Origin of the sequence: Micromonospora sp. DT44 (genome assembly GCF_049841635.1) — a bacterium.
Lineage (GTDB): Bacteria > Actinomycetota > Actinomycetes > Mycobacteriales > Micromonosporaceae > Micromonospora.
This window is the reverse complement of sequence record NZ_JBNCKS010000001.1, coordinates 188,356-246,026: the sequence shown is the minus strand read 5'-3', so window position 1 is coordinate 246,026 and position 57,671 is coordinate 188,356. Positions and strand designations below refer to the sequence as shown.

Genomic DNA, 57,671 nt, shown 5'->3' with positions numbered 1-57,671 from the left:
TCTGCGCCCATGGCATGTTCGCGCGGATCTGGTCCTCCTCCAGCCGACTGCAGGCCTGCCACCGCACGTCGAGCCGGCGCAGCAGCGGGGCCCAGACCGCGAGGAAGAGCCGCTTCTTGCGGGCCTTGATGGCGAGCGCGCCGGGCGAGAGTTCGCCGCGCGGGGCCAGCATGATCGAGCGGACCCGCACCAGCCGCAGCGCCACCGCCAGGATCGGCAGCACCGAGAAGAGCGACCAGAGGCTGTTGACGTAGATCAGGTCGAGTGGGCGGGACCGGACGTGCCGCGCCAGCCGCACCCAGTGCCGCAGCGCGAACGCGCCGAGATAGAAGATGGCGCAGCGGTCGTCGCGGCGCACCAACCGCCCGGACAGGCCCGGGTACGGTGTGGACGAGCGGAGGTCCCGGTCCCCGGTGACCAGGGTGACGTCGAGGTCGTCCGGCAGGGTGTCGAGGATGAACCGCAGCGAGCGGATCGGCCCGCCGCCACGAAAGCCCGGCTCGAACACGCGGGCCGTGGCGAGCACCCGGTACCCCGTCGTGGTCGTGGATCGCGCCGCACCCCTCGGCGTTCCGGTGCTGTCGGGCGGACGCGTCATTGCCAGCTCGTTCACCTTGGGCTCACCTTCCGAAATCCTGTTCCGGCGTCGGTGCGGGCATGTCTGCGCACCTGGAACGCGCGAGGATCGGCCAGGGCGACGCCGCTCACCCGTCACCATCGGCACCGGTAACCGGTTCAGATGACGGAGAGCGGCCAGCGTTCTCCGTAGCCGAGGGAGAGCCGCGGTTGACGACCGACGTAGTGATCGTAGGCACCGGCGGGATGGGCCGAGAGGTATATGGCGTAATTTGGCTTTTGAATACCTTTGCGGGAGCTACCGCATCCTGGCGGGTGCTCGGCTTCGTCGACGACTACCCCACCGAGAGAAACGTCGAGTCGGTACACCGCCTCGGCGTCGCCTTCCTCGGTCCGAGCCGTTGGCTGGCCGCCCAACCGGCCAGCACCCACGTGGTGCTCGGCGTCGGGCATCCCCGGCTGCGCCGCGAGACCGACCAGACCATTTCCCGGTACGGCCTGCCGGCGGCCACGGTGGTGCATCCGGCCGCGGAGATCGGCCCCGACTGCGTCCACCAGCACGGGTTGTTCGCCGCCGGTGGCGCCCGGGTCACCACGAACGTGCTGCTGGGGCGGCACGTGCACCTCAACCAGAACTGCACTGTCGGGCACGACAGCGTGCTCGGTGACTACGTCTCGGTCAATCCGCTCGCCGCGGTTTCCGGGTACTGCCGGTTGGAGGACGGCGTACTGGTGGGCACCACGGCCGCGATCCTGCCGAAGCTGACCGTCGGTCGCGACGCCACCGTGGGCGCCGGCGCCTGCGTGACCCGCGACGTACCGCCGGGTGTCGTCGTGACGGGTGTGCCGGCCCGACCGGTGGAGCGGTCAGCGGCGGATGCCCGCCCAGTCGTGATGGCGGCGCACGGTCGACAGGATGAAGTCGACGACCCGGCGTGACGTATCGGGGACCTGGTAGTCGAGCGGGCAGGCGACTGAGCCCTCGGCCACCTGTGCCACCACCACCCGGATGGCCTCGACGACCCCGTCCGGATCGAGGCCGGTCATCACGATCGCCCCGCTGTCCAGCGCCTCCGGTCGTTCGATGGACTCGCGCAGGGTCACCGCTGGGAATCCGAGAATCGCGGCCTCCTCGCTGACGGTGCCACTGTCCGAGAGGGCGCATCGGGCGTTGCGTTGCAGGGTCACGTAGTCGAAGAAGCCGAACGGCTCGTGGAACGCCACACCGTCGAGGTGCAGGCCGTCGCCGGCGAGCGCCTCCAACCGTTTGCGGGTACGCGGATGCGTGGAGACCAGCAGCGGCAGCCGCCACTCGTCGCGGACCGCCCGCAGGCATTCCAGCAGCCGACGGAGCCGGTCCGGGTGGTCGACGTTCTCCTGCCGGTGCGCGCTGACGACGAAGTAGCCGCCCGGTTCGAGTTCGAGTTGGGTCAGCACTGTGGACCCCTCGATCTGCCGCCGGTAGTGGTCGAGCACCTCACGCATGGGTGAGCCGGTGTGCAGGATGCGACGCGGATGCAGCCCTTCGGCGAGCAGGTTGCGCCGGGCGTGCTCCGAGTAGACCAGGTTGAAATCGGCGATGTGGTCGACCATGCACCGGTTGGTCTCCTCCGGCACGTTCAGGTCGAAGCAGCGGTTGCCAGCCTCCATGTGGTACACGGGCACGTTCATCCGCCGGGCCATCAACGCTGAGATCGCGCTGTTGGTGTCGCCGAGCACCAGCAGGGCGTCCGGTCGCAGCTCGGCGATCGCTCTCTCCGTACCGACCAGGACGGCGCCCAGGAGGCTGCCGAGAGACTGGGTGTCGGCCCGCAGGAAGAGATCCGGCGCGCGGACCCCCAACTCGCTGAAGAAGACGTCGGAGAGCGAAGGATCCCAGTTCTGCCCGGTGTGCACCAAGGTGTGGTCCACGGTCCGGTCGAGCGCGTCGATCACCCGGGCCAGCCGGATGATCTCCGGCCTGGTCCCGACGACGGTCATCACGCGGGTCACTTGACGCCTCCTGGTGGCAGTTGGACGGATTCCGCCCGCTGGGCGGGCAGTGGACAGGGCTCCCGATGCGCCGGGTCGTGGATCACCCGCCGGGCCTGGTCGAGAACGCTTATCGGCGCCCTGCCCGCCCGCCACCGGCGATAGGCGGCGCCCGCCTCGATCCGGGCCGTGTGCCGCTGCTCCGGGGTGGCGGTCGCCACCTGCGTGACGAGGGCCCCCAGCGCGGCCGCGGTCAGCTCGGTCAGGACCAGACCGCCGCCGTCGCGCAGCACGCCCGTCCAGGGTGTCCGGTCGGAGCAGACCACCGGGCAGCATGCGGAGAGGCTCTCGGCGATGGCGTTGCCGTAGTTCTCCCCGCGGGTCGGCATGACGAAGGCGTCGTAGCGGGAGAAGGTCGGCCGGACCTGCTCGGGCGGCAGCTCGCCCCGGTAGCTGACGGCGACCGAGTCGGGCAGCTCGGCCAGGCGCTCCCTGCACCGTCGCCAGTACGCCGGGTCCTCCACCGGGCCGTAGATGTCCAGCCGCACCGGCACCGGCACGAAGGCGAGCGCGGCAAGCACCAGGTCGAGGTTCTTCATGGGCGAGATCCGCCCGATGAAGACCAGCCGCGCCTGGTGGGTCGAGAGCATCTCGACCGGCTCCGTCTGCGGCTCGGGGCCGCGACTGACCGCGACGACACCGATCCGCGCCCGGGGCAGCACCCGCTGGATGTCGTTGGCCTCGACCGGCGTGGTGGCGTGCCACAGCACCCGACGGTCGAGCAGCACCCACCGCCAGGCGGCCAGGAAGATCCGCTTACGGAATCGGTGCACCCGAAGCGCGGCCGCGCCGAACTCACCCCGGGGGGCGACCAGGATGCGGCCCACCCGCAGCAGCCCGAGCCGGGCCGCGGCCATGGGCAGGATGGAGAAGACCGACCAGACGCTGTTGACGTACAGCAGGTCGAAGCGGTCGGCGCGCAGCGAGCGCCAGAGCGACCGCCAGTGCTCCGGCCGACGCACGCCGAGATAGAAGACGTTGGTCCGGCCGACCCGGGCCCATCGCCCGGAAAGCCCCGGATAGGGGTCGCGGCATCCGAGGTCGCGGTCACGGGTCAACATCGACGTCTCGATGTCGTCGCTGGCCAGAGCGAGCACTTCGCCAATGGACCGGACCGGCCCTCCAGCCCGCCAACCGGGAGCAAAATAGCCGGCGGTGACAAGGACGTGGAATTTGTTTGCGTTGGCCGATGCCAAGCGTTCCCGGGCGTCCGCCGCGGGGGTGGGGTCGCCGGCCATCCGCACTCCTCGCTCGTGCCACAGGATCGATTCAACCAACGATCGAACGCTCGATACGTGACTGATCCTTCTCTCCACTGAGCTGCGAGTTCGGGGCGGGAAGAATAAATTCCGCCAGTTACATGAAACCCGAGTGACGCCGACGTCGAGAGCGATATAAGGAAGCGCGGGGGAAATTGGCCCAGCAGGAGAGGGACTTCATGTCACGAACGGCGCTCATATCCGGCATCACCGGGCAGGACGGCAGTTACCTGTCGGAGTTCCTGCTCGACAAGGGATACACGGTGCACGGCCTCAAACGGCGATCGTCCTCTTTCAACACCGAACGCATCGACCACGTGGACGTTCATCCGCGCAGCGGCGACGCCCGCCTCTTCCTCCACTACAGCGACCTCTCCGACCCGGCCTCGCTGACGGCGCTGATCCGGGACATCCGCCCGCACGAGATCTACAACCTGGGCGCCCAGAGCCACGTCCGGGTGTCCTTCGACATCCCCACGTACACGGCGGACGTCACCGGCCTCGGGGCGCTGCGCATGATGGAGGCTGCACGTTCCGCCGACGTCGGCTGCCGGTTCTACCAGGCGTCCTCGTCCGAGATGTTCGGCTCGACCCCACCCCCGCAACGCGAGGAGACCCCGTTCCACCCGCGCAGCCCGTACGCCTGCGCCAAGGTGTACGCCTACTGGTCGGCGGTGAACTACCGCGAGTCCTGGAACATGTTCTGCGCCAACGGCATCCTGTTCAACCACGAGAGCCCGCGCCGGGGTGAGAACTTCGTGACCCGCAAGATCACCCGTGCGGTGGCCAGGATCGAGGCCGGTATTCAGGACAAGCTCTACCTGGGCAACCTGGACGCCGTTCGGGACTGGGGGTACGCACCGGAGTACGTCGAGGCGATGTGGCTCGCCCTCCAGCGCGACACCCCGGACGACTACGTGGTCGCCACCGGTGAGGGCCACACGGTGCGCGAATTCGTGGAGGCCGCGTTCGACCGGGTCGGGTTGGACTGGCAGCGGTACGTGGAGTTGGACCCCGCCTACTTCCGCCCAGCGGAGGTCGATGCCCTCGTCGGCGACTACTCGAAGGCCCGACGCGCCCTGGGGTGGGCCCCGAAGACGCTTTTCAGCGACCTGGTCCGGATCATGGTCGACGCCGACCGACAGCTGCTCGAGGACGAGCGGATGGGGCGACTGATCCGGGTGGACCGGTGAGGGTCGCGGTCGACGCAGCACCCATCCGTCCCGGTCACGCCGCAGGGCTGGAAGCCTTCACCTACGGCCTGTTGACCGGCATGGCCGCCGACGACTCCTGCGAGCTGCGGGTGAACGTCCTGCGGGGCACGCTGGACCAGTGGCGGGAGCAGGTGCCCGTCGCGCGCATCGGCTGGACCGAGGTGACCCAGCCGCTGCGCTCCGACAACCCCACCGGCCAACTGCTGCGCAGGTGGACACCGACGGTCGTACGCAACTCCCGCACGGTCCGCACGGCGGTCAACGCGGTCCGGCAACGGTCCGTCGTACGGCACGCCGACACCGACGTCACCCTGTTCCCGTTCCACTCCGCCCCGATCGGGCCGGGCCCCTCGGTCGTCGTCCTGCACGACACACGCCACCTGCGGACCGAGTTCCACGCCCCCGGCTTCGCGGCGGTCGTCCGGGAGAACGTGGCCCGCGCGGCGGCGATCGTGGTCACCTGGCCCCATCCGTACCGGGAGACCCTGCGTCTCTTCCCGGAGGCCGCGGAGCGGACCGTGCTCATCCCGACCCCGGCGTTCCAGCCGGCGCCGGAACGCGCACACGCGCGGCCCGAACCGGGGCTGCTGGTCTATCCGTCGTCCACCGCAGAGCACAAGAACCACGCCACGCTGCTGGAGGCGATGGCGCTGCTTCCCGACTGCCGCCTGATCTGCCCGGGGCCGCTGGTCGAGCCCGAGGCGAGCCGGCTGCTCGCCCGCGCCGCCCGAGCCGACCTGCGCGGCCGGGTGTCCTTTCCCGGCTTCGTCAGCCTCGACGAGCTGAACGCCATCTACGCCAGGGCGGACGCGGTGGTCGTACCCTCGCTCTGGGAGGCGGCCAGCGGCGCGATGCTGGAGGCGTTCACCTGGGGTCTCCCGGTCGCCTGCGCCGACGTCGAGCCGCTGCGCGACCAGTTGGAGTTCAACCGCGCCGAGGCGGCGGTCTTCCGGGCGCGGGATCCGCGGTCCCTGGCCGACGCGGTCCGGCACCTCCTCGACGACCGGGAGCGCTATGCCGCGGCCTCCCGGCGGGCGAACGACCGACTGGCCGCTCGCACGTGGGCGGCCACCGGCCGCGACTACCTGGACGTCCTCGGCTGGGCGGCGCGGGGTGGATCGGGCCCGGTGCCACGCTCCCCCTTCGTCACGGCGGCGAGCGACACCGTGCCCGGCGGAGGTGATGGGCCATGAGCATCGGGGACGACACCTATCCGGTGGCCCGACCGAGCCTCTCCACGTTGGAGGAGCGGTACGTCGTCGACGCGCTGCGGAGCGGGTGGATCTCCTCGCAGGGTCCGTACCTGCGTGACTTCGAGGAACGGTTCGCCAGTCGCTGCGCCGCCGGCACCGCGCTGACGACGAGCAACGGCACGGTCGCGCTGCACCTGGTCCTGGCGGCGGCGGGCATCGGGCGGGGGGACGAGGTGGTCGTCCCCGCGCTGACGTACGTGGCGACGGCCAACGCCGTCGCGTACTGCGGTGCGCGTGCCGTCTGTGTGGACGTCCTGCCGGGGAGCTGGTGCGTCGACCCGGCGGCGGTACGCGCCGCGATCGGCCCGCGTACCCGGGCGGTCATCGCCGTCGACCTGTATGGACATCCGGCCGACTATCCCGCCCTGCGGCAACTCTGTGACCAGCACAATCTGCTCCTGGTCGCCGACGCGGCAGAGTCGTTCGGCGCCACCCTGGACGGGCGGCCCACCGGCTCACTCGCCGACGTCACGACCTTCTCGTTCTTCGGCAACAAGGTGCTGACGTCCGGCGAGGGCGGCTGCGTGACCACCTCCGACGCGGCCCTCGCCGAGCGGATGCGTCTCCTCCGCAACCAGGGCATGGATCCGCACCGTCGATACTACTTCCCGGTGCTCGGCTACAACTATCGGATGACGAACCTGTGCGCCGCGGTGCTCTGCGCCCAACTGGAGCGCGCGGACGAGATCATCGCTCGTCGGGACCGGGTCATCGCCGGTTACGAGGAGCAGTTGGCCGACGAGCCGACGCTGTCGGCGCAGCCGGTGGCCGCCGGAGTCCGCCGCGCGCCCTGGATGGCGGCCTTCCTCGTCGGGGCCGAGGGGGACGCCACGTCCCGGGATGCGCTGGCCCGTGCGCTCACCAGGCTCGGCGTGGAGACCCGCCCGTTCTTCGTGCCGATCCCCGACCTGCCGGCGCATCACGAGCCGGGGGCGGACTGTCCGGTGACCGCGGACCTGAGTCGGCGCGGCATCAATCTGCCCACGTACGCCGATCTGAGCGAGCCCGCGGTCAAGGCCGTGGTGGAGCGCGTCCGCGCCGCCCTGGCGACCATCGCCTGACCCGCCGCCGGACCGGCGCCCGACCGGGTCGGCGCCGGTCCGGCGGTCAGACCGGTTGGACCGCCGGTGGACGGTCGGCCGTGCGGTCGGCCAGCAGCAGGAGATAGCTGCCGCCCCAGGCGACCGCGCTGGCCAGGGCCAACAAGACCAGCGCGCCGGCCGCGCCGGGCGCGCCGAACAAAACCGCCCCGGCGACGACCGCCGGCACGCGCAGCCCGCCGAGCAGGATGCCGAGTACGATCGCCCGCCGGCTCGCCCGTTCGATCCGCAGCCCGGCGAAGCCGATGGTGGCCGGCACGGCGAGCAGGCTCTCCAGCGCGAGCAACACCAGCAGGCTCCGGGCGACGCTCCAGTTGGCGCCGAGCAGCTCCCTGCCGACCGCGTCCGGCAGCAGGGCGACCGCGACTGTCAACGGCCCGATGGCGGCGGCCACCAGCAGTGCCAGCCGGACAGCCGCCCGGGTCCGTACCGTGCGGGACTCGGCCCGGGTGCGGGCCAACTGCGGCAGGACCAACGTGGCCGCCGTCGACAGCACCAGGTTGACCGGCCCCAGCAGCGTGCGCCCGGCGCTCAACGCACCGACCACCGCCGTGCCGGCGACAAGCGCCACCGCGGTCAGCGCCAGTTGCGCGGACCCGTTGGTCAGCAGGAACTGCGTACCGAATCCCACCGCGACGCGGGTCTCCGCTCGGCCGACGCGCCAGCCGGGCACCAGCGCGTACCGGCGCCGGGCCGCGACGACCAGGCCGATCAACGCGCCGCCGCCGCCCCACAGGGCGAAGACGGATGGCGGGTCGATCACCCGGAACAGGCCGGCCAGTACGGCACACCCGGTGAGCGCGGCCCACGTGATCTCCTGGGCCATCGCCGCCGAGGGAGCGCCGATGCCGACGGCGACCGCCTTGGTGTAGTCGTAGAGGGCCAGACCGGGCAGGGCTAGGCCCGCGAACAGCAGGTAGGGCGAGCCGTACGCCACGCCGGCCGCGCAGACGAGGGTGCCACCGACGAGGCCGAGCAGGATCGCCCGCCGGGAGGCCGACGCGACCCCGACACCGGCGGCCAGGACGGTGTCGGTCACGGTGCTCCGCACCAGCCCGGAGCCGACGATGTAGAACGAGAACGCCAGGGCGAACTGACCCAGCCCACCGACCGACTCCAGTCGGGTCACGGTGATGGCCAGCAGCAGGTTGCCGCCGCTGGAGAGCCCGCCGACGACGAGCGCGAGCAGCGCCCGACGTCCGGTCCGTGGGCCCTCTCGGGCGTCGGCGCGGCCGACCGCGTGCCGGCCCACCCGTGTGGTCACCGGCGCGCGCGCGGGATCGCGGGTGTTCGACCGGGCTCCGGGCGCATGCGGGCCCCGTGCAGGGAGCGGCGGCTGAGCGCCAGGAGGACGAAGACCGGGATCGCCGCCACCACGTGTTGCAGGAAGCTGATCGTGGAGTCCGGGTAGGTGTTGGACCAGAGCAGCGGGTCGTAGAGCACCAGGCAGAAGAGGCTCAGCCGGATCGGGCCGGGTGCGCCCCGCCAGCGCAGCAGCACCGCCGCCACCGCGGCCCAGAAGGCGTGCACGGCGACCACGCCGGCCGGACCGTCAAAGAACCAGATGTTGCCCAGCAGCAGGAACGTGTAGGCCGACGTCGGGCCACCGCCGATGTACTGGTTGATCCGCTGCCCGGTGGAGATCGCCGGACGCTCCGGATCGAGCACCCGGGGCACCAGCCCGTACCGCAGGTAGTCGGTGGCTCCGGGCTGGCCGAGGTCGACCGGGACGTCGAAGCCCGCCACCACACTGAGCTGACTGTCCAGCCGCAACCGGTCCGCGGCGGTGACCTTGGTGTCCACCGCGACGCCGCGATCCTCCCGGATGCTGTTGCGCTGCTCGAACACCGCCGGCCACGCGAGGAAGAGCACTACCGCGCAGAGCACCAGGTAACGCAGCCGGAAGATGCCGCAGAGCGCCCCGGTGGCCGCCATGAAGAACACCAGCGCGACAAGCGGAGCAGTGACAGCCGTCAGTACTGCGACGTAGATTTCCGCGCCGACGAGGACGGCCAGCCAGCCGTACAGCTTCGCCCGCGACAGCCGACCGCTCAGGTGGCTGGCCACCAGCAACGCGAAGCCCAGAGCCGTCCAGCCGGAGAAGAGCGTGCTCACCATGGCGAGCGGTCCGTCGGACAGATCGCCGGAGATCTGGTTGACGATGGTGCCCCGACCGAGGTGCGCCGCGAGCATGTTCGCGGCGACGCTGGTGAGCGTGACCACGATGGCGATCGGGTACAGCCACGGATAGCGGGCGTGGGCGCGCCGGAAGCCGTCGCGCCAGCGCGGGTCGGGACGGCCGAACAGGCGGGCCATCGTCTCCACGGCGACACTGCCCAGCAACGCGAGCCCGACCAGATAGACGATGAAACCGATCTCCGGATTTTGGTAGAAGACCGCCATCGGCAGGATCAGCAGCGCGTACGGGGCGAGCACGACGACGGTCACCGGATAGCAGCGGAGCAACCGCCCAACGAGGTCCCGGTGGGCGCCCGAAGCCCTGTCCCCGGGTGGGTGGTCCGTCCGCGCGTCGGTCGCACCGGTCGCCCCGCCGGGGGAGAGGGCAGCCCCGGGCCAGGTCATTGCGCGCGGGCCCCCTTCGGGATACGGATGGTCGCTCCTGACCCAACGAGCCAACCGACCGGGCGAAACGCCCTTGCGGACGCGGGCCTTGGGTGTAGGCCCGTCGGACTTCCCGGCCATAAATCAGACAACCGGTCATAGAAATGTGAAAACAGGATTCTGCGCCGCATATTCCGCTAAGCAGGTAGCGGATGTCCGTAGCCCCCTGACCTGCCCTGGGTCAGGCCACGGACAGGACAGGGAGTCGTAGATGCCCCCGGAGATACAACGGGTCGAGCCAACGGCGTCAACAGCCACCGGCCGGGCCAGGGTGAGCCGCCGTCGGACCGCCATCTTCCTCGCCGCCGACGCCCTCGGCTGGGTCGGCGGGTTCACGGTCGCGGGCTGGGCGAGGTACGAGATGGCCCTCACCGTCGACCAAGCGGTCAACGCGGTACTGCTCGGTGGCGGTGCCGCCGTGCTGTACGTCGGGGTCAGCGCACTGCGTCGTATTCGTTCCGGTCGTCAGCCTCTCGGCACCGTCGAGGAAGTCCGTGGACTCGCCGGCACCACCGCCACCACGGCCGCGATCGTCCTCGTCGCCCTCCTCGCGATGGGCGAACGCCCAGTGCCGGCCAGCACCCCCGTGATCGGTGCCGCACTGGCGCTGCTGCTGATGCTCAGCTGCCGTCTCCTGCACCGCCACCGGCGCGACCGCGCGATGCGACCCGACGCCCGCTCGGCCACCCCGGTGCTCCTCTTCGGTTTCGGCGAGGCCGGGCAGGGGCTGGTACGCGCGATGCTCAGCGACCCGAAGGGCCGCTACCTTCCCGTCGGCGCGCTCGACGACGATCCGGGCAAACACGACCTGCGCATCGCAGGTGTCCCGGTGCTGGGTGGCCGGCAGCACCTCGTCGAGGTGATCGAGCGCACCGGCGCCACCACGGTCATCTTCGCCGTGGCCAACGCCGACGCGATGCTGATCCGGGAGGTGCGGGAGGCAACCCTGGGCACGAGAGCGGCGTTCAAGGTGCTGCCGCCGGTCCGGGAGTTGGTGGATCATCGGATCACGGTCAGCGACGTACGGGACGTCCAGATCAGCGACCTGCTCGGCCGACGCCAGGTGGTCGGCGACCTGACCCTGGACGACAACGGGCTCACCGGTCGACGTGTTCTGGTCACCGGCGCCGGGGGTTCGATCGGATCGGAACTGTGCCGGCAGATCATGCGCGCCAACCCCGGTGAGCTGATGATGCTGGACCGGGACGAGTCGGCCCTGCACAGCCTCCAGATGTCGCTCACCGGGCGCGCGCTGTTGGACGGCCCCGAACTCATTCTCGCCGACCTACGGGACGACGAAGGTGTACGCCGCATCATGCGCGAGCGCCGCCCCGAGATCGTCTTCCACGCGGCCGCGCTGAAGCATCTGACCCTGCTGGAACGCCACCCGGGTGAGGCGGTCAAGACCAACGTCTGGGGGACGCTCACCGTCCTGGACGCCTGCCGGGACGTCGCCCGCTTCGTCAACATCTCCACCGACAAGGCCGCCAACCCGATAAGCGTGCTCGGCTACTCGAAGCGCATCACCGAGATGCTGACCGCGCACGCCGCAGCCACGTACCCGGGCACCTTCCTGAGCGTCCGGTTCGGCAACGTCCTGAGCAGCCGGGGATCCGTGGTGACCGCCTTCCAGCGGCAGATCGAGGCGAGACAGCCCCTGACCGTCACCGACCCGCACGTGACCCGGTACCTGATGACGGTGCAGGAGGCGGTACACCTGGTCCTCCAAGCGGCGGCCATCGGGCGCGACGGGGAGGCCCTGGTCCTCGACATGGGCGAACCGGTACGGATCGACGATCTCGCCCGGCGCATGGTGGAGCAGGCGGCCAGCCCGGTCCCGATCGTCTACACCGGGCTACGACCCGGCGAGAAGCTGCACGAGGACCTGTTCGGCAAGGGGGAGGCGGACCGCCGGCCGCTGCACCCGCTGATCTCGCACGTGACGGTACCGGTCCTGGACCCCTTCGAGGTGAGTGGACTGGATCCGTTCGACGAACCCGACAAGGTCACCGACCAGCTAGCCCGGCTCTGCGGCATCCTGCCCGGTCCGTTCTCCAAACGCCGCACCGGGATTCCGCTGGCACGCTGACGCCGTCGCAACCGGGGCCGGCGCACTCCCCGCGTCGGCCCCGGCACGAGCGGACGGAGCCTTCCCACCCGACCCGCCACCTGTCACAGCTAGCTCCGGCAACGACGCGGACAGCAACAACCCGCCCATCGACCGATTGACATCAATCACGCCACACCGAAAGCTCGCGCCTACAGGTCCTTCACCCAAGGAGGCGCGATGAGACCGAGACGACTGGCGATCGCCAGCGTGGTCACCCTGCTCGGCGCACTCGCATTAACCCCGCCGGCAAGCGCGAAGCCACCATCCGAACCGGGTGCCCGCGAAGGCCTGGAGGTCTACGTCGGCACGGTCGACGCGAAACAGCGGGACCAGCTACGCGCGGCGGGGGTCGACCTCGGCCACGACGCGAAGACCGACTCGACCGGCAGGACGACCGTCGAGACGGTGCTCAGTCGCCGGCAGGCGAAGCGGCTGACCGACCAGGGCGTTCCGTTGTCGGTGAAGAAGGTGCGCGGCAAGGACGCGTCACAGGCGCTGCGGGAGCAGGCGGCGGCGGGCTGGACGGCGTTCCGGCCCTATGGGGAGCCGGGCGGTCTGCGCGACGAGTTGAACGCGACAGCGGCCCGCTATCCCAAGCTGACCAAGGTGGAGACGATCGGCCGCACCCAGCAGGGCCAGCCGATCGTCGCCGTGAAGGTCACCAGGAACGCGCGGACCGTCGCGGACGGGAAACGGCCCGCCGTCCTCTACGCCGGCGCGCAGCACGCCCGTGAGTGGATCACGCCGGAGATGACCCGCCGGTTGATGCACCACGTGCTGGACAGCTACGGCACCGACCGGGAGATCACGAAACTTCTGGACACGACCGAGCTGTGGTTCCTGCCGGTGGCCAACCCGGACGGCTACGACTTCACCTTCACCACCGGCAACCGGCTGTGGCGCAAGAACCTGCGGGACAACAACGGCGACGGACAGATCACCCCCGGCGACGGCGTGGACCTCAACCGCAACTTCGCCTACAAGTGGGGGTACGACAACGAGGGCTCGTCACCGGAGCCGAACAGCGAGACCTACCGGGGTCCGGGCCCCAACTCGGAGCCGGAGACCAGGGCCCTGGATCAGCTCTTCAAGCGGGTCGGGTTCGAGTTCTTCGTCAACTACCACTCGGCGGCCGAGCTGCTGCTCTACGGCATCGGCTGGCAGGTGAGCACCCCCAGCCCGGACGACGAGATCTACAAGGCGATGGCCGGGGACGACGCGCACCCGGCGGTGCCCGGTTACGACCCCGACATCTCCGCCGAGCTGTACACGACCAACGGTGACACCGACAGCCACGCCACCGTCCGGTACGGCGCGCTGGGCTTCACCCCCGAGATGTCCACGTGTGAGGCCGCCTCGGCGGTCGACCCGGACGACGAGTGGCGCCCGGAGGACTGCGTCAGCGGCTTCATCTTCCCCGACGACGAGACGTTGATCGCTGGTGAGGTGAGCAAGAACCTGCCGTTCGCGCTGGCCGTGGCCAAGTCGGCGGCCGACCCGGACGAGCCGGTGTCGGTGGTCGGCCGGAGCACCCCGGACTTCGTGGTGGACGCCTTCGACACCTCGTACGGGCGCACCCAGCAGGTCGCCGCCATCACCCGGCGGGCGCTGAAGAACGTGAAGATGCACTACACGGTCAACGGCGGGCGACCGAAGACCGTCGCGGTCCGCGAGTGGCGCGGCGGCGAACGGTACGGCGACACTCACGACGACTACTACGCGGAGCTTCGCGGCACGGTCGGCGGCACGAAACCGGGTGACCGGGTGGAGGTCTGGTTCACCGGCAACAGACCCCGGTCCGGGGTGGTCGCAAGCGTTCACTTCACCTATCGGGTGCACACCGACATCGGCGGCGACGTGCTGGTCCTCGCAATGGAGGACGTCACCGGCCTCAGCCCGGCACAGAACGGCACCACCGCCAAGTACGCCGACGAGGTCGCGGCATCGTTGAGCGCCGCCGGCCGCAGCAGCGACGTGTACGACTTCGACGCGATGGGCCGCAAGGCGCCCCACCCGCTGGGCGTGCTGTCGCACTATAAGGCGGTGGTGTGGGAGACCGGCGACGACGTGATCATGCGCTCCCCCGGCCAGGTTGCCGGCACCGCGGCCAAGGCGGCGCTGGACACCGAACTGGCCGTGCGGGACTACCTCAACGAAGGTGGCAAGCTCCTGGTCAGCGGCCAGTACGCGCTGTTCGCCCAGGGCGCCAACGGTTCGTACGTGTACCACCCGGACGCGCCGCCGGAGTGCACCAACGCCGACGATCCCGCCTGCCTGCCGCTGCTGAACGACTTCCAGCAGTACTGGTTGGGAGCGCACACCTACGTCAGCGACGGCGGTACCGCGCCGGAGGGAGAGCCGTTCCCGGTCGCCGGCCGCGACAGCCCGTTCACCGGCTTCAACGGGCAGCTCAACGCGGCCGGTTCGGCGGAGAACCAGGGGCACACCGCGTCGTTCCTGACCACGTCGAGTTTCCTGCCGCCGGACGAGTTCCCGCAGTTCGCCAGCTCCGCGCCGGTGGGCTGGACTCGACCGGGCGGCGCGCCGTTCGACCCGCGTACGGGTGAGTGGTACCTGTACAGCGGGCAGGCCAACGAGTCGTACAAGCGGCTCACTCGCACGGTGGACCTCAGCGGGGCGACCAGCGGAGAGCTGCGCTTCTTCACCTCGTACGAGATCGAGCAGAACTGGGACTTCCTCTTCGTCGAGGCCCACGAGGTGGGCAGCGACAACTGGACGACACTGCCGGACGTCAACGGCAAGACCAGCACGGTCACCGGGGAGAGCTGCGCCTCGGGTTGGGGCCAGCTGCACCCGTTCCTCGCCCACTACCAGGGCGCGGGCTGCTCCCCCTCCGGGAGCACCGGAAGCTGGAACGCGGCCACCGGGACGTCGAGTGGGTGGAAGGAGTTCGTGGTCGACCTGACCGCGTACGCCGGCAAGCAGGTCGAGGTGTCAATCACGTACGCCTCGGACTGGGGGGCTCAAGGGCTCGGGGTCTTCCTGGACGACGCCCGGGTGGTGGTCGACTCCGCGACGGTGGCGGAGACCTCGTTCGAGTCCGCCGACCTGGGCGGCTGGACGGTGGCCGGGCCGCCGGCCGGCTCCGGCGGCAACGCCAACGACTGGTCGCGCAGCCAGCAGGCGTTCGAGGAGGGCTCCGTGGTGGTCACCCGGGACACGGTGTACCTGGGCTTCGGGTTGGAGGGCCTCTCCCCAGCGGCCCGCGATGACCTGGTCGCCCGCTCGTTGACCCACCTCACCGGTCAACCCCGCCCCTGACGGCGGCGAGGTGCGCCGGCGGTCCACGGGCCGCCGGCGCACCTTCGGCGTACGCCGGGTGCGCCCCGCACCGATGTGATGAGCTGGACGGGTGTCGGGGCTGGGACTTGTGCTGCACCCCACCCGGGATGTCACCGAGGTGGTCGAAATCATCGAACGGTGGGCCATCCGCCACCACAAGACGCTGTTCGTGCGCCGGGAGGACCAGCACCGCGTCCCTTCCAGCATCGAACCGGTGCCGGAGGGCGAGGTCGCCGTCCGCGCCGACGCGTTGATCAGCATCGGCGGTGACGGCACGATGCTGGGTGCGCTGCGCTCCGCCGTCCGCGACCCGAAGCCGGTGCTCGGCGTACACCTGGGTCGTCTGGGGTTTCTGGTCGAGATCGAACCGCCGGGATTGCCCGACGCGCTGAGCCGGCTGCTGTCGAAGGACTTCACCGTCGAGTCGCACGCGTGTCTCGCCTGCGACGTGTGCGGTGACGACGTCGTGGCATTCAACGACATCGCATTGGTCCGCCAGCCGGGCGCCGGTTTCGTCAGCGTCACACTCGCCATCGACGGCCAGCAGTACGGCTACTACCGCAGCGACGCCGTGGTGGTCAGCACCCCGATCGGCTCGACGGCGTACAGCTACGCGGCCGGCGGTCCACTGATCTCCCCGGCGGCGGACTCGGTGGTGATCACGCCGGCCGCGCCGATGGCCGGTATCTCCCGTGCCGTGGTGCTCTCCCCGGACGAGAAGATCCGGTTGGAGCTACAGCCCAACTCGTCGCCGGTCGTCGTGGAGATGGACGGTCTGGTGTTCCGCGACGCGGCGACGGAGGGGACGGTGGACATCTCGTACCGCCGCGACGCCGGCCTGGTGGTCCGCTTCGACCCGCTGCGCTACCAGGAGCGCAACCAGTTGAAGATGACCCTGCTCGACCTGCCGTTCCTCCCCGAGCAACTCCGCGAACTACTCCCCGAAGAACTCCGCCGCCGCAGCCAGGAACTCCCCCCACCCGCCGACCCACCACCCTGCTGAAACCCCTGTCCCGCTCCCCCTCCCCCCGACACGGCTGATCATGAAGTTATTGCCGTCCCGCGCGGCGTGTCGTGGCAACAACTTCATGATCAACGCAGGCGGTGGGGTGGGGTGGGGGGTGGGTTAGGCCTGGGTCAGGGCCTGGTCTACCAGGGTTTTGGCTTCTTCCTGGATCTTCTTCAGGTGGTCGGGGCCCTGGAAGGACTCGGCGTAGATCTTGTAGACGTCTTCCGTTCCCGAGGGCCTTGCCGCGAACCAGCCGGATTCCGTGCTGACCTTCAGGCCACCGATCGGGGCGCCGTTGCCGGGCGCGGTGGTCAGGGTCGCGGTGATGGGCTCGCCGGCCAACTCCGTGGCGGTGACCTGGTCCGGGTTGAGCTTCGCGAGCACGGCCTTCTGCTCGCGGGTCGCCGGGGCGTCGATCCGGGCGTACGCGGGGGCGCCGAAGCGCTCGGCCAGCTCCGCCCAGTGCTCGCTCGGGCTGCGCCCGGTGGTCGCCAGGATCTCGGAGGCCAGCAGGCAGAGCAGGATGCCATCCTTGTCGGTGGTCCAGGTGGAGCCGTCGCGCCGCAGGAACGACGCCCCGGCGCTCTCCTCACCGCCGAAGCCGACCGCCCCGTCGAGCAGGCCGGGCACGAACCACTTGAACCCGACCGGCACCTCCAGCAGCGGCCGACCCAGGTCGGCGGCCACCCGGTCGATCATCGAGGACGAGACCAGGGTCTTGCCGACGGCGGCGGCCGGGCCCCAGTCGGCGCGGGTGCGGAACAGGTGCCCGATCGCGACCGCGAGGAAGTGGTTGGGGTTCATGAGGCCGCCGTCGGGGGTGACGATGCCGTGCCGGTCGGCGTCCGCGTCGTTGCCGGTGGAGATCTGGTAGTCGGCCCGCGCGGCGATCAGCGACGCCATCGCGTTCGGCGAGGAGCAGTCCATCCGGATCTTGCCGTCGCCGTCGAGGGTCATGAACCGCCAGGTCGGGTCGACAGTCGGGTTGACCACCGTCAGGTCCAGGCGGTGCCGCTCGGCGATCTCACCCCAGTACGCCACGCTGGCCCCGCCCAGCGGGTCGGCGCCGATGCGGATGCCGGCGTCGCGGATGGCGTCGATGTCGATCGCCGCCGGCAGGTCGTCGACGTAGTGCGCGAGGAAGTCGTACTCCCCGGTGGTGTCGGCGGCCCGGGCCCGCGCGTAGGTGATCCGGCGGACCTCCTTGAGCCCGGCGGCGAGGATGCTGTTGGCCCGGTCCTGGATCCACCGGGTGACGTCGGTGTCGGCGGGCCCGCCGTTGGTCGGGTTGTACTTGAAGCCGCCGTCGTCCGGCGGGTTGTGCGACGGAGTGATGACGATGCCGTCGGCGAGCCCGCTGGTGCGCCCCCGGTTGTGGGTGAGGATCGCGTGCGACAGCGCCGGCGTGGGGGCGTAGCCGTCGCGGCTGTCCAGCAGCACGGTGACGCCGTTGGCCGCGAGGACCTCCAGCGCGTCCACCGCAGCCGGAGCGGAGAGCGCGTGGGTGTCCCGGGCGAGGAACAGCGGGCCGTCCAGGCCCTGCTCCCGCCGGTAGTCGCAGAGCGCCTGGGTGACCGCGAGGATGTGGTCGGAGTTGAACGCGTTGCGCAGGCTGGAGCCCCGGTGACCGGAGGTGCCGAAGGAGACCTGCTGCGCCGGGTCCGCGGGGTCCGGATGCTCGGCGTAGTAGGCGGTCACCAGGCGCGGCACGTCGACCAGGTCGGCGGGCTCGGCGGGCTGGCCGGCACGGGGGTGGGTCACTGCGGGATCCTCCTCGGTGTGTGCGGGTCGGTCACGGCTCGACCTTCTGGCCCTTGCCGATGACCACGATGCCGTTGTCGGAGACGGTGTAGCGCTGGCGGTCCTTCTCCAGGTCGACACCGATCTCGACGCCCTCGGGGACGAACACGTTCTTGTCCAGGATCGCCCGTCGGACCACCGCGTGTCGGCCGATCTCGACGCCCTCCATCAGCACCGAGCCCTCCACGTGCGCCCACGAGTGCACCCGTACCTTCGGCGACACGATCGAGTTCTCCACCAGCGAGCCGGAGATCACCACACCGGGCGAGACCATCGAGCCGACCGCCCGGCCGACCCGCTCACCCCACTGGTGGACGAACTTCGCCGGCGGCCACGGCGGCTGCTCCGTGTAGATCGGCCAGTCGAAGTTGTAGAGGTTGAAGACGGGGTGCACGTTGATCAGATCCATGTGCGCGTCGTAGAACGAGTCGAGCGTCCCCACGTCCCGCCAGTAGCCTCGGTCCCGGTCGGTGCTGCCCGGCACCTCGTTGTCACGGAAGTCGTAGACGTTGGCCTCGCCCCGCTCGACGAGCATCGGGATGATGCTGCCGCCCATGTCGTGCTTGCTGCTCTTGTCGGCGGCGTCGCGCTCCACGGCCTCGCACAGGGCCCGGGTGGTGAAGACGTAGTTGCCCATCGAGGCGTAGATCTCGTCCGGTGCGTCCGGCAGGCCGACCGCGTCGGTGGGCTTCTCCCGGAACGCCCGGATGCGCTTGCCGTCCTCGCCGACCTCGATGACACCGAACTGGTCGGCCATCGACAGCGGCTGGCGGATGCCGGCGACGGTCACCGCGGCGCCGGAGGCGATGTGGTCCTCCACCATCTGCCGGGGGTCCATCCGGTAGATGTGGTCGGCGCCGAAGACGATCACGTAGTCGGGCTGCTCGTCGTTGATGAGGTTGAAGCTCTGGTAGATGGCGTCGGCCGAGCCGGCGAACCACCACGGCCCGCGACGCTGCTGCGCCGGCACCGGGGTGACGTAGTTGCCGAGCAGCGTGGACATCCGCCAGGTCTTGGTGATGTGTCGGTCGAGGGAGTGGGACTTGTACTGGGTCAACACGACGATCTTGAGATAGCCGGCGTTGGCCAGGTTGGAGAGGACGAAGTCGACCATGCGGTACATCCCGCCGAACGGGACGGCCGGCTTGGCCCGGTCCGTGGTGAGTGGCATCAGGCGCTTGCCCTCCCCACCCGCCAGGACGATCGCGAGCACCTTGGCAGCCATGCCCCGACGCTATCCACCCGCGTCGGACTTCACCACTCGTACGGGGAGTCTTCTGCACTAGGGTGCGGGGTCATGACGGAACCCACCCCGCTGCGCGTCGACCTGCTCACCCGTGAGTACCCGCCGGAGGTCTACGGCGGCGCGGGCGTGCACGTCGAGTACCTGGCCCGGGAACTGCGTGGCCTCGCCGACGTCCGCGTGCACTGCTTCGGCCTGCCGCGCGCCGAGCCGGGCGTCACGGCGTACGCCGAACCGCCGGGTCTGACCGGCGCGAACGCCGCGTTGCGGACCATGGGCGTGGACCTGGAGATGGCCGCCGGCGCCGCCGGCACCGACGTGGTGCACAGCCACACGTGGTACGCGAACCTGGCCGGGCACACCGCGAAGCTGCTGCACGGGGTGCCGCACGTGGTGACCGCGCACAGCCTGGAGCCGCTGCGGCCGTGGAAGGCCGAGCAGCTCGGTGGCGGCTACGCGCTCTCCTCGTGGATCGAGCGCACCGCGATGGAGTCCGCCGACGCGGTGATCGCGGTCAGTGGTGGCATGCGCAGCGACGTGCTGACCGCGTACCCGCAGATCGACCCGTCGAAGGTCCGGGTGGTCTACAACGGCATCGACACCGTGCAGTACGCCCCGGACCACGGCACCGACGTGCTCGACCGGCTCGGCATCGACCCGGCGCTACCCAGCGTGGTCTACGTGGGCAGGATCACCCGGCAGAAGGGCCTGCCGTACCTGCTGCGGGCCGCCCGGGAGCTGCCGGCGGACACCCAGCTCGTGCTGCTGGCCGGCGCGCCGGACACGGCGGAGATCGCCGCCGAGGTCGAGGAGCTGGTGGCCGAGCTGCGGGCCAACCGCTCCGGTGTGGTCTGGGTGGCCGAGATGCTGCCCAAGCCCGAGGTGATCCAGGTGCTCACGCACGCCACGGTCTTCGTCTGCCCGTCGGTCTACGAACCCATGGGCATCGTCAACCTGGAGGCGATGGCCTGCGAGACGGCCGTGGTGGCGACCGCCACCGGCGGCATCCCCGAGGTGGTGGCCGACGGCGACACCGGGCTGCTGGTGCCGATCGAGCAGGCCACCGACGGGTCGGGGACGCCGCTGAAGCCGGAGACGTTCGTGGCCGACCTGGCGGCGGCGATCAACGCGCTGCTCGCCGACCCGGCGCGTACCGAGCGGTTCGGCCTGGCCGGCCGGCGTCGTGCGGTCGAACACTTCTCCTGGGATGCCATCGCGCGGCAGACCCTGGATGTGTACCGCTCTGTCGGCGCGCGCTGACGTCATGCGGTACGACGAACTCGAAGCCGCGATCCTCCGGTTGGTCATCGCGGCGGGCGAGGACGACCTGCGGGCGTTCGGTCTCGACACGGTCACCCGGCTGACCCGGGACGATCTGCTCGACACCGCCGTCGACGACGAGATGACCGAGGACGCGTGGGCGGCGCTCACCAGCGCCCGCGAGAACGTCCGGACGGCCGACGCGACGAAGCTGCGCGCGCTGCTGGTTCGGATCGACGAGGGCATCCTCGCCGACGGTGACCTCGATCAGGGTCTCCTGACGGCCTTCACCGCGCTGGAGCACTGGACCACCTATCTGGAGGAGAACGCGCGCGGGGAGATCTACGAACTGGCCATCCGCGCTGTCGAGGAGGTCGACTTCCAGGTCTCGGCCGACCTCGACGACGTCCTCGCCACCCCGGAGATGGCCGCCGAGTACGCGCGGATCGAGCGCCTGCTCACCGCCGGCCTCAGACCGCCGTCCCGGGAGGGGACCTGAGCAACGACGTCGCCCGCCGCAGGCCGAACAGTTCTCCCGAACCGCCCTGCAGACGCCGACCGAGCGTCAGCCAGGACGGTCGCCGCGCAGGCGGTCCCGGCAGAAGTCCCGGAAGGTTCGTGGCGTGCGACCTGTCACGTCCGCGACGGTCGATGTCGTCCGGTCCTCCGCGCCTGCCGCGATCGCCGTGTCCAGGCTCGCGAGGAAGCGGGCGAAGTCCGGCGGGATGCCGTTCGCGGTGTGGCGGGCGGCCAGTCCCACCGGGTCGATCGCACGGTGCTTGACCGGCCGGCCACTGACCTCGCTGAGGACGGCGGCGATCTCGTCGTAGCTCAGCGCCTCCGGTCCGGTGATGAGGTGGTCGGTGTTGTGCGGCGTCGGGTCCGTGAGAGCCCGCACCGCCACCTCGGCGATGTCGGCAGGATCGACGAAGCCGACCCGGGCGGTGCCGGTGGCGCTGACGATCTCGCCCTGCTCGCGAGCGCTGACGGCGTGCGGCTGCTCACCAACGAAGTTCTCCATGAACCAGGACGGCCGCAGTACCGCCCATTGCACGAACAGCTCACCCAGCCGCGCGTGCACCATACCCAGCCCGTGTCCGGCGGGCCCGATGGCCGAGGAACTGAGCAGAACCACCCGACGAACACCGGCGCTGCGTGCCCGTTCGAGGAAGGGCAGCATGATCGGTGCCGGGTCGACCTCGCCGACCGGGGGGATGGCGTAGATCGCCCGCACGTCACGCAGAGCGTCCGGGTGGGTGGTCGGGTCGTACCAGTCGAAGCGCACGCCTTCGGTCGATGGGTGTCGGCTGGCGATCCGGGTGGGGTGACCACGCTCGGCGAGCTTGGCGGCGACGATGCGGCCGGTGGTTCCGGTGCCACCGATGACCAGGATCATGACTGCACCAGTCCGCCACCGAGCAGTTCCTGTGCCGCGATCGGATCCCAGTAGTCGCGATAGCGCACGAGCTGCCCGTCCCGGATGGTCAGGACGGCGATGTACCGCACCTCGTACGGCTGGCCCGTGGGGACGACGAGACCGGAGGCGACGAACTCGACGACGATGACCTCGGGGTCCCTGGTCTCGTGCACGGTTCGATCACGGATCTCGCGAACGTCGAGCAGGTCGGGGTAGTTGATCAGGTAGTCGTGCAGCTCGGCGCGTCCGGCTACGCGGCGCGGCTGGCCGGGCGGTGCGAACGGGATCTCCAGCACCGCGTCCTCGGCGAACAGCGCGATGAACCCGGCCATGTCCTTGGCGAGCAGCAGCTCCATGGCGCGATCGAACACCGCGGTGGGGTTGTTCGGCATGATCATCCTTTCCTCGTCCGGCATGGCCACGATAAGATTCGGACCGCCGGTCCGTTTCCACTATACGGACCGCCAGTCCGTTTGGCGAGAGGGGTACCCGTGCGGGCCGACGCGGTACGCAACAGGGAGTCGGTGCTGGCCGCCGCCGGGCGTCTCTTCGACGCCGCAACCGACCCCGATCAGGTGTCGATGGACGACATCGCCACCGCGGCCGGCGTCGGCAAGGGAACCCTGTTCCGGCGCTTCGGCGACCGCATCGGGCTCATCCGCGCTCTCTACGAGCAACGGGGACTGCGGTTGCGGGACGCGCTCGCGGCGTCACAGGCCCGGCCGGCGGCGGAACAGGCCGTCGAACTGCTGCGGGCCATGCTGCGCTTCAAGCTCGACAACCGGGTGCTCACGCTGGCGCTGGAGAGCGCCGGAGGCGGCAGCCCGTACCGCAACGAGGCGTACGACCACTGGCACGCCCTGCTCACCGGCCTCGTCACGGAGGCACGCGGCCCGCAGTCGGCGGACTACCTGGCCCACGCGCTGCTCGCCGCCGTCCGCAGCGACCTGGTCGAGCACCTGCGCGACTGGCCCGAAGCTCGCTGGCACGAAGGGTTGAGCGCACTTGTCGGCTCCGTACTCGGCGACGACGGGGAGACCAGGTGACGGCGGTCAGGCGACACCGAGAGTGGTGGCGAGCTGGACGATGCCGGCTGGCGCATCGGCGGACCGCCACACGACGGTGACCAGCTTTCGCACCCTCGGGCGGTCGTGCACCTCGCCGGGTGCGGTGCGTTCCGCGTCGAGCAGCGTCCGGCCAGCCCGAAGCATGTCGCCGGTCAGCGCGTAGGCGCGGGCCACATCGAGGAGGTACGCGGCACGGTGCTCAGGCGGCAGCCACCGCCACTCCTCGCCGGCCACCAGCCGCTCGTGCCGAGCCGAGGCCGTGGTGACGTCGCCAAGGGACGCCTCGGCCACCACCCGGGCGGCCTCGACCACCGCCCAGCCGGCGATCCCCGTGGCCTGGTCGAGCGCGCGGCGTGCGCGGGCATGGTCCTTGCCGCCCGCAGCGGCGAGCGCTGCCTGGATCAGTAGCACGCCTCGAAGCGCGCCGGCTGGAGCGTCGTCGGCGGCCCGGGACACACCGATGTGTTCGGCGGCGACGAGCGCGGCGTCCAGGGCGGACCGTCGTCGACCACGAGACCGCAGGGCCTGACTCAGTGACACGGTGGCGAGGCCCACCAACTGCGGCTCGTGGGTCGCCAGGGCGACCGCCATGCCCCGGTCGGCGGCCAACCACGCCAGATCCCCCTGGTCGACCTTGACCAACGCCAGGGCGATGAGCGCGTACACCGACACCAGCAGCGCGTCCGTCGCGCCGGGCCGAGCCGCGTGCGCTTCCCGGGCCGTGTCGAGCAGGCCGGGCAACAGTGCCAGCAACGCCGGGTACCGAGCGTGGCGATAGCTCTGCTCGGCATGCTCCAGCCGGGCCCGCAACTCCTCCGCCGGCGGCGGTCGGTCCGCGCCCGGTAGGTGGTACCGGGCCAGCGCCAGCCGTACCCCGTCCACCCCGGCCACGACCGGAGTCGGCCGCACTGGCCGTGCCGCCAACAGGACCTCCACGTCGATGCGCAACGTCTCGGCGACCTCCCGGAGGTTCGACACCCGCTCCAACCGGCGTACCCCACGCTCGACCTTGTCCACCCAACTCTTCGACTTGCCGAGCCGGTCCGCGAACTGCTGCTGCGTCATGTTGCGCCGCACCCGCCACTGGGCGACCCGGCGACCCACCGGCAGCTCGTTCACCGCCGGTCCGTCGCGCTCACCGCACGACCCCAAGAACAAACAACAGGAGTACGACCACAGCGATCACGAGTCCGTAGAGGTACTGCCGACGGGTGAGCGACGCCCGCGCCGGGAGCGGCGGACAGGGCACCTGATCCCCGTCCGGCAGCCGAGGGCGCGCACCGGCAACGGGATTGGCTGGTGGCAGCGGCCCATCCGGCGAACGGTCATACATCGTGCCTCCTGAACAGCGCGATCGAGATGGCGAGACGTGGGGAACGAGGGCTGATCGGCGATCGGCCCGGGGCGGAAGCGACGCGGGAGCACTCCCGCCCCGGCGGAGGCACTCCGTTGCTGACGAGAGAACCCCTACCCATTCCAACTTAGAAGGCACTGCCGTCACAGTCAACAGAGCATGCACGGCGAGTTACCCAGAGTGCGAAGATCGGTGCGCTGACGAGAGGTGGCGCCACCATGCCGCAAGCACCGCTGTACGAGCAGATCATCGATGACGTCGCTGCTTCAATCCGCAGCGGCACTCTCAAACCGGGCGACAAACTGCCGTCCATCGCCGAGATGCGTGAGCAGTACCAGTCGAGTGCGTGGCCTGTGCGTTACGCCCTTCGGATTCTCGAGGAGCGAGGCTGGATCGTCACTCGCCAGGGCAAGGGATCGTTCGTGGCACCGAGCCCGCCCGCCTGAAGCTGAGCACACACCTACTTCCTTGATCGTTGGCTGCTGAGCGGTACGACACGCCGAGCGTGGTGCTGCTGAGGTGCCAACGATCAACGACCGCTCGACCGCGACCGCCTGCCTCCAGTGAAGATCCGCGCTCCGGGGCCGGGGCCGGGGCCGGCGAGTGGCGGTCAGTCGGCCGGCGTGATCAGGTCCAGGGTCGGGAAGTACGTGCGGTAGCGCGCCCCGTCACGGGTCAGCAGGTGGTATCGGCAGACGGCGGCATGCGCCCCGATGTAGAAGTCGGCTACCGGGGACCGCTTCGTGCCACCCAGTTTGCGATATCGCGCGTAGGCCTTACCGGCCAGGAAGCCCGCCAGGTACGGCAGCTCCTCGCGCAGGAAGTCCCCCGCCGGCAGCGCCTCGTCCAACTCCTCGACACGGGCGAAACGGACCGACACCTCGGCGTACACGATGGGGTTGATCACCAGACTGCCCGCGTCGCGGGCCTCGGCGAGGGCGGCGCCGGACCACTCAGCCCACTTGGGGTCATCGGTCAGGATGTCCAGCAGCACGTTGGTGTCGACCAGGGTCGTCACCGCGTCGGATGAACGCGAGGGCACCACGCGGAGCCGGTCACTCGCCACGCAGCAACTCCATCAGTTCCTCGGTGGACATGTGCTCGGTCTCCTTGGCGCTCCCCCGACCCCGCATGTGGCGGACGAGACGATCACCACGAGTGTCGGCACCGTGCACGCGCACGATGCGGAGAGCACCGCCCTCCTCGACCACATCGACCTCGTCGCCCTCGTGCAGGTTGTACCGAGCCCGCAACGCGGCCGGAATGGTGACCTGGCCCTTGCTATTCAACCGCATACCCGACCCCCTGTCACGTATCACACATGATACGCGACACTGGCTCCGACGCATCACACCTGATGCGCAGACGCATCACCGGCGGCACGCCAAGATCTGCACAACTTCGGGGAAACTGCTGCATCGGAACGCGTGGATGCAGCAGTTTCCCCGAAAGTGAGCGGATCTTGGGTCGGGTGCCCACCGGGCGGGTGCTTGGCCGCGCGCGAGCCGATCTCGCACAGTAGGTTGGCGGGGTGACAGGACGGTTCCCGATCGAAGACGTCTCCCCCGTCGTCTCGTGCGGGCGGTACCCGGCCAAGGCGGTGGTCGACGAGCCGGTTCCGGTGTCGGCACGCGCCTACCGGGAGGGGCACGACGCGCTGGGCTGCAACGTGGTGTGGGCCGGCCCGGATGGCGAGGAGCGCCCGTTCACCCGGATGCGCCCCGGCGAGCCCGGCCAGGACCGCTGGCACGCCACCATCGCGCCGGACGCCGTCGGCACCTGGACCTTCACCGTCGAGGCGTTCGGAGACCCGTACCTGACGTGGCAGAACGCGGTGACCAAGAAGATCGCCGCCGGGCAGGGCCCGGAAGATCTCGCCAACGACCTGGCCGAGGGCGCGCGGGTGCTGGCCGCCGCCCGGGACCTGGTGCCGGCCGCCGACCGCGCGAGCCTCGCCGACGCGCTCAGCGCCCTCGCGGCCACCGACCTGCCGTTGCCGCAGCGCGTCGGGCCGGCGCTCGCCCTCGCCGACCTGCTCTGGGAGCACCCGGTGCGCGAGTTGGTGACCGTCGGTGACGCGTACTCCCTCTGGGTTGACCGCAAGCGGGCCCTCTTCTCGGCCTGGTACGAGTTCTTCCCGCGCTCCGAAGGAGCAGCGGGTGGGCGCTCCGGCACCTTCGCCACCGCGACCGAGCGGCTGCCCGGTGTCGCCGCGATGGGCTTCGACGTGCTCTACCTGCCGCCGATCCACCCGATCGGCCGGATCAACCGCAAGGGCCGCAACAACGCGCTCACCGCCGGGCCGACCGACGTCGGCTCGCCGTGGGCCATCGGCGCCGTCGAGGGCGGCCACGACACGATCCACCCCGACCTGGGTACGCCGGCAGACTTCCGGGCCTTCATCGCGGAGGCGGCGGCGCAGGGCCTGGAGGTGGCGATGGACCTGGCGTTGCAGTGCGCGCCGGACCATCCCTGGGTCACCGAGCACCCGGAGTGGTTCACCACCCGGGCCGACGGCAGCATCGCGTACGCGGAGAACCCGCCGAAGAAGTACCAGGACATCTACCCGGTCAACTTCGACAACGACCCGGAGGGCATCCGGGCCGAGGTGTTGCGGGTGGTGCTGCACTGGGTGGGCGAGGGCATCCGGATCTTCCGGGTGGACAACCCGCACACCAAGCCGTTCGACTTCTGGCACTGGCTGATCGCCGAGGTCAAGAAGGTCGACCCGGACGTGCTGTTCCTGGCCGAGGCGTTCACCCGGCCGGCCATCATGCACGGGCTCGGCAAGATCGGCTTCACGCAGTCGTACACCTACTTCACCTGGCGCACGACGGCGGCCGAGATGCGGGCGTACTGCGAGGAGCTGATCGAGGCGGCCGACCACATGCGGCCGAACTTCTGGCCGAACACGCCGGACATCCTGCACGAGTCCCTGCAGCACGGCGGCCCGCCGATGTTCAAGATCCGGGCGGTGCTGGCCGCGCTGCTCTCCCCCTCCTGGGGCCTGTACGCGGGCTACGAGCTGTTCGAGCACGTGGCCCGCCCCGGCGCGGAGGAGTACCTGGACAACGAGAAGTACGAGCTGCGCCCACGCGACTGGGCCGCCGCCGAGGCGCAGGGCCGCTCGCTGGCGCCGTTCCTGACCACCCTCAACCGGGTACGCCGCGACAACCCGGCGCTGCACCAGCTCCGCAACCTGCGCTTCCACGAGATCGACAACCCGGCGCTGCTCTGCTGGTCAAAGCACGACCCGGAGACCGGCAACACGGTGCTGGTGATCTGCTCGTTCGACTCGCGCGAGGTGCAGTGGGGCAACACCACGCTCGACATGCCCGCGCTCGGGTTCGACTGGCACGAGCGCTTCACCGTGTACGACGAGCTGACCGGCACCAGCTACGACTGGGGGCAGCGCAACGCGGTACGGCTCGACCCGTACCTGCAACCGGCGCACGTGCTGACCGTCCGCCGCCCGACGCCGCCCGCCGTGCCCGAGCCAGCCGGCGTCGAACCGGCGCACCTCACCGTCACCGACGTTCCGGACGAGTTGTCCGGCGGCACCGCCCCGGTGGCCCCGGCCACCGAGCCGTCGCCTCCGGCCAGCGTCGCAGAGCCCCCGGCTATCCAGCCGTCGCCGCCGGCCACCGCGCCCCCGACTACCCCGCCGCCGGCCCCAGCCACCACGACGCCGCCCCCGGCTACCGCGCCGTCTGCCCCAGCCGCCGCGCCGTCTGCCCCAGGCGCCGCGCCGGCGACCCCAGCCAGCGCACCACCATCCGCCCCAGGCGCCGCGCCGGTCACCCCGGCCAGCGGGGTGGCGACGCCGGCCACCCTGGCGTCCCGCGCCGCGGCCCGTGCGGCTGCCGCCCAATCCTCGGCCGGCCGCCCGTCCGCGCCCCGCCCGTCCGCCTCCGCACCGACCGACGCCGCACCGAAGGACGACCGATGGACCAGCTGATCACCGGTGTGACGCACGACCCGCACGCGCTGCTCGGCGCGCACCCCGCCGAGGGGTCGACTCTGATCCGCACGATGCGCCGGGGCGCGGGTGACGTGGTGCTGCTCGTCGGCGACGAGCGGCACCCCATGAAGCGGGTCCACGACCTGGGCATCTTCGAGGCGCAGGTCGAGGGCAGCGTGCTCGACTACCGGGTGGAGGTCGACGGCACGACGCACGACGACCCGTACCGCTACCCGCCCACGCTCGGCGAGCTGGACCTGCACCTCATCGGCGAGGGCCGGCACGAGCGGCTGTGGGACGCGCTCGGCGCGCGGGTGTTCGACGAGGGCGTGGCGTTCAGCGTCTGGGCGCCCAACGCCCAGGGCGTCCGCGTAATCGGTGACTTCACAGGCTGGGGCGCGGACGACGGCTGGCCGATGCGCTCGCTCGGCTCCAGCGGGGTGTGGGAGCTGTTCGTCCCCAACGCGCGGGTCGGTGCCCACTACAAGTACCGGGTGCTCGGCGCCGACGGGAAGTGGCGGGACAAGGCCGACCCCCTGGCGGCGTACGCGGAGGTGCCGCCGGCCACCGCGTCGGTGGTGCACCACTCGACGTACCTGTGGGACGACGCCGACTGGCTCGCCCGCCGGGCCGAGCGGCGGCCGCACCAGGAGCCGATGAGCGTGTACGAGGTGCATCTCGGCTCGTGGCGGCCCGGCCTGGGTTACCGCGAGCTGGCCGACCAGCTCACCGCGTACGTCACCGAGCTGGGCTTCACGCACGTGGAGTTCCTGCCCGTGATGGAGCACCCGTTCGGCGGTTCCTGGGGCTACCAGGTGACCGGCTACTACGCGCCGACGTCCCGCTTCGGCGACCCGGACGAGTTCCGCCACCTCGTCGACGCTCTGCACGCCGCCGGCATCGGCGTGATCCTCGACTGGGTGCCCGCGCACTTCCCGAAGGACGAGTGGGCCCTCGCCCGCTTCGACGGCACCCCGCTGTACGAGCACCCCGACCCCCGTCGCGGCGAGCACCCCGACTGGGGCACGTACGTCTTCGACTTCGGCCGCCGCGAGGTGCGTAACTTCCTGGTCGCCAACGCGCTCTACTGGTGCGAGGAGTTCCACGTCGACGGGCTGCGCGTCGACGCGGTCGCCTCGATGCTCTACCTGGACTACTCCCGCGAGGCGGGCCAGTGGGCCCCCAACCGGTACGGCGGTCGGGAGAACCTGGAGGCCATCGCGCTCATGCAGGAGGTGAACGCGACGGTCTACAAGCACCACGCCGGCGTCGTGATGATCGCCGAGGAGTCCACCGCGTGGCCGGGGGTCACCCAGTCCACCGCCGGCGGCGGGCTGGGCTTCGGGTTCAAGTGGAACATGGGCTGGATGCACGACACGCTGCTCTACACGTCGAAGGACCCGATCTACCGCCAGCACCACCACCACCAGCTCACGTTCTCCCTGGCGTACGCCTGGAGCGAGAACTACGTGCTGCCGATCAGCCACGACGAGGTCGTGCACGGCAAGGGTTCGCTGGCCGGCAAGATGCCCGGCGACACCTGGCAGCGGTTGGCGAACGTACGGGCGCTGCTGGCGTACATGTGGGCGCACCCCGGCAAGCAACTGCTCTTCATGGGCTCCGAGCTGGCCGACGACCGGGAGTGGAGCGAGGAGCGGGGTCTCGACTGGTACCTGCTGCACGACCCGGCCCGCGCGGGCGTGCAGCGGCTCGTCGGTGACCTCAACCGCGTCTACCGCGACACTCCGGCGCTGTGGGCGCAGGACACCGAACCGGCCGGGTTCCGGTGGATCGCCGGCGACGACGTCGCCAACAACACCGTCTCCTTCGTCCGGATCGCCCCCGACGGCTCGACGCTGGTGTGCGTGGCGAACTTCTCCGCCCAGCCCCTGCACGACTACCGGATCGGCCTACCGGCTGGCGGCACCTGGACCGAGGTGCTCAACACCGACGCGCACCACTACGGCGGATCGGGCGTGGGCAACCTGGGCGAGGTGCACGCCGAGGACGTGCCGTGGCACGGATTGGTGGCGTCGGCGGCCCTCCAGGTCCCCCCGCTCGGCGTCATCTGGCTCCGCCAGGGCTGACCGCCGCTGACCGCCGCGACTCCTTTTACCAACCCTGGGAGAGGCGAGCCAAGGTCGGAATCACTCCGGCGAGGGCGGACCAGGCGACAGCAAACCAGGCCAAATGGCGCTGCCAGGGAATTCTCGAGCACACCACTTCGCCAGATGTCGAGGTCGCGTGCTCTTTCCTCCGCGCCTCAATGAGCGCAGCCACTCGGGTGTTTCTCCGACCCCCCGCCAGCTTGCCCAACAGAGAGCCCTGGAAGGCATAGCAGGCTACATCTCGGTGGCCCACCACACTGACCACCAAGCCGTTGGCGGCGTCGACCGACCTGATCCGACCCCACGGCACGAGCACCTGAGCCCCGGGGTTGACTATCTGCAACGATTCACGCGTCGGCTTGACGAAGGAGAACATCGTCGTCAGGGCGATCGCATGACAGATAACTGCGAAGAAGCTGGCGACGGCAATCAGCCCAGGCCATCCATTTGCCGGATTCAAGCCGAACATGAGCATCACAAAGCCGAACAGCATCCAGAGTAGAGAGCCGCCCAACCAGTTCAGCCTGTTCCTCAACCGCGCCCTCCACTCCTCATCTCAGAGCCGGGCGAGAAGGCGACGGTTACCCATTCGGCTCAGCGCGGTCCGGGCGGCTTCCGGCTCGTTCAGGTGGACGCACCGCCGTCACCCGACTCGGCGGCCCTCGAACCCGGCTCGCCGAGGCCGCAGGCCGCCCTGATGCGTCGTACCGTCTCGTCGCGGTAAGGAACGGCGGCGCGGGCCTGCCAGGGGAGTCCGACACCGGTCGGGAGGATGGCAACGAAGGAGACGGTGTCGCCGAACTGGGACGTGATCGTCAGGCGGGCACCGGCCGCGGGTTCCACGGTCGCCACGTCCGGCAGGCTCATCGACTGGGCGCGGACCCAGGACTCGGCGAAGCTCCGGATACCCCAGACCCTGACCGGCGCGAAGAGCAACCGCCTCGTCGTGATGGTGAGCAGGACGCCGGTCGTGCTCAGCGATGTCGTGCCGATCGGGAAGTATCCACGCCGGGTGAAGACGATCCGCTCGTCGGCTGCCAACCGAAGCGGCGCAAAGCGCAGCACTGTCCACCCCCACTCCCCGTCCACCGCTCGGTCGGGTCGGGAGGGACGATAACGCAGCGCGGCAACCGACCGCTGCCCGCCACGGTGGCGCACGGACTTGGTGGTCGGCAGGAAGGTCTGACGAGCCCAAACTGGTGTAGTCCCTCAATCGTCACGCCCCACCCGGATACGGGGCGGCGGTACGGGCGGCACGCAGTGCCTGCGCCCACCAGGAAAGCTGATCCAGGAGTGTCTTGGCGTAGCCGGGAGCAGCGGCGTCCAGCGGTGCACCGTCCTGCCAGGCGGTGAAGTAGTTGGGGAAGGCCAGTCCGTCGCGGATGGTCACCGCGTGCAGTTCGGTAAGCACGTTCTCCAGGTGAAGCACCGCATGTCGGCCACCGGCCGCACCGCCGTAGCTGACGAACGCCACCGGTTTGGCGGTCCACTCAGTGAAGTGCCAGTCGACGAGCGCCTTCAACGACGCTGGGAAGCTGTGGTTGTACTCCGGGGTGACGATGATGAAAGCGTCGGCCTCCGACAGCTTCCTGGTGAGGTCCTTCATGCCTTCCGGGCGGGGGTAGTCGTCCCCGGCGAACTTCGGCGAAACGGCCGGCAGCGCCAGCGGAATATCCACCCCGGCCACATCGACGAGGTCGAGGTCGAAACCGCCGTGCGCCTGAATCTGGTCCGCCACCCAGGAGGCGACGACCGGCCCGAACCTGCCCTCACGCACGCTACCAACGATGACCACGAGTCTGCTCTTGTCGCTCATGCCGTCGACGATCTGTCGTTTCCGGGCGAGCAACCAGACCGTGTGCAGGCTGGCCCTCACAGGGCCACCTTGCGTTCCGCGGGCGGGGCGTCGCGGGCCGTAGGCTCCGCAGCATGGGTACGCCGCTGGGAGACTTCGTCCGGGCCAAGCGTGACAGCATCCGCCCGGAGGAACTGGGCCTTCCGGCACTCCTGCGGCGGCGTGCTCCCGGGCTACGACGGTCGGAGTTGGCCTCGCGGGCTGGGGTCAGCGTCGAGTACCTCACCAGGATCGAACAGGGCCGCGACCGTAACCCGTCGCGCTCGGTCGTCAACGCCCTGGCCGATGCGCTCAACCTCGACACCGCCGAACGCACCCATCTGGGCTACCTCGCCAAGATCACTGGTGGCGCGTGTGCCGGGCGCGTCCGGCCGACGCCGCCCGAACGCACCGTGCGGCCGGCCGTGCGCCAGATACTCACCCTTCTGGAGCCGGGCATCGCGTTCGTCACCAATCGAATCGGTGACGTGCTCGCCCACACCGACGGCTTCGGCACGGTCATGCACGACACCGGCCTGCTGGACGCCGAAGAGCCCAACCTCACCCGGTATGTCTTCACTCATCCGCAGGCCAGGACCACCTTCGTCGACTGGGACCAGGTCGCCGACGAGCAGGTCTTCAACCTGTGGCTCGGGCCTTCGGCCGAAACGTTCGAATGGTTCACGGCCGATCTCGCAACCGTGGCCGGCACCGAGTTCGCGCGGCGGCTGCACCGCCACATCCCTCCTGCCCGAGTTCCGCTGAGGATGGCTCACCCGCGCGGGCCTCGACTTCAATGGAATCGGGAGGTCCTTGAGCTTCCTGCCTCGGACGCCCAGCAACTGATCCTTCTCCTGCCCGCTGACGACGCGACCGCCGCAGCGCTGGACCACCTACGTGAGCGCCCACACCGCACCGCCCTCCGCGCGGTCTGACGCGTGCGTGGCCCCGCAAGGCTCACCCCGCAGTCCCATGATCACTTGATGCTGACCAGTTGTCAGAAGCCTCCTGGAACTGGTCAGCACCAAGTGATCAAAGCTCACCGCCAGCCCGCTGCGGCGACGCGCGGTCAGACCAGGCCGGCGTCGCGGAGTAGCTGCCACAGGCCGGCGCCGTCGGGCGCGGACAGCCACTTCTGCCCCACCAACCCCGAGGACGGCCGACCGGCCGGAGCGGGCAGGCTGCCGGCCAGCACCGACTGCGTCGGGGACAGCCGGCGGATGGCCACCCCGGCGACGTTCTCCGGGTGGGCGGCGGCGAACTCGCGGTAGATCTCCTGGTCGTGCTGGCCGTCGTCGCCGACCAGGAGCCAGCGCACGTCGGGGAACTCCTTGGCCAGCCGCGCGAGGGTGGAACGCTTGTGCTCCATGCCGCTGCGGAACCAGCGGTCGGCGGTCGGACCCCAGTCGGTGAGCAGCAGCGGCCCGGCCGGGTAGAGGTGCCGGGACAGGAACCGCGTCAACGTCGGCGCGACGTTCCACGCGCCGGTGGAGAGGTAGAAGACCGGGGCGCCGGGATGCGCGGTGACCAGTCGCTCGTAGAGCACCGCCATGCCGGGTACGGCGGCGCGGGCGTGCTCGTCGAGAACGAAGGTGTTCCACGCGGCGAGCAGTGGCCGGGGCAGCGCCGTCACCATCACCGTGTCGTCGATGTCGGAGAGGATGCCGAACTTGACCTCCGGGTCGAGGATGCGCACGGGGGCGTCGACCGGCTCGGCGTCGGGGACGCTGAGGCGTACGGTGCCCCAGCCGGGTGGCAGGTCGGCCTCGACGAGCGTGTCGACGAAGCCGCTGCGGTCGGCCTGGGCCTCGTGCCGTACCCCGCCGGCCTCGATCTGCACCGTGACGTGCTTGGCGGGCAGGGTCGTGAAACTGCGCCAGCCGCGCACCTTGTCCAGCCGGCCCCGCTGACGGTTGTCCGGACGGCCCAGCAGCACCCGGCACATCACGCGTACCCACCCGGGCCGGCCGTAGCCGGTGTAGGCGACGATGTTCATCCGCCAGCCGGTGCGGCGCAGCCGACGCTCCACGAGCTGGTGCACGGCGTCTTCGATCCGCGCGGCCCGGTGCAGATTCGGCACGGCCAGTTCGCCGGCGGGTGTGGGTGGCACCCGCCAACCCTGCCACACGTCGTCGGCGACGGCCACGCGAGCGGGTCCGAGCCGCAGCCCGCCCGCCAGCCAGGCCGGACTGGCCGAACCGGCCCGATCGGCCGTCGGTCCGTGAAACACTCCGGGTCGGGACGACGACGGGGGCGTGGTCGTGTCGCATCCAGAGCAGCACCGCGGGCGGTGGCGTCCGCGACTTGACCGGCCGGCGCTCGTCGCGCTGCTGTTCGGGCTGGTCGGCGTCGGGTACCGGCTGGTCCTGACGCTGTACACCGTGCCGGTGTCGAACAGCGACGAGGCGACCTTCGGGCTGGCCGCCCTGCACATCGGGCAGGGCCGGGAACACCCCGTCTTCCTCTACGGCCAGCACTACATGGGGATGCTGGAGTCGTACCTGGCGGCGCCCCTGCTTGCCGTGTTCGGGCCGAGCTGGCCGGCGCTGCGGCTGCCGATGCTGGCCCTGTACGCGGTCTTCCTCTACCTCGTGTACCGGCTCACCCGCCGGCTCTATCCGCCGTGGTTCGCCGTCCTCGTGGTCGGACTGTTGGCGCTGGGACCCGAGCGGGTGGTGCGTGACCAGCTCACCGTGGTCGGCGGTCGGCCGGAGGTCAAACCGGCGGTGCTGCTGATGCTGCTGATCGTCGTGGGGCTGGGCGCCGGGTCGGTGCGCCACCGTCGGCTGGCCGTCGCGCTGTTCGGGCTGCTGGCCGGGCTGGCCGCCTGGTCGGACTGGCTGATCCTGCCGTACCTGGCGGTCGCCGTGCTGGCCCTGCTCTGGGCGGTGCGCCGGGAGCTGCTCGGCTGGTCCGGGCTGCTGCTGGTGGCGGGTTTCGTGGTCGGGATCGCACCGATGATCGTCGACAACCTGCGCGCCGGGCCGGGTGAGGACTCGCTGACGGTGTTCCGGGAGGTCAGCACCAAGGCCGGCCCGCTGCCGCCGTGGTCCGACCGGATTCGGGGCGGCCTGTTGGAGGGAGTGCCGCTGGCGCACGGGCTCTGCCCGGTCGACGGCTGTGGCCGCTGGCAGCAGTGGTTCGGACTGCTCTACCCGGCGCTGCTGGTGGCCGCCGCGGCGCTCGCGCTCGTCGCGTACCGCCGGGCCGTGGGCACGACACCCCGCGAGCCCGCCGCCGGCACCCTGCGCGGCGACCGGGCCGAGGGCACGCCACGGGCCGCGCGGGTCGGGCCGGTGGTGCAGCTCGCGCTTGTCGTCGGGGCGGCGTTGACCCTGCTGTCGTACGTGCGCAGCCCGCTCGCCGCGACCAGTCCGCTGGACAACGCCCGCTACCTGTCGGTGCTGCAACTGTCGCTGCCGGCGGTGCTCTGGCCGCTCTGGGCGGCGGCCGTGGCCGGCTGGCGGGGCACGGTGGGCGCGCTCGGCCGACTGACCGGCGCGCTAGCCACCGCCGTGCTGGTGGCGCTGGCCGCGACGACGCTGCTGGTCACCGTGCTCTTCGCGGTCAGCGGCACCGCCGCGTCGCGGACCGAGGAGCGCCAGGCCCGGGAGTTGGCCGCCGCGCTGCGCGCCGACGGACCCCACGAGGTGTACGGGGACTACTGGACCTGCAACCGGCTGGTGTTCAACACCGACGAGGCGGTGGTGTGCGGGGTGCTCGACGGCGACCTGTCCCCGGGGCAGAACCGCTACCGGCCGTACTGGCGGCAGGTCGGGCGGGCCGCGCGACCCGGCTACGTGGTGGAGGTCGACTCGCCGATGGACCGGCGGCTGCGCCGGCTGCTCGCCGACCGACCCGACGCCGCACCGGTCCGCGAGGTGGGTGGCTATCGCGTGTACCACCCCGACACCCCGGTGCGGCCCTGGCGCTGAGCACGGGTCGTACGCTGGCTCAGCCGCCGCCGTACGCCGTCCGAGGAGACCCGATGCTCATCCTGCTGCCGCCCTCGGAGGGCAAGGCCGACGCCGGCACCGGACGGCGGTGGACGCCGGACAAGCTCTCGCTGCCGGAGCTGAACCCGGCCCGCGAGCGGGTACTCGACGCGCTCGTGGCGCTCAGCGCGGGGCCCGACGAAGAGGCGGCGTTGGCCGCGCTCGGGCTCAGCGACGGTCAGCGCGGTGAGCTGCGCCGCAACGCCCGGGTGCGGGAGGCGGCGACCGCACCGGCCGAGCGGCTCTATACCGGGGTGCTGTACGAGGCGCTGGAGCTGGCCACGCTGCCACCGGCGGCGCTGCGGGCGGCCCGCCGTTCGATCCTCATCAGCTCCGGCCTGTGGGGCGCGGTACGCCTCGCCGACCGGATCCCGCCGTACCGCTGCCCGATCGGCGTCCGCCTGCCGGACGTCGGGGCGCTGTCGGCGTACTGGCGCAGGGAGTTGACGCCGGTCCTGGCCGGCGCGGCCGGTCGGGGCCCGGTGCTCGACCTGCGCTCCGGCGCGTACGCGGCCACCTGGACGCCGCGCGGTGAGCTGGCCGAACGGACGGTCACCGTTCGGGTGCTGCATGAGCGGGAGGTCGACGGGGTGCCCGTCCGCTCGGTCGTGAGCCACTTCAACAAGGCGACCAAGGGACGGCTGGTGCGGGATCTGCTCCTCACCGGCGCGAAGCCACGCACCGCCCGGGAGTTGGTCGGCGCCCTGCGCGAGCTGAAGCACACCGTGGTGGAGGAACCGGCCGCCGCCGGGCGGGTCCGGCAGGTGGATCTGGTGGTGACCGAGCTGTAGCGGAGCGAGAGCCGCAAGATTTGCTCAAGGCTGGGCGGGACACGTTCCGTAACGGCCGCGCAGGGGCCACGGTAGGGGAACTCAGACTCCGACGAGGGAGCCCCCGTTGGCCCGCGATCCCGCCCTGCTCGACCGGCCCCGCCCACCGGCGACGCCGCCCCCGCTGGACTGGCTGACCCTGGGCGACGCGTTCGAGGCGTCCTGCCTGCTGCGCTGCACCGCGCCTCCGACTAGCGCGCGGTCGAGCGCCACGCCGCCGGCGCAGGCGCCGGGGGTCGAATTCAACCGGGAGGACGCCGCGCAGCGGATGCGCCAGTTGCTCGCCCGCCTCGACATTCCGGTCACCCACGAGGTGACGGTCGGCGGACTCCGCCGCCGCTACGAGGTGCACCGGCTGTGGGTGCCGCCGGAGCACCGGGGCACGTACGGCCGGTTGATGGATGCCGGCTGGTGGCAGGGACGTCGGGATCTGTTGGGCGGTCCCGTGCTCGGCACCTCGCCGGCCCGCCGCCGGTGGGTGTCCCGCCTCGCGGCAGCGGCGTGGCGGTCGGCGCTGCTGGCCGGCGGGCGGCACGTGCGCCGGCACATCCTCGGTGTGCGGCTCACCGACCGGGAGTTGGCCGCCGTGCTGATCCGCGGCGCGGCCGTGCTCGACGTGCCGGCCGTACTCCGCCCGGGCACCGGCTGTTTCCTGGTGAGCGTGGCCGACGGGCCGGACCGGGAGCGCATCCTGCACAGCGCGTCGTTGGAGCCGGCGCGCGCCGCGGTGTCGCCGCGGGGCCGCCCGGTCTGCTGAGCGAGGGCCCGTACCGGCGGTACTGACGGGTGCGGGCTTGCGCGTGCCCGTCGGAGCGCGCACAGTGCACCGCGTGAGTCGTACCTCGTCTCCTCGGGCCGGTCGACGCCGCCCGGGGGCGGCGGCGCTGGCGCTGGTCGTGGCCCTGACCGTCGCCGGCTGCCGGGACGACCCGGCCGAGCCGGTGGAGATCCGGATCGCCACCGGCAGCCCCACCGCCGTCTACTACGCGTTCGGGCAGTCCCTCGCGACCATCCTCAACCGCGAACTGCCCGGGGTACGGGCCAGCGTGGTGATCACCGCGGCCTCGGCGGAGAACGTCCGCCTGGTCGGCTCGGGGGCCGCCGAGCTGGGTTTCACCCAGGCCGACGTACTGCCCACGAGCCCGACGCAGAGCCCCTCGGTGGACGCGGTGGCCCGGGTGTACGACGACCAACTGCACCTGGTCACGACCGACGGCGGGCCGGTCCGTACGGTCGGCGACCTGCGGGGTCGGCGGGTCTCGGTGGGCGCGGCCGGCTCCGGCACCGAGATCACCGCCAGCCGGCTGCTGGAGGTGGCCCGGCTCGGCGGCGACACGGTACGCCGGGAACGGCTCGGCCTGGACGACTCGGTGACCGCCCTGCGCTCGGGACGCATCGACGCGTTCTTCTTCTCCGGTGGTCTGCCGGTGCGGGGCATCGAGGAGCTGGCCGGGCGCAGCGCCACCCGGATCGTCGACCTGGGCGAGTGGACGGAGCCGCTGCGCGCCCGCTACGGGCAGATCTACGTCTCCCGGGACATCCCCCGCTCGGTGTACGGGATGAACCCGGTGACCACGGTCGCCGACCCGAACTATCTGATCGTGCGGGCCGACCTGCCGGAGCCGCTGGTCCGGGATGTGACCCGACTGCTGATGGAGCGCCGGGCCGAACTGGGCGCGGCGCATCCGGCGGCGGGACGGATGAGCCCCCGCTCGGCGATCGCCACCGCGCCGCTGCCGCTGCACCCGGGCGCCGCCGCCTGGTACCGGGCCGCCAAGCCCTGAGCTGCCGGACGGCCGCGCCGTGGGCCGCCCGGGTCGCCGCGGTGGCCGAGCCGTGAACCGCCGCTAGCGCGCCGGGGTGGGCCACCGGTCGGCGGCCGGGTGCCCGTCCCCGTCCAGCGGCTCTCCCGCCGGCTCGGTGGCCGGGAACCACAGGCCGGCGACCAGCCCGCGCGGGGTGCCCGCTCGCATGGTGAGCCGCCCGTCGGAGGCGTCCACCAGCACGGCGGCGATGGTCAGGCCGAGCCCGGCGCCGTCGACGTTCTGCGCGTCCGGGGCCCGCCAGAACCGTTCGGTGGCCTGGCGGAGCTGACTCTCGGTCATTCCCGGGCCGGTGTCGCGCACCTCCAACAGGACGCCGTCGTCGCGGCGGGCCACCGTCACCGTCACCGCACCGCCGGCTCCGCTGAACTTCACCGCGTTGTCGATCAGGGCGTCCAGCGCCTGGTCGACGGCGGTCGGCACGGTCCGCGCGTACGCGGGAGCGTCACTCGCGGCCAGGCGCAGCGCGACCGACCGGTGCCGGGCCAACGGCGCCCACGCGGCCACCCGGGAGGCCGCGACGGCGGCGGCGTCCACGGTGACCCGCTCGTTCTCCTCGCGTTCGGCCCGGGCGAGGGTGAGCAGCGCGTCGAGCACCAGCGCCAGCCGGTCGGTCTCCTCCAACGCCAGCCGGTGCTCGGAGCGCCCGTCCGCGTCGGTGAGGCTGGGACCCAGCTCCTCCACCCGCAGCCGCAGCGCCGTGAGCGGATTGCGCAGCTGGTGGCTGGCGTGCGCGACGAAGGCACGCTGCCGGTCCATCACGTCGGAGACCACGTCCGCCATGTGGTTGAAGCTGGTCGCGAGCCGGCGCAGCTCCGGCGGGCCGAGGCGGTGCTGCACGCGGGCGCCCCGGTCGCCCTCGGCGATCTCGTGGGTGACCGCGTCCAGCTCGGTGACCGGCCGCAGCACCCATCCGGCCAGGCCGAACGCGGTGAGCACGCAGGCCAGCACGACGAGCAGGCCGGCCACGGTGAGCAGCAGCCACCAGGTGGTCACGGCGCGACGGATCTCGCCGGCGGGTGTCACGATCACCACCGCGCCGAGGACCTCACCGCCGTCGTTGATGGGCACCGCCACCACCACCGGGCCGGCTGACCAGGGCCAGATCGACTCGGGCGCGCTGGCCTGCTGCCCGGACAGCGCCACGTCCAGGACCGTGGCGGTTCCGGTGGACCGCCAGCTCGCCGAGTCGACGACGATGCCCCGGTCCCGGTCGACGACCGCCGCGCCGATCCCGTACAGCTCGTCGTAGCTGCGCAGCTCCGCGCCGATCGGGCCGGGCTCCCCGCCGCGCAGCGCCGGACCGGCCAGCGAGGCGAACCGGGTGGCGTCGGCGAGCCGGTCCGCGCGTACCCGCTCGGTCTCCCGGCTGGCCAGGGTCACGGCGAGCGGGCTCTCCAGCGCGACGAGGACGAGCACCATCAGCAGCAGGTAACTGATCACCAGTCGACGGCGCACGGCGTCCCCTCACGCATCGCGCAACCGGTAGCCGACCCCACGGACGGTCTCCACCAGCCGCGCGTCGCCCAGCTTGCCGCGCAACGACCCGACGTGCACCTCGACGGTGTGCGGATCGCCCCAGGTGGTGCCCCAGGCGTCGAGCAGGATGCGGTCGCGGGGCACCGCCACCCCCGGCTGGCGGGCGAGTGACAGCAGCACGTCGAACTCCTTGCGGGTCAGCGTCACCGCACGCCCCGCCACTGTCACCGTGCGGGCGGCCACGTCGATGCGCACCGCCCCCGCCTCGATCAGGTGCCGCTCGGGGGCGGCATTCGCGGCTCGGCGCAGCACCGCCTCGATCCGGGCCTGCAACTCCACCATCGAGAACGGTTTGACCACGTAGTCGTCCGCGCCCAGGCGCAGCCCGAGGACCCGGTCGCGCTCCTCACCCCGCGCGGTCACCGCGATGATGCCGAGCTGGCTGCTGCGCCGGCGCAGCTCCCGACACACCTCGGTGCCGTCGCCGTCGGGCAGGGTCAGATCGAGCAGCACCAGGTCGCAGGGGGCGGCGGAGAGCGCCGCGGCGACGGTGGCGGCGTGCTCGACCTGGTAGCCACGACGGGTCAGGGCGGAGGAGAGCGCGGCGGCCACCCGGCGGTCGTCCTCCACCAGCAGGATCCGCACCGTGCCCCCATCCGTCGCAGCCGTCCTGCGAATGGTGGCAGAAGGCCGCCGCGAGCGGGAGGGCCGCCTCCCGGGTCAGGCCCTACAGACCGAACGTGTCGTCGGCGACCGCGTCCCGCACGCCGTCGGTGAAGCCCCGGAAACCGGGGTCGTCGTGCCGGGCGGGCACGCTGGTCACGTTGACGCCGCTGGCCTGGGTGACGGCATCGACCAGGGGCGGAAAGTCGATCTCGGCGTCGTCGAAGGCGTCGTCGTCCGCCTCGGCCAGGTTGATCACGTGCTGCACGTCGTCCGACGGGGTGTCCGGGTCCTCGGCCCACTCGCCGCCGGCCCGGTAGCACTCGTCGTACAGCCCGCGCTGGGTGTCGGTCCAGTCGTCGTCGTAGCTCGCCATCGTCCATCCCCTTCCGGCGGGTCAACCTGAGCATGACGGGCGGTGGCCGACGTCGGCGGCGGTACGGCCGAAACGTGGGCGACGTAGTCTGCGGAGGTGATCTACAAGCTGTTGCCGACCGTCGAGTGGGACGACGCCCGGGTCGCCGGTGCCTTCGCCGGCTCGGCCCTGGACCGCCAGGACGGTTTCATCCACCTCTCCGCCGCCGACCAGGTGGTGGAGACGGCCCGCCGGCACTTCTCCGGCGTCACCGGCCTCACCCTGCTCGGCGTGGACGAGGACCGGCTGGCCGACGCCCTGCGCTGGGAGCCGTCGCGCGGCGGGCAGCTCTTCCCCCACCTGTACGGGCCGCTGCCGCTGAGCGCGGTGGTGACGGCACGGGCGTTGCCGGCGGACACTCCGGTCGCCGACGCGGTCGCCGCCCTGCTCGACTGAGTCACACCTCTTCGCCGCCGACACGACCGCGCCCGGTCCGACAGGTGTCGGGCCGGGCGCGGGACGTGGTGCGCGGTCAGCGGCAGAGCCGGGTGATCTCCTCGGCGAACCGGTCCATCGGGTTGGCCTCCGCCGGCCCCAACAGGTAGGTCTTCAGGTCGCGGCGTGCCTCCGTCATCGGGTCGTCGCCGGCCCGGGTCACCGCCACGATCTTCTCCAGCTCACCGCAGTCGGCCGAGAGCAGGTACGCGGCCCGCGCGGTCGGGTACTCCCGACGGAACTCGTCCTCCGGCAGGCCGGCCGGGTTGGCCACCACGTACGGCCGCTGACTCTGCACGAAGTCCGAGACCACACTGGACACGTCGCTGATCAGCAGGTCGGTCTGGTTGAAGCAGTCGAACAGCCCGGGCGTACGGCCGGTCACCACGAGGTGCGCGGTGCCGTCCAGGGAGGCCGCGTTGGGGTTTCCACCGGCGGAGCGGATCGCCTCGACGATCCGGTCGTGCACCACCTTGGCAGCCTTGGACCGCGACCCGGTGAGCGGGTGCGGCTTGTAGACCAGACGCACCCCGGGGTTGCTCGCCAGCAGGCCCTTGACGATCCGCTCACCCATCAACACCAGCGAGGTGTGGTACGGGTCGTCGTCGAGCCAGCCCTCCCAGGTGGGCGCGTAGAGCACGGTGAACTGACGGTCCACCGACTCGGCCCCGAAGGTGTGCACGCCGGCCAACTGCGGCCGGCCGATCTCCACGATGTCCGAGTCGAGCACGCCCACCCCGGCACGGGCGTACCGCTCCCGACCGGCCAGGCCCGCCACCCAGACCTCGTCGTACACCTTGCTGTAGGGGTTGACGCTGGCCTGCTTGTCGCTGTCGCCGTGCCCCACGAAGACGTGCTTCATGCCGGGCTCGCGCAGCATGTGGATGTTCGCGCCGACGTTCGCGGCGTAGAGGGCGGCGCGGACGCTGCCGAGTTCGAGGTTCATGAAGTCCACCCCGGCCGGTACGCAGAGCACCGGCAGCCGGGTGTCGGCCAGCTCGAGGAACGCCTCCCGGCTGCGCATCAGCACCACCGCGCGCTGGTTCAGCGCCTCGGTCGGGGCAAGCCACATGTTGGCCTGGTAGACGTCCTTGGCCGGGCCGGCGAAGTAGAGCGCCACCTCGGGCCGGTGGGTGTCGAGCCAGCGCTGCACGGCCGGCATCAGCGGTCCCTGGCCGGAGCCTCGACCACGCAGCCACGTCGCGGCGATGATCGCGCCCACCACCCCGGTCGCCGCCACCGTCAGAGCGGCGGCGACGAAGTACGGCGTCGGCTCGTGCCGCACGGCGGCGACCACCGCGGCCGGGACCAACAGGAGGTTGAGCAGGGGCATCCGGTCCCCCGCGACGGCCGCCGCCCAGGCCGGCGGGCGGGGGGCCGAGCGCAGGGGGCCCAGCTCGATGTTGCAGACCAGGGCGGACTGCGGGTTACGACGGTCGATCATGGTGGAGAGCGCGCCCGCGAAGACGGAGACGACCCACACCGCCGCCGGCAGGATCAGCAGGAAGCTCAACTCGAGGCCGTCCAGCTCGACCTGGGCGGCGACGAGCAGCACGGCCGACAGGTCCCGGGTCAACTGGCGGTACGAGAAGTTCAGGCCGACCTTCTCCAGCAGCAGCTGCGACGGCGGGGACCAGCGGGCGGCGGCGAACTCGCCGACCACCGCCGCCAGTCCGGCGACGGCGAACAGGCCGACCCAACCGAAGGCGCCTGCGACGAGCATGACCAGGTAGGCCAGCACCAGCAGCGCGCTGCGGGCGGCCACTCCGATGCGTCCTGTCAACGTGCCGAACAACGAGTTCGCTCCCTACTAGATCCTTGACGGGCGGGGCCCGGGGTCGTCACGGCAGCACCGCACGCGGTTCGGTCGGGAGTCGCGGCCCGACCCACCCTGCCGTCACCGTAAGTGACGGTCTTCGAGCTGAGCGGCCACCGACATGCCGACGGTCCTATCCCAGCTCGGAACTCCCGCACAACAGCCTGAACGGCGAAGACCCGATCCCATTCGTGCCGCTCGTACACATGCGACCTTAACGCGAGAGGACATCGGGGTGCCGCTCGGGTATCAATGTCCATACCGGTCAAAACTCACTACCTGCTCGGCGTTGCACACGCCCCGCAGCCGACCGTGAACGAGTGCCGGTACGGGGTCCTCATCCGCGACGGAAGCAGGTCATCGCTCCCGGCCGTTTACGGGTGGCGAACTGCACGAACCCCAACTGCGGCGCCAGATCACGGGCCACCTGGTTGCTCGAATAGACACAGATCGTGGTGACGTCGAGCCGCTCGATCGCCCCGGCCAGCTCGGGCACCGGCGCCAGGTCGGCCTTGCCGTTGGCCAGCGCGACCAACTTCAGCCGGTCCTGGACAAAGGGCGTGTCCACGCCGTAGTCGGGCAGGTAGCGATCGTTGGGGCTGACCACGCGCATCCTGCTGGTCACCATCGGGGCGGTGTGCATGAGAGTGGACGGGGCCAGGACCACGCCGTCGGGCCGGTCGAGCCGGGTCATCCAGAAGACGATGGTCTTACGCTGCTGAGGCAGCTTCCAGACGGGCTCTTCGTGCACCGCGACGTAGCTCTTCGGCGACCACATCGGCGTGCCCAGGAGCGCGAAGCAGGCAATCAGCGCCGCCGCGATCGCGACGCTGCCGAACACCCGCACGCGCGGCAGTTCGACGGTGCAGAGGATGCCGATCACCGCCGGGAGGGCGAACATCCAGGGCAGCCGCCAGAGCACGACGCCGATGCCGGTCAGGCTGTTGATCACCTCGAGGACGCCGGGGAAGAGCAGCACGCTCATCGCCAGCGTGCTGCCCGCGACGAGCAACTGGGGGGTCCGACGACGGGTGACCAGGGAACCGAGCCACAGGGCCAGGCCGCCGATCACGCCAAGCACGCCGAACAGGATGGTCCGCCGATAGGTGATCTCGGCGTCGTAGAAGGCGGCGGCCGCGTTCTCGGTGATGGGCCCGGCGTTGAGCCGCGACCAGATGGTCGCGCCGATGGGGTAGATCAGCGCCGCCGCACCGGCCAGGAGGGCGTCCCGCCAGCGACCGACGACCATCATCGCGAACGCCGCGCCGCCGACCAGCAGCGGAAGGACGATGGCCGCGGTGGTGCTGAGGCCGGTGGCCACGATCGAGAGCGCGGCGATCAGCACCAGCCCGCGCCGGGAGCGCGAGTCGAACCACTCCGACAGGTAGACCCACATGAGCGGCACCACGGCAGCGACGAACATGGTCTTGCCCTGGTGCAGCCTGGTCAGGTGGAAGGTGCCCAGGGCCGCGTCCTGGCCGGCGACCAGGTAGAGGTAGGCCACGGAGACGGTGAAGGCGAGCACGGCCCGGCGCGGCGCCCATCGCTGTACCAGCCGCCACAGGGCCAGCACCGCCAGCACGGACATGACCGGCATCACCACGTACCAGGTGGCGGAGGCGGCGTGCAGGCCGAAGACGTGGGCGAAGGCGCCGTAGAACACCTCGATCGAGGGCACCGGCGGCTGTGAGTTCATCGCGGGCGCGACGCCGTCGGTGAACAGGAAGTCCCGCAGCGGCACCTGGTCACGTTCCGCCACCCAGACCGACTTACCGACGAAGAAGGCGTCGTCGACCGAGTTGCGGGCGAAGAAGAGCCCGGAGACCGCGGCCAGCACGGCGACGATCACGGCGTACGCCGACGAGAGCGGGGTCGCGGCGGCGGCCGGGGCGGCGCCCGCGGGTGTGCCGAGCCAGCGCCGCCGAGCCAGGTAGAGGCCCCCCACCGCGGCGAGGGCGCCGAAGCCACCGGGGATCCACCACGGGATACCGGCGCCGATGCCGTCGTCGGAGGCGGTCAGCCCCGCCGTGACGGCCGCGACGGTGCCCGCGCCGAGCACCAGGGCGAGCAGGGGACGCGGGTACGCCGGGGCGGCGTCCCCGACGACGTCGCGATCGGCAGGGTCAACGACGGACGACGGACGGGACCGGCGGCGCCACCACAGCCACCCGCCGAACCCGACGACGCAACTGGCGGCCCAGATCAGGAACGTCGTCGACGGGCGCAGGTCGACCAGGAACGCCAGGTGGTAGAGGACGGTCCAGAGCGCGAACGCCAGTACGCCGGCGTCGGTCAGCAGCACCGGTGCGGCGGCCACGAGGGCGCGCAGTCGCGCGCCGGGGGTGGGCCGGGGCTCGATGGCGTGGTTCTGCTTCTGCTCCGCGCCCGTCGAGGTGGGCTCGGCGGGCGCGTCGGCGACCTGTTCGACCTGGGGCACGGGACGTCCTTGTCGTCATACGAACGAATTCGCGATAAACGTTGAGTCACACAGGAGTGGCGAAGTGGGGATCCGGCACAGCGGGCGCCAGCCTAGCGGAATCGGTCACGGTGCCACGTCCTCCGAGCCGCCAGGACCGGGTCAGGTGGCCACCGAGGCGTCGGGTCGGCGTCGCACCGCGGCGTCCGCGCCGAGTCCGGCGGCCACGGATTCGACCAGGTTGTCCAGGTAGCTGTCGGTGAGCGGCAGCCGGGCGATGGCGAGCCGCCAGTAGAGCGGGCCGACGATCAGGTCGACGGCGGCGTCCGGATCGGTGGCGGCGGGCAGCTCGCCGCGCTGCACGGCGCGGATGACCAGGCGACCGCCGATCTCCTGCTGGCGGGCGCGCAGCACCTGGCGCAGGGTCTCGTCGATGGCCGGGTTGCGGGCCGCCTCGGCCAGCAGGTCGGGGATGATCTGCGACGCCAGGGGGTGACGCAGCGCGTGCGCCACGGCCTGGAACAGCAGCGCGAGGTCGCCGCGCAGGGTGCCGGTGTCCAGCACCGGCAGCTTGCCGTGTGCGGCGGCGGCGACGATCTCCACCACCAGGTCGAGCTTGGAACTCCACCGGCGGTAGACCGCCGTCTTGCTGACGCCGGCCCGTCGGGCCACCGCCTCGATGGAGAGCCGGCCGTAGCCGACCGCGGCAAGCTCCTGCATGAGCGCGCGCCGGATGGCCGTGGTGATCTCGTCGCGCAGCACCGCCGCGCCCGCCGGTACGCGCCTCTTCTCGGTCGTCACCGAGGACTCTTCTCGCAGGTCACGCCCGCTAGAGTAGCGCAACGACGGTACGGTTGCGTCCCGACGTGTTTCGGACTACTGTCCACGCAGCGACGAGGCGGCGTCCCGCGCACACCTTCCCACTAGGATTCCATCGTCGCGAGCAACCCGTCTGCACGAAAGATCGGAGCGCCATTTCCATGGCCACCACCGCGCTGGTCGACCCTGATACGGGCCTGACCCAGGCGCAGCTGGCCGCTCGGCACGGGCTACGGGTCGCCGGTGAGCGACCCACCCTCGTCGAGTACAGCCGCCGACTCTGGGCCTACCGGCACTTCATCGCCGCGTACGCCAACGCCAAGCTGGTCGCGTCCTACAGCAACGCCAAGCTGGGCCAGCTCTGGCAGGTGCTCACCCCGCTGACCAACGCCGCGGTCTACTACCTGATCTTCGGGGTGGTGCTGGCACAGAACAGCATCCCGAACTTCATCGCGTACCTGACCACCGGGTTGTTCATCTTCAACTTCACCCAGAGCGCGGTCCTGGCCGGCACCCAGTCGATCAGCAGCAACCTCGGGCTGATCCGGGCGCTGCACTTCCCCCGGGCCAGCCTGCCGCTGTCCACCACCGTGACCCAGTTCCAGCAGCTCCTGGCGTCGATGGTGGTGCTGATCGGCATCGTGCTGGTCACCGGCGAGCCGATCACCTGGGACTGGCTGCTGCTGGTGCCGGCCCTGCTGTTGCAGGCGGTCTTCAACGCCGGCGTGGTGCTGCTGGTCGCCCGGCTGGGCTCCAAGGCCAGCGACCTCAAGCAGGTCATGCCGTTCGTCATGCGCACCTGGATGTACGGCTCCGGCGTCCTCTACAGCGTCAGCCTCTTCGAGCGGCTGCCCGGCTGGGCGACGACGGTGGTCCAGTTCAACCCGCTGCTGGTCTACATCGAGCTGGCCCGGTACGCGCTGCTCGAGCAGGCGCCCCTGCTCAACGAGTCGCTGACCCAGCTCTGGCTGGTCGCCGCCGGTTGGGCGGTGGTGGCCGGTATCGGGGGCTACATCTACTTCTGGCGCGGCGAACAGGAGTACGGCCGTGGTTGATTCCCTGCCGGCCGCCGACGAGGCGACCGTCTCCCTGCCGACGCTGACGCCCGAGCGGATCCCCACCGTGGTGGTCGACGACGCGCACATCATCTACCGGGTCCACCAGGGCGCCACCGGTGGCACCACTCCGGTGGCGGCGCTGCGCCGGCTGGTCAAGCGCACCAACGCGCCGAACGTGCGGGAGGTGCACGCCGTCAAGGGCGTGTCGTTCACCGCGTACCGGGGCGAGGCGATCGGGCTGATCGGCAGCAACGGCTCGGGCAAGTCCACCATCCTGCGGGCCATCGCCGGCCTGCTGCCGGTCAACCGGGGCGCGATCCACACCCAGGGGCAGCCGTCGCTGCTCGGGGTGAACGCGGCGCTGCTCAACGACCTGTCCGGCGAGCGCAACGTCGTGCTGGGGTGCCTGGCGATGGGCATGCACCCCGACGAGGTCGCCAAGCAGGCCGCGGGGATCATCGACTTCTCCGGGATCAACGAGCGGGGCGACTTCGCCAGCCTGCCGATGCGCACGTACTCGTCGGGCATGGCGGCCCGGCTGCGGTTCTCCATCGCCGCCGCCAAGAGGCACGACGTGCTGCTCATCGACGAGGCGCTCGCCACCGGCGACAAGGGTTTCCGCAAGCGCAGCGAGCAGCGCGTCCGCGAGCTGCGCGAGGGCGCCGGCACGGTGTTCCTGGTCAGCCACCAGCTCTCCTCCGTGCGCGACACCTGCGAACGGACGATCTGGCTGGAATCGGGCCTTATCCGGATGGACGGCCCGACCGACGAGGTCATCCGCGCGTACGAGGCGTTCGCGAACAGCAAGTAGAGTGCCGGCCAACCACCGGCATCGACACGGCAACCAGGACCGCGTCGCCCGCGTTGGGGCGGCGCGGTCCGCGCGTTAAGGTTCATTCCGTCGCCGCTCGGGCGGAACTTTCCGTTAACGCAACCCTGAGAGTGAGGTTCCGGCAATGACGCAGGACCAGACCACTGGCCCGGACGCCGCAACGGAGACCCCCGCACCGTGGCGGCCCTCGCGGACAGTGGCCGTGGTGCTGGCCGGCGGCACCGGGACCCGGCTGGGCCTCGGCATCCCCAAGCAACTGCTCAAGATCGCCGGTAAGCCGATCATCGAGCACACCCTGGCGGTCTTCGAGGCCGCTCCGGAGATCGACGAGATCATCGTGCTGATGGCGACCGGTCACGTCGACGACGCCCGGCAGATCGTCGAGAAGGCCGGCCTGCGCAAGGTCACCCAGGTGATCGAGGGCGGCGACACCCGCAACGCGACCACCCGGATCGCACTGGACGCGGTCGGCCCGGCCGACTGCAACATCCTCTTCCACGACGCCGTCCGCCCGCTGCTCAGCGGCCGAATCGTGCGCGAGTGCGTCAACGCGCTGTGGACGTACGACGCCGTCGACGTGGCCATCCCGTCGGCGGACACGATCATCCAGGTGGACGAGAACGACTGCATCACCGACATTCCGGTGCGCTCCCGGCTGCGCCGGGGACAGACCCCGCAGGCGTTCCGCTCCCCCACGATCCGTGCGGCGTACCGGATCGCCGAGGACGACCCCGACTTCGCCGCCACCGACGACTGCGGCGTGGTGCTGCGGTACCTGCCGGGCACGCCGATCAAGGTGATCGACGGCTCGGACGAGAACATCAAGGTCACCCACCCGGTCGACGTGCACCTGGCGGACAAGCTCTTCCAGCTCGCGGCGGCGCAGGCGCCCCGGCTGACCGACCACCGCAGCTACACCGAGGAGCTGACGGGCCGCACGATCGTGGTGTTCGGCGGCAGCTACGGGATCGGCCACGAGCTGACCGAGCTGGCGCGGCGCTTCGGCGCGCAGGTCTTCCCGTTCAGCCGCTCCACCACGGGCACCCACGTCGAGCGCGCCGAGGACGTCGAGGCCGCGCTGACGACCGCCTTCGAGGCCACCGGCCGGATCGACCATGTGGTGGTCACCGCCGGGATCCTGGAGCGGGGCGCCCTGGCCGAGATGGACGAGGAGACGATGGACCGGGTGTTGCAGGTCAACTTCGTCGGTCCGGTGACCATCGCCCGGCAGGCCCTTCCGTACCTGCAGCAGACCAAGGGTCAGCTGCTGCTCTACACCTCCAGCTCGTACACCCGGGGTCGGGCCCGCTACGCCCTCTACTCGTCCACCAAGGCCGCCCTGGTCAACCTGACCCAGGCGCTCGCCGACGAGTGGGCCGACGTCGGCGTACGGGTCAACTGCATCAACCCGGAGCGGACGGCCACTCCCATGCGTACGCGGGCCTTCGGCGAGGAGCCGGAGAACACCCTGCTGGCCGCGGAGGCCGTCGCCCAGTCCTCGCTCGACGTGTTGATCTCCGACCTGACCGGTCAGGTCATCGACGTACGCCGGGCGCCGGGAGACGGCCCGTCCGTGCCGACGCAGGCCGGCCCGGACCGGTCCGAGACGCCGGCCGCGGCGTCCGCGAACTGACGCCGACGGCACCGCGACACCGAGGGCGGCGATCGGAGCAACATGCGTGGTGACCTGGTTCGCAAGGTGGCCGCCCGGTGCCTGAGCACCGGGCTCGCCGTGCTGGCCTTCGTCGTGCTGGCCCTCACCGGCAGCACCAGGTGGGGCCTCGCGCTGGCCGTCGCCGCGCTGGTGGCGGCGGCCGCCGAGCAGCGGATCCGACCGGCCGCCGACCTGGTGGCCGAGACCGCCCTGATCGCCGCGGCGGTCCTGGTCGGCTACTCCCGACGGCTCGACGACGGCTTCGACCCCGCGCTAGCCGCGACGGCGCTGGTCCTGCTGGGGCTGGTGCTGCTGGTGGGGCCGTTGCGTACCGCGGGCAACCTGGAGATCCGGGCGGCCAACCTGCCGGTACGCGCCTGGACCCCGCTGATCGCTGACCGACTCGGCGTCGCCCTGCTGGGCCTGCTCGCGGTGGTGGCCATCGCCGCCGCGTTGACCCTGCCGGCCGTCGTGGCGCTCGCCGCCAGCCTGCTGGTGGCCGCCGCCGCCGGGGCGGTCGCGCTGGACCTGGCCAAGCGACGGTTCCGTCCGGCCGCCGGCGGTGGGCAGGTCGCCCGCGCGCTACGCCGGCACGAGCCGGAGTTCCTGCTCTACTTCTCCGCGCCGCCCGGCTCCGAGTACCAGGTCACCATGTGGCTGCCGTACCTCGAACGGATCGGCCGGCCCTTCCTGGTGCTGGTCCGTGAGCCGGAGTTCGTCGCGCCGATCGCGGCGGCCACCGACGCGCCGGTGGTCTACTGCCCCACGCTGCGCGCGATGGACGAGGCGCTGGTGCCGAGCCTGCGGGTGGCCTTCTACGTCAACCACGGGGCGAAGAACAGCCACTGCATCCGGTTCACCCAGCTCACCCACGTCCAACTGCACCACGGCGACAGCGACAAGGCGCCCAGCGCCAACCCGGTCTCGGGCATCTTCGACCGGATCTTCGTGGCCGGGCCGGCGGCGATCGACCGGTACGCCCGCGCCGGGGTGCAGATCCCGGCGGAGAAGTTCGTCGTGGTGGGCCGTCCCCAGGTCGAGTCGATCGAGGTACGCCAGGAGCCGACGCGGGGCCTCGCGCACCCGATGGTGCTCTACACCCCGACCTGGACCGGGCACCACGCCGACGCCGACTACTGCTCGCTGCCCGTGGCCGAGGAGTTGCTGCGGCGGCTGCTGGGGCGTGGCGCGACGGTGATCCTGCGGGCCCATCCGTACACGACGCAGAACCCCGCGTCGGCACGCCAGTTGGGCCGGCTCACCGAACTGCTGGCCGTCGACCGCGCCCGCACCGGCCGGCAGCACGTGTTCGGCGCGGCCGCCCGGGAGCTGAGCCTGACCGATTGCGTCAACCGCTCGGACGCGCTGCTCTCCGACGTCTCCGGGGTGATCTCCGACTACCTCTACTCGGGCAAGCCGTACGCCGTCACGGACATGGGTGACGAGGGCGACCGGTTCACCGAACGCTTTCCACTGGCCGGCTCGGGCTACGTGCTGCGGCGCGACATGTCCAACGTGGACGCCGTACTCACGGCCCTGCTGGACACCGACCCGCTGGCCGATGCCCGCTGGGTCACCCGCCGCCGCTACCTGGGCGACTTCCCGGCCGAGTCGTACGCCGAGGGTTTCCTGACCGCCGCCCGCCGCGAGCTGACGTCGGCCCGGGAACTGCCCGCGCCCGCAGCCGCCTGACCGATCAGCGGTACGGGTCCAGCAACGCCAGCACGGCCGCCGGATCCTCCAGGTGCGCGTTGTGCCCGAGACCGGGCAGCGTGGCGACCGGTACGCCGTACTCCTTGAGCTGCGCGTCCGTGACCATCGGGTCGTGCTCCCCGCGGGCCAGCACCACCGGCACGTCGGTCGCCGCGAGCAGCGCGGCCAGGTCGGGCGCACCGACGGCGAACGCGGCGTTGTCCATCGCGAGCCGCCACCGGCCGTCGACCTGACGCAGACCGGCGTCGACCATCGGGTGGTCCGGGAGGACCAGACCGGTGAGGCCGGCGACCCGCAGATAGCGGCGGGCGGCCTCGGTGCGGCTGGTGAACCAGCCCACCGGGCGGGCGGCGAGGTCCGCGGCGCGGGCCAGCTCGGCGGGCGCCCAGACGGCCTTGATGCCCAAGCCCACCACCGCGTCCACCGGCAGACCGGCGGCGCGGGCCGCCAGCGCCAGGCCGACCACGCCACCGAGCGAGTGCCCGAGCACGACGATGCGGTCGTCGGAGGCCAGGCCCTGCGTGACCCGCTGGGCGAAACCCTCGAAGGAGTACGACGACAGCGGCGCCGACCAACCGTGACCGGCGAGATCGGGCGCCAGCCACCGGCCGGGCCAGTGGTGCTCCAGAAGTGGCGCCCAGGGCAGCCACACGTCACCCGTCGCCCCCATGCCGTGCAGCAGCAACAGGATCGGCTCACGGCCGGCTTGACCACCCGATTCATCCACCACGGCCGCAGTCTCCCACGGTTCGCGGCCCGGTACGAGAGCCCTTCACCGGCGTCGCGCCCCGACACGGGAACGCCGCGAGCGCCGGCCCCTCGTGGGAGACGGCGCCCGCGGCGTCGTGGGGTGTCGCGCGTTGGTCAGGCGGAGTAACCCCGGGTGGCGATCCAGTTCGCCAGGTCGATCGTGGTGATCCAGTAGGCCGGGTCGGCGGCGTTCGCCGAGTCGGCGATCCGCACGGTACGGCCGTTGTCCTTGTAGCCGACGACGGCGATGTAGTGCCCACCGCCGTAGGAGTGATAGCCGCCCTCGGTGTCGATGGCGTCACCCGCGACGTTTGCCACCACGCCCCGACCATCGGTGATGGCCTTGACCACGTCGGCCTGAAGGCGGTCCATCTGGGCCGGGCTGGGCGTGCCCGCGAACATGCGGGTGCGGTACGGGGAGCCCTTCACCTCGGCGTTGAGCACCCGGGTGGTGTCCTCGGCCGAGTTGGTGCCCATCTCGGTGGTGCCCAGTTCGGCGCCGAGCTCCTCCTGGGTGCGGTCGATGCCGCTGGCGCTGAGCGCGTTGCGGGTGGCCGCGGGGCCGCAGTTGTAGTAGGTGTTCTGCGCCTCGTAGGCGTAGTCGAGCACCTTCGTCGCGGGCGGCTTCGGCGGCGTCGGCTTCCGGGTGACGTCCGGGTTGCTCGTGGCCTTCGCGGCGGGGGACGCGGCGCTGGTGGCCGGGGCGGCGGTGCTCGGCGCGACGCTCGCCGACGGGGCCGCGGACCGGAGTTCGCCACGGGAGGCGACGGTGTCACTGCGCATCTCGGCGACCGTGGTCGGGGTGCGCGGGCCGTCCGGGGCGTCGTCGGCGCCGGCGACCAGGGCGCCGGCGGTGGTGGCGATCGCGAGGGCCGCGGCGGAGGCGGCGACGATCTGGTACGGACGCTCGGTCGCGAGGCGACGGAGCTGGCGCTTCAGGGTGTGCTTCACGGGGTCCTCCACGGTTCGGGGGTGAGCGGCACACCGGGCTCGACCGGTATCCGGGCAGGCGCCAGCGCGCGGGCAGGGGCCCGCGGGTGGTGGACCGCTCAGGGGTACGCCCGGCGCGGCCGGGCGGGAAGTGCGGTGACCCGGGGGGTCAGCTCACCGTCACGAGGCGGATGAGCGGGGACACCGCGACGCCGTGGAGGCGGGGGAACAGTGCAAGGGTCGAGGGGTGCTGCACGAGGATGGAACTCCTTCCGTCACCGCCTACCGGGTTAGCTGACGGATTCGGGCGGGAAGATCGCCCTACCGCGGGCCGTGGCTCGCGGATTCACCCCGGACTTACTGTGGGTCCCCGGTTCGTTGATCACGATTGAGCGGGTCGGCGCGGCGTCGCCTCCTGCGATCGGTAACCGCACCGGACGGGACGACAGTACTGGCCGGTGCGCACTCTGCCAAGCCGCGCCCACCTGCATAAACATCGATTGGCCCAGCAATTTCTGCGCGTTTTGCCGCTGACGTGACTCGATGGGACAACCGGTTCCGGCGGCACCTGCGGGCGACAACCGGACAGGTGGCCGGCAACGCCGCCACAATCGCGGGCACAATGGCCGCCGATGATGCCGACCGCCCGATTTCCGCTGCCGGTGACCCGCCTCACATAACAGATCGGGCTCAACCGGCCCGGGCCGGACGCCAGCGTGCCACGAGGTCCGTACGCGACGGCCGCGTCGCGGTGCGCCGGGAGAACGCCGGGCTCGGCCGCGACCGGACCGCCGCCGCGTACGCCTCCTCGGCGAGGACGCGCGCCGACTCGGCGGCCACCTCGGCGTCCCGCCAGGACGACCGCTCCCGCTCGACGGCCGTCCGGTGCTCGGCCAGCCTCGCGTCACGGATCGCCCGGATGAGCAGCGTCTCCTGCTCGACCGGGTGCCGGCGGGGGTCCCAGCCGCGGCGATGCCCGAAGACGTCGCCGAGCTGAGCCATGGTCAACTCCCCCCGCCAGTGCGCCGCCATGGCGGCACGGTGCAGGTACCGCTCCCGGGCCGCGTACTCGGCGGGGGTGTGCGGGGTACGCGGTGTCGGCAACGCCCCGGCACCGGCGACCCGACGGGCGGCCGTGTCCGCCTCGTCGTACGCCGTCCAGGCCCGCTGCGCCTCGTCCTGAGCGACCAGCCAGTCAGCGCGCCGCCGCCGGGCGGTCCGCGCGGCCCGGGCGGCGGCCACGGCCACCTCCTCGGCGTACCGGCGCAGGTCGGCCATCTCGGCGACGGCCATCTCGCGGGCGGTGGGTGTCGGCGGCGTGGGGTCGGCCGCTGGCGAGTCCCGCTCCGGGCGGGCCACCAGGACGGCGAGGATCGTCAGCGCCAGCAGGAACAGGGCCGACCAGATGGCGGCGGCCTGGGGCACCTCGGTCAGGAACTGGTAGAAGACGACGGTTTCCATGATCGACACCTCGGCGTGAGGACGTAAGCGATGGGATGCCGCACGGGCGGGTGCGGGCGGTGTGTCGTCAGGTGTGGTGACGGGGCGCTCGGCCCGGCGGCGCCGCCGATGGTGGAGATCCCGGCGCGCCATACTCCGGCGCTCGCGGGACGGCGTGCCGCCCCGGTGACTGACCCGCTAGGCCGGCGGGGCGCGGGGGGCCCGACTGGCCGAGCCTGCGGCTCGGAGGGGCTGCTCCGATCCCGTGGGCGCCGAGGTCACGCCCGCCATTGGGCGGGGCAGCGCGTCCGAACCACCGTGCAGGGCGGGCTGCGGGTCGACCGACCGCGCGGAGGCGTCAGCGCCAACCTCTGCGGCTCGTTCCTCGCCGGCCCGGTCGGGGACGGCCCGGTCGAAGGCGGCCCGGTCGAAGGCGGCCCGGTCGAAGGCGGCCCGGTCGAAGGCGGCCCGGTCGAAGGCGGCCCGGTCGGAGGCGGCGCGGTCGGAGGCGGCGCGGTCGGTGAGGACCGTGGAGAGGGCCGCGGTCGACGGTCCGAGCGGCTCCGCGAGGGCGAGCGACCCGATGGTGGGCGGCGCGGCCGCAGCGGTCGATGCCGGCAGCAGCGCCGGGGCCGCGCCCAGGGCGAGCGACAGCACGGCGAGGCTGGTCAGGACCCGTGCCGCCCAGCGCGCCACCCACCACAGGGGACAGGTGAGCGCGACCGGGAGCACGTCCTCACGCTACCGTCGGGACCGCCCGGACGCATCGGCGACGGGCGTGTCGGTCTGCGCCGCGCCGACCCCCCTCCGACCAGCGTGGACACGGTGGCGTGAGCCGGCTCCGGTGGGTGCAACCGCGGCCGTCTACAACCGGGATCGAGCGCGATCCGGCGCGGGCGCGCGGGCGGATTCGCCGGGCACCTCCGCGTCACCACCTGCGGTCTCCGGGGTGCGCTGGTGGGGAACGAGCGGCGGGCGGCCCGGGCGACGTGGCGCGAGCCGGCGCATCATCGGTGTCTCCACCCAGCGGTGCAGCAACCCGGCGAGGACCAGGTTCACGAGCAGGAATCCGAGCACCACCGCCGGGCCCCGCCAACCCCGGAAACCGGTCCCCCAGTCGCCGCTGAGCCGGAGCACGCTCGTCATCACCAGGACGTGCACCAGGTAGAAGGCGAACGAGACCTCGCCGAGCCAGACCAGCGGACGCGAGCGCCACGGCGAGCGCCGGTCGCGCACGTCGGCGTCGGCGGCCGCGGTGATCACCAACAGGTACGCGACGGCGAGCAGCGTGGTCCACAACTCGGCACGGATCCACTGCGCGGCGGCCACCCAGGTGCCCACGAAGATCGCGGTGGCGGCGGTCAGGCCCGGCCCGCGCCACCGGCCCCGGAGCATCAGCTCGGCCGCCACCGCGCCCAGCCAGAACTCCAGGGACCGCGCCGGCGGGAAGATCTGGGTGAACCACCAGCGGCTCGCCTCCGGCACCAGGTGCTGGACCGGCCAGAGCGCGAGGATCAGCAGCGGCAGCGCGACCACGAGCGCCCAGAGCACCGAGGGTCGCGCCCGGCGCAACAGGGGCAGCGCCAGCGGCAGACAGAGGTAGAAGAAGAACTCACAGGACAGCGACCAGCTCACCGTGTTGACGCTGTAGAACCAGCCGAGCCGGGGGTCCCAGGCCTGCAACAGCAGCAGGTTCTCCACGGCGACGGCCGGCAGGACGGGATCGGCGAACCACCAGGCGACCAGCAGCGCGGCGGCCCACAGCACCACGTGATTCGGGTAGATCTTCGCGACCCGTCGACGCCAGAAGGTCAGCCGCGAGTCGCCCGGGCGGGCCGACCAGACCAGCACGAAACCGCTGAGGATGAAGAAGAACTGCACGCCGGACAGGCCGAGGGTGAAGAGGGCGTCGACCACGGCCTTGTAGTCCGGCTCGGCGATGATCCGCATCGTCCCGGCGTGGAACCCGAACACCAGCAGCGCGGCGATCCACCGCAGCCCGGTCAGCGACGGTAGCCGGGCGGGGGCGGGCGGCGCGGTCGGCGCGTCGGTGGTGCTCGTCATGCCGGGGTCCCGACGCTT

Annotated in this window: 49 protein-coding genes, 1 pseudogene and 1 riboswitch (1 of these 51 running past the window's edge); of the genes and pseudogenes, 23 read left to right on the top strand and 27 right to left on the bottom strand. The window is 71.4% G+C overall.

The genetic code is table 11. The features are described 5' to 3' along the window. Positions 1 to 613: the 5' portion of a glycosyltransferase gene (locus ACLQ25_RS01095; protein ID WP_425728221.1), read on the bottom strand. It extends 608 nt beyond the left edge of the window; only the first 613 of its 1,221 coding nucleotides appear in the window; it begins with the start codon at positions 611 to 613; its stop codon lies beyond the left edge, outside the window. A gap of 188 nt (positions 614 to 801) precedes the next feature. On the opposite strand from ACLQ25_RS01095, the gene ACLQ25_RS01090 reads away from it, so the two are divergent. Next, positions 802 to 1,515, top strand: a complete 714-nt coding sequence (locus ACLQ25_RS01090) for an acetyltransferase (RefSeq protein WP_425728318.1) — start codon at positions 802 to 804, stop codon at positions 1,513 to 1,515. On the opposite strand, the gene wecB is transcribed toward ACLQ25_RS01090, so the two are convergent. Then, positions 1,444 to 2,568, bottom strand: coding sequence for a non-hydrolyzing UDP-N-acetylglucosamine 2-epimerase (gene wecB / locus ACLQ25_RS01085; RefSeq protein WP_425728219.1), 1,125 nt, complete (start codon positions 2,566 to 2,568; stop codon positions 1,444 to 1,446). The genes ACLQ25_RS01090 and wecB overlap by 72 nt on opposite strands. Further along, the gene (locus ACLQ25_RS01080) at positions 2,565 to 3,704 is read right to left on the bottom strand and encodes a glycosyltransferase family 4 protein (protein ID WP_425728217.1); all 1,140 of its coding nucleotides are present in this window, start codon (positions 3,702 to 3,704) and stop codon (positions 2,565 to 2,567) included. The genes wecB and ACLQ25_RS01080 overlap by 4 nt, the downstream gene beginning before the upstream one ends. A gap of 341 nt (positions 3,705 to 4,045) precedes the next feature. Between ACLQ25_RS01080 and gmd the strand changes: the two genes are divergently transcribed. The 3 genes from gmd to ACLQ25_RS01065 are packed head-to-tail and all read left to right on the top strand — an operon-like array spanning position 4,046 to position 7,394. Then, entirely contained in the window at positions 4,046 to 5,059 is a 1,014-nt protein-coding gene (gene gmd, locus ACLQ25_RS01075) for a GDP-mannose 4,6-dehydratase (RefSeq protein ID WP_425728215.1), read from the top strand. After that, positions 5,056 to 6,273 (top strand): glycosyltransferase, encoded by a 1,218-nt coding sequence (locus ACLQ25_RS01070; RefSeq protein ID WP_425728213.1) that lies wholly within the window; start codon positions 5,056 to 5,058, stop codon positions 6,271 to 6,273. The genes gmd and ACLQ25_RS01070 overlap by 4 nt, the downstream gene beginning before the upstream one ends. Next, positions 6,270 to 7,394 carry a DegT/DnrJ/EryC1/StrS family aminotransferase gene (locus ACLQ25_RS01065; RefSeq protein WP_425728211.1) on the top strand — a complete coding sequence of 375 codons (1,125 nt, stop codon included), beginning with the start codon at positions 6,270 to 6,272 and terminating at the stop codon, positions 7,392 to 7,394. The genes ACLQ25_RS01070 and ACLQ25_RS01065 overlap by 4 nt, the downstream gene beginning before the upstream one ends. Before the next feature lie 46 nt (positions 7,395 to 7,440). Here ACLQ25_RS01065 and ACLQ25_RS01060 read toward each other — a convergent pair whose 3' ends face one another. Together ACLQ25_RS01060 and ACLQ25_RS01055 are read right to left on the bottom strand one after the other, a co-directional pair. After that, positions 7,441 to 8,697 (bottom strand): hypothetical protein, encoded by a 1,257-nt coding sequence (locus ACLQ25_RS01060; RefSeq protein ID WP_425728209.1) that lies wholly within the window; start codon positions 8,695 to 8,697, stop codon positions 7,441 to 7,443. Further along, positions 8,694 to 9,881, bottom strand: coding sequence for a hypothetical protein (locus ACLQ25_RS01055; protein ID WP_425728207.1), 1,188 nt, complete (start codon positions 9,879 to 9,881; stop codon positions 8,694 to 8,696). Before ACLQ25_RS01055 ends, ACLQ25_RS01060 begins: the two co-directional genes overlap by 4 nt. Before the next feature lie 385 nt (positions 9,882 to 10,266). Here ACLQ25_RS01055 and ACLQ25_RS01050 point away from each other — a divergent pair, with 385 nt between their 5' ends. The 3 genes from ACLQ25_RS01050 to ACLQ25_RS01040 all read left to right on the top strand — a co-directional run bounded on the left by ACLQ25_RS01050 (position 10,267) and on the right by ACLQ25_RS01040 (position 16,471). Then, on the top strand, positions 10,267 to 12,144 hold the full coding sequence (locus tag ACLQ25_RS01050; RefSeq protein ID WP_425728205.1) for a polysaccharide biosynthesis protein: 1,878 nt from the start codon (positions 10,267 to 10,269) through the stop codon (positions 12,142 to 12,144). A gap of 198 nt (positions 12,145 to 12,342) precedes the next feature. Further along, the gene (locus ACLQ25_RS01045) at positions 12,343 to 15,447 is read left to right on the top strand and encodes a M14 family zinc carboxypeptidase (protein ID WP_425728203.1); all 3,105 of its coding nucleotides are present in this window, start codon (positions 12,343 to 12,345) and stop codon (positions 15,445 to 15,447) included. Positions 15,448 to 15,547: 100 nt separating this feature from the next. Continuing rightward, positions 15,548 to 16,471, top strand: coding sequence for an NAD(+)/NADH kinase (locus tag ACLQ25_RS01040; RefSeq protein ID WP_425728316.1), 924 nt, complete (start codon positions 15,548 to 15,550; stop codon positions 16,469 to 16,471). A gap of 123 nt (positions 16,472 to 16,594) precedes the next feature. Here ACLQ25_RS01040 and pgm read toward each other — a convergent pair whose 3' ends face one another. Together pgm and glgC are read right to left on the bottom strand one after the other, a co-directional pair. Beyond that, positions 16,595 to 18,238, bottom strand: a complete 1,644-nt coding sequence (gene pgm, locus ACLQ25_RS01035) for a phosphoglucomutase (alpha-D-glucose-1,6-bisphosphate-dependent) (RefSeq protein WP_425728201.1) — start codon at positions 18,236 to 18,238, stop codon at positions 16,595 to 16,597. A 31-nt stretch (positions 18,239 to 18,269) separates the two neighbouring features. Beyond that, positions 18,270 to 19,502 (bottom strand): glucose-1-phosphate adenylyltransferase, encoded by a 1,233-nt coding sequence (gene glgC / locus ACLQ25_RS01030; protein ID WP_425728199.1) that lies wholly within the window; start codon positions 19,500 to 19,502, stop codon positions 18,270 to 18,272. Between the two features lie 72 nt (positions 19,503 to 19,574). Here glgC and glgA point away from each other — a divergent pair, with 72 nt between their 5' ends. Both glgA and ACLQ25_RS01020 read left to right on the top strand, forming a co-directional pair. Further along, on the top strand, positions 19,575 to 20,780 hold the full coding sequence (glgA, locus tag ACLQ25_RS01025; protein ID WP_425728197.1) for a glycogen synthase: 1,206 nt from the start codon (positions 19,575 to 19,577) through the stop codon (positions 20,778 to 20,780). Between the two features lie 4 nt (positions 20,781 to 20,784). Next, positions 20,785 to 21,279 carry a hypothetical protein gene (locus tag ACLQ25_RS01020; RefSeq protein ID WP_425728195.1) on the top strand — a complete coding sequence of 165 codons (495 nt, stop codon included), beginning with the start codon at positions 20,785 to 20,787 and terminating at the stop codon, positions 21,277 to 21,279. 66 nt (positions 21,280 to 21,345) lie between these two features. Here the strand turns inward: ACLQ25_RS01020 and ACLQ25_RS01015 are convergent, their stop codons facing one another. Together ACLQ25_RS01015 and ACLQ25_RS01010 are read right to left on the bottom strand one after the other, a co-directional pair. Next, entirely contained in the window at positions 21,346 to 22,176 is an 831-nt protein-coding gene (locus ACLQ25_RS01015) for an NmrA family NAD(P)-binding protein (protein WP_425728193.1), read from the bottom strand. Continuing rightward, positions 22,173 to 22,589 (bottom strand): nuclear transport factor 2 family protein, encoded by a 417-nt coding sequence (locus tag ACLQ25_RS01010; RefSeq protein ID WP_425728191.1) that lies wholly within the window; start codon positions 22,587 to 22,589, stop codon positions 22,173 to 22,175. The genes ACLQ25_RS01015 and ACLQ25_RS01010 overlap by 4 nt, the downstream gene beginning before the upstream one ends. 99 nt (positions 22,590 to 22,688) lie before the next feature. Between ACLQ25_RS01010 and ACLQ25_RS01005 the strand changes: the two genes are divergently transcribed. After that, positions 22,689 to 23,243 (top strand): TetR/AcrR family transcriptional regulator, encoded by a 555-nt coding sequence (locus tag ACLQ25_RS01005; protein WP_425728188.1) that lies wholly within the window; start codon positions 22,689 to 22,691, stop codon positions 23,241 to 23,243. 6 nt (positions 23,244 to 23,249) lie between these two features. Here ACLQ25_RS01005 and ACLQ25_RS01000 read toward each other — a convergent pair whose 3' ends face one another. After that, positions 23,250 to 24,383 (bottom strand): helix-turn-helix domain-containing protein, encoded by a 1,134-nt coding sequence (locus tag ACLQ25_RS01000; protein ID WP_425728186.1) that lies wholly within the window; start codon positions 24,381 to 24,383, stop codon positions 23,250 to 23,252. A 453-nt stretch (positions 24,384 to 24,836) separates the two neighbouring features. Here ACLQ25_RS01000 and ACLQ25_RS00995 point away from each other — a divergent pair, with 453 nt between their 5' ends. Next, complete coding sequence (locus tag ACLQ25_RS00995; protein ID WP_425728184.1) at positions 24,837 to 25,064, top strand: winged helix-turn-helix domain-containing protein; 228 nt, start codon at positions 24,837 to 24,839, stop codon at positions 25,062 to 25,064. A 164-nt stretch (positions 25,065 to 25,228) separates the two neighbouring features. On the opposite strand, the gene ACLQ25_RS00990 is transcribed toward ACLQ25_RS00995, so the two are convergent. After that, positions 25,229 to 25,684 (bottom strand): type II toxin-antitoxin system VapC family toxin, encoded by a 456-nt coding sequence (locus ACLQ25_RS00990; protein ID WP_425728182.1) that lies wholly within the window; start codon positions 25,682 to 25,684, stop codon positions 25,229 to 25,231. Next, positions 25,674 to 25,913, bottom strand: coding sequence for an AbrB/MazE/SpoVT family DNA-binding domain-containing protein (locus ACLQ25_RS00985; protein WP_425728180.1), 240 nt, complete (start codon positions 25,911 to 25,913; stop codon positions 25,674 to 25,676). Before ACLQ25_RS00985 ends, ACLQ25_RS00990 begins: the two co-directional genes overlap by 11 nt. 236 nt (positions 25,914 to 26,149) lie before the next feature. Here ACLQ25_RS00985 and ACLQ25_RS00980 point away from each other — a divergent pair. Together ACLQ25_RS00980 and glgB are read left to right on the top strand one after the other, a co-directional pair. Then, positions 26,150 to 28,198 (top strand): annotated as a pseudogene (locus tag ACLQ25_RS00980) (maltotransferase domain-containing protein); the annotation flags it as partial. Between the two features lie 365 nt (positions 28,199 to 28,563). Then, entirely contained in the window at positions 28,564 to 30,666 is a 2,103-nt protein-coding gene (gene glgB / locus ACLQ25_RS00975) for a 1,4-alpha-glucan branching protein GlgB (protein ID WP_425728178.1), read from the top strand. Positions 30,667 to 30,691: 25 nt separating this feature from the next. On the opposite strand, the gene ACLQ25_RS00970 is transcribed toward glgB, so the two are convergent. From ACLQ25_RS00970 to ACLQ25_RS00960, 3 genes are all read right to left on the bottom strand, one after another. After that, on the bottom strand, positions 30,692 to 31,180 hold the full coding sequence (locus ACLQ25_RS00970; RefSeq protein ID WP_425728176.1) for a hypothetical protein: 489 nt from the start codon (positions 31,178 to 31,180) through the stop codon (positions 30,692 to 30,694). A gap of 131 nt (positions 31,181 to 31,311) precedes the next feature. Further along, a complete protein-coding gene (locus ACLQ25_RS00965) occupies positions 31,312 to 31,752 on the bottom strand; it encodes a hypothetical protein (RefSeq protein ID WP_425728174.1) in 441 nt (146 codons plus the stop codon). A 151-nt stretch (positions 31,753 to 31,903) separates the two neighbouring features. Continuing rightward, positions 31,904 to 32,503, bottom strand: coding sequence for an NADPH-dependent FMN reductase (locus ACLQ25_RS00960; protein ID WP_425728172.1), 600 nt, complete (start codon positions 32,501 to 32,503; stop codon positions 31,904 to 31,906). 113 nt (positions 32,504 to 32,616) lie between these two features. On the opposite strand from ACLQ25_RS00960, the gene ACLQ25_RS00955 reads away from it, so the two are divergent. Beyond that, complete coding sequence (locus tag ACLQ25_RS00955; RefSeq protein WP_425728170.1) at positions 32,617 to 33,456, top strand: helix-turn-helix domain-containing protein; 840 nt, start codon at positions 32,617 to 32,619, stop codon at positions 33,454 to 33,456. A 134-nt stretch (positions 33,457 to 33,590) separates the two neighbouring features. On the opposite strand, the gene ACLQ25_RS00950 is transcribed toward ACLQ25_RS00955, so the two are convergent. Continuing rightward, positions 33,591 to 34,631 carry an App1 family protein gene (locus ACLQ25_RS00950; RefSeq protein WP_425728314.1) on the bottom strand — a complete coding sequence of 347 codons (1,041 nt, stop codon included), beginning with the start codon at positions 34,629 to 34,631 and terminating at the stop codon, positions 33,591 to 33,593. A gap of 151 nt (positions 34,632 to 34,782) precedes the next feature. On the opposite strand from ACLQ25_RS00950, the gene ACLQ25_RS00945 reads away from it, so the two are divergent. The 4 genes from ACLQ25_RS00945 (at position 34,783) to ACLQ25_RS00930 (ending at position 39,130) form a co-directional block, all read left to right on the top strand. Then, the gene (locus ACLQ25_RS00945) at positions 34,783 to 36,456 is read left to right on the top strand and encodes an ArnT family glycosyltransferase (protein WP_425728167.1); all 1,674 of its coding nucleotides are present in this window, start codon (positions 34,783 to 34,785) and stop codon (positions 36,454 to 36,456) included. Positions 36,457 to 36,509: 53 nt separating this feature from the next. After that, positions 36,510 to 37,307 carry a peroxide stress protein YaaA gene (gene yaaA / locus ACLQ25_RS00940; protein ID WP_425728165.1) on the top strand — a complete coding sequence of 266 codons (798 nt, stop codon included), beginning with the start codon at positions 36,510 to 36,512 and terminating at the stop codon, positions 37,305 to 37,307. A 106-nt stretch (positions 37,308 to 37,413) separates the two neighbouring features. Next, positions 37,414 to 38,103 carry a hypothetical protein gene (locus ACLQ25_RS00935; RefSeq protein WP_425728163.1) on the top strand — a complete coding sequence of 230 codons (690 nt, stop codon included), beginning with the start codon at positions 37,414 to 37,416 and terminating at the stop codon, positions 38,101 to 38,103. 73 nt (positions 38,104 to 38,176) lie between these two features. After that, a complete protein-coding gene (locus tag ACLQ25_RS00930; protein ID WP_425728161.1) occupies positions 38,177 to 39,130 on the top strand; it encodes a TAXI family TRAP transporter solute-binding subunit in 954 nt (317 codons plus the stop codon). A gap of 63 nt (positions 39,131 to 39,193) precedes the next feature. On the opposite strand, the gene ACLQ25_RS00925 is transcribed toward ACLQ25_RS00930, so the two are convergent. From ACLQ25_RS00925 to ACLQ25_RS00915, 3 genes are all read right to left on the bottom strand, one after another. Further along, the gene (locus ACLQ25_RS00925) at positions 39,194 to 40,627 is read right to left on the bottom strand and encodes a sensor histidine kinase (protein WP_425728159.1); all 1,434 of its coding nucleotides are present in this window, start codon (positions 40,625 to 40,627) and stop codon (positions 39,194 to 39,196) included. A gap of 9 nt (positions 40,628 to 40,636) precedes the next feature. After that, positions 40,637 to 41,293: a response regulator transcription factor gene (locus ACLQ25_RS00920; RefSeq protein WP_355050323.1), complete on the bottom strand. Its 657-nt coding sequence runs from the start codon at positions 41,291 to 41,293 to the stop codon at positions 40,637 to 40,639. Between the two features lie 82 nt (positions 41,294 to 41,375). Then, positions 41,376 to 41,687 (bottom strand): hypothetical protein, encoded by a 312-nt coding sequence (locus ACLQ25_RS00915; RefSeq protein ID WP_355050324.1) that lies wholly within the window; start codon positions 41,685 to 41,687, stop codon positions 41,376 to 41,378. 96 nt (positions 41,688 to 41,783) lie between these two features. Between ACLQ25_RS00915 and ACLQ25_RS00910 the strand changes: the two genes are divergently transcribed. Then, on the top strand, positions 41,784 to 42,122 hold the full coding sequence (locus tag ACLQ25_RS00910) for a DUF952 domain-containing protein (RefSeq protein WP_425728157.1): 339 nt from the start codon (positions 41,784 to 41,786) through the stop codon (positions 42,120 to 42,122). 76 nt (positions 42,123 to 42,198) lie between these two features. On the opposite strand, the gene ACLQ25_RS00905 is transcribed toward ACLQ25_RS00910, so the two are convergent. From ACLQ25_RS00905 to ACLQ25_RS00895, 3 genes are all read right to left on the bottom strand, one after another. Continuing rightward, positions 42,199 to 43,956, bottom strand: coding sequence for a CDP-glycerol glycerophosphotransferase family protein (locus tag ACLQ25_RS00905; RefSeq protein WP_425728155.1), 1,758 nt, complete (start codon positions 43,954 to 43,956; stop codon positions 42,199 to 42,201). 358 nt (positions 43,957 to 44,314) lie between these two features. Next, the gene (locus ACLQ25_RS00900) at positions 44,315 to 46,414 is read right to left on the bottom strand and encodes a DUF6077 domain-containing protein (protein ID WP_425728153.1); all 2,100 of its coding nucleotides are present in this window, start codon (positions 46,412 to 46,414) and stop codon (positions 44,315 to 44,317) included. A 141-nt stretch (positions 46,415 to 46,555) separates the two neighbouring features. Next, the gene (locus ACLQ25_RS00895) at positions 46,556 to 47,155 is read right to left on the bottom strand and encodes a TetR/AcrR family transcriptional regulator (RefSeq protein WP_425728312.1); all 600 of its coding nucleotides are present in this window, start codon (positions 47,153 to 47,155) and stop codon (positions 46,556 to 46,558) included. 218 nt (positions 47,156 to 47,373) lie between these two features. Between ACLQ25_RS00895 and ACLQ25_RS00890 the strand changes: the two genes are divergently transcribed. The 4 genes from ACLQ25_RS00890 to ACLQ25_RS00875 all read left to right on the top strand — a co-directional run bounded on the left by ACLQ25_RS00890 (position 47,374) and on the right by ACLQ25_RS00875 (position 52,448). Then, entirely contained in the window at positions 47,374 to 48,267 is an 894-nt protein-coding gene (locus tag ACLQ25_RS00890; RefSeq protein WP_425728151.1) for an ABC transporter permease, read from the top strand. Between the two features lie 4 nt (positions 48,268 to 48,271). Continuing rightward, positions 48,272 to 49,081, top strand: coding sequence for an ABC transporter ATP-binding protein (locus ACLQ25_RS00885; protein WP_357120787.1), 810 nt, complete (start codon positions 48,272 to 48,274; stop codon positions 49,079 to 49,081). A gap of 145 nt (positions 49,082 to 49,226) precedes the next feature. After that, the gene (locus tag ACLQ25_RS00880; RefSeq protein ID WP_425728149.1) at positions 49,227 to 50,735 is read left to right on the top strand and encodes a D-ribitol-5-phosphate cytidylyltransferase; all 1,509 of its coding nucleotides are present in this window, start codon (positions 49,227 to 49,229) and stop codon (positions 50,733 to 50,735) included. Between the two features lie 42 nt (positions 50,736 to 50,777). Beyond that, the gene (locus ACLQ25_RS00875) at positions 50,778 to 52,448 is read left to right on the top strand and encodes a CDP-glycerol glycerophosphotransferase family protein (RefSeq protein WP_425728147.1); all 1,671 of its coding nucleotides are present in this window, start codon (positions 50,778 to 50,780) and stop codon (positions 52,446 to 52,448) included. Between the two features lie 4 nt (positions 52,449 to 52,452). Here the strand turns inward: ACLQ25_RS00875 and ACLQ25_RS00870 are convergent, their stop codons facing one another. From ACLQ25_RS00870 to ACLQ25_RS00850, 5 genes are all read right to left on the bottom strand, one after another. Next, positions 52,453 to 53,199, bottom strand: coding sequence for an alpha/beta fold hydrolase (locus ACLQ25_RS00870; protein ID WP_425728145.1), 747 nt, complete (start codon positions 53,197 to 53,199; stop codon positions 52,453 to 52,455). Between the two features lie 134 nt (positions 53,200 to 53,333). After that, a complete protein-coding gene (locus ACLQ25_RS00865) occupies positions 53,334 to 54,182 on the bottom strand; it encodes a C39 family peptidase (RefSeq protein ID WP_425728143.1) in 849 nt (282 codons plus the stop codon). A 231-nt stretch (positions 54,183 to 54,413) separates the two neighbouring features. After that, positions 54,414 to 54,554, bottom strand: a riboswitch (cyclic di-AMP (ydaO/yuaA leader). Between the two features lie 285 nt (positions 54,555 to 54,839). Further along, positions 54,840 to 55,610, bottom strand: a complete 771-nt coding sequence (locus tag ACLQ25_RS00860; RefSeq protein ID WP_425728142.1) for a hypothetical protein — start codon at positions 55,608 to 55,610, stop codon at positions 54,840 to 54,842. A 177-nt stretch (positions 55,611 to 55,787) separates the two neighbouring features. After that, positions 55,788 to 56,321 carry a hypothetical protein gene (locus ACLQ25_RS00855; protein ID WP_425728140.1) on the bottom strand — a complete coding sequence of 178 codons (534 nt, stop codon included), beginning with the start codon at positions 56,319 to 56,321 and terminating at the stop codon, positions 55,788 to 55,790. Between the two features lie 132 nt (positions 56,322 to 56,453). Next, entirely contained in the window at positions 56,454 to 57,653 is a 1,200-nt protein-coding gene (locus ACLQ25_RS00850) for an acyltransferase family protein (RefSeq protein ID WP_425728138.1), read from the bottom strand. Positions 57,654 to 57,671: the final 18 nt, after the last annotated feature.

Coding starts and splice junctions, on each gene's coding strand:
- glgA (WP_425728197.1), top strand. CDS start 19,575: ATGACGGAACCCACCCCGCTGCGCGTCGACCTGCTCACCCGTGAGTAC.
- ACLQ25_RS01015 (WP_425728193.1), bottom strand. CDS start 22,176: ATGATCCTGGTCATCGGTGGCACCGGAACCACCGGCCGCATCGTCGCC.
- yaaA (WP_425728165.1), top strand. CDS start 36,510: ATGCTCATCCTGCTGCCGCCCTCGGAGGGCAAGGCCGACGCCGGCACC.
- ACLQ25_RS00890 (WP_425728151.1), top strand. CDS start 47,374: ATGGCCACCACCGCGCTGGTCGACCCTGATACGGGCCTGACCCAGGCG.
- ACLQ25_RS00850 (WP_425728138.1), bottom strand. CDS start 57,653: ATGACGAGCACCACCGACGCGCCGACCGCGCCGCCCGCCCCCGCCCGG.
- ACLQ25_RS00880 (WP_425728149.1), top strand. CDS start 49,227: ATGACGCAGGACCAGACCACTGGCCCGGACGCCGCAACGGAGACCCCC.
- glgB (WP_425728178.1), top strand. CDS start 28,564: ATGGACCAGCTGATCACCGGTGTGACGCACGACCCGCACGCGCTGCTC.
- ACLQ25_RS00875 (WP_425728147.1), top strand. CDS start 50,778: ATGCGTGGTGACCTGGTTCGCAAGGTGGCCGCCCGGTGCCTGAGCACC.
- ACLQ25_RS00970 (WP_425728176.1), bottom strand. CDS start 31,180: ATGCTGTTCGGCTTTGTGATGCTCATGTTCGGCTTGAATCCGGCAAAT.
- ACLQ25_RS00995 (WP_425728184.1), top strand. CDS start 24,837: ATGCCGCAAGCACCGCTGTACGAGCAGATCATCGATGACGTCGCTGCT.
- ACLQ25_RS01065 (WP_425728211.1), top strand. CDS start 6,270: ATGAGCATCGGGGACGACACCTATCCGGTGGCCCGACCGAGCCTCTCC.
- ACLQ25_RS01045 (WP_425728203.1), top strand. CDS start 12,343: ATGAGACCGAGACGACTGGCGATCGCCAGCGTGGTCACCCTGCTCGGC.
- ACLQ25_RS01050 (WP_425728205.1), top strand. CDS start 10,267: ATGCCCCCGGAGATACAACGGGTCGAGCCAACGGCGTCAACAGCCACC.
- ACLQ25_RS00915 (WP_355050324.1), bottom strand. CDS start 41,687: ATGGCGAGCTACGACGACGACTGGACCGACACCCAGCGCGGGCTGTAC.
- glgC (WP_425728199.1), bottom strand. CDS start 19,502: ATGGCTGCCAAGGTGCTCGCGATCGTCCTGGCGGGTGGGGAGGGCAAG.
- ACLQ25_RS01010 (WP_425728191.1), bottom strand. CDS start 22,589: ATGCCGAACAACCCCACCGCGGTGTTCGATCGCGCCATGGAGCTGCTG.
- ACLQ25_RS01020 (WP_425728195.1), top strand. CDS start 20,785: ATGCGGTACGACGAACTCGAAGCCGCGATCCTCCGGTTGGTCATCGCG.
- ACLQ25_RS00985 (WP_425728180.1), bottom strand. CDS start 25,913: ATGCGGTTGAATAGCAAGGGCCAGGTCACCATTCCGGCCGCGTTGCGG.
- ACLQ25_RS00960 (WP_425728172.1), bottom strand. CDS start 32,503: ATGAGCGACAAGAGCAGACTCGTGGTCATCGTTGGTAGCGTGCGTGAG.
- ACLQ25_RS00955 (WP_425728170.1), top strand. CDS start 32,617: ATGGGTACGCCGCTGGGAGACTTCGTCCGGGCCAAGCGTGACAGCATC.
- gmd (WP_425728215.1), top strand. CDS start 4,046: ATGTCACGAACGGCGCTCATATCCGGCATCACCGGGCAGGACGGCAGT.
- ACLQ25_RS00860 (WP_425728142.1), bottom strand. CDS start 55,610: ATGGAAACCGTCGTCTTCTACCAGTTCCTGACCGAGGTGCCCCAGGCC.